At 68.1% G+C, this 56,818-nt stretch carries 54 protein-coding genes and 2 pseudogenes; 30 read left to right on the top strand and 26 right to left on the bottom strand.

Features of this window, described 5'->3' with window-relative positions; translation table 11 throughout:
* The first annotated feature begins 41 nt into the window (after positions 1 to 41).
* From AB0M45_RS27340 to AB0M45_RS27330, 3 genes are all read left to right on the top strand, one after another.
* Positions 42 to 644: a CHAP domain-containing protein gene (locus tag AB0M45_RS27340; RefSeq protein ID WP_364335085.1), complete on the top strand. Its 603-nt coding sequence runs from the start codon at positions 42 to 44 to the stop codon at positions 642 to 644.
* A gap of 232 nt (positions 645 to 876) precedes the next feature.
* Complete coding sequence (locus tag AB0M45_RS27335; RefSeq protein WP_364335083.1) at positions 877 to 2,010, top strand: hypothetical protein; 1,134 nt, start codon at positions 877 to 879, stop codon at positions 2,008 to 2,010.
* 181 nt (positions 2,011 to 2,191) lie between these two features.
* Positions 2,192 to 2,905: a DUF1906 domain-containing protein gene (locus AB0M45_RS27330; protein ID WP_364335081.1), complete on the top strand. Its 714-nt coding sequence runs from the start codon at positions 2,192 to 2,194 to the stop codon at positions 2,903 to 2,905.
* A gap of 13 nt (positions 2,906 to 2,918) precedes the next feature.
* Here the strand turns inward: AB0M45_RS27330 and AB0M45_RS27325 are convergent, their stop codons facing one another.
* A complete protein-coding gene (locus tag AB0M45_RS27325; protein ID WP_364335079.1) occupies positions 2,919 to 3,278 on the bottom strand; it encodes a hypothetical protein in 360 nt (119 codons plus the stop codon).
* 125 nt (positions 3,279 to 3,403) lie between these two features.
* Complete coding sequence (locus tag AB0M45_RS27320; RefSeq protein ID WP_364335077.1) at positions 3,404 to 4,198, bottom strand: hypothetical protein; 795 nt, start codon at positions 4,196 to 4,198, stop codon at positions 3,404 to 3,406.
* Between the two features lie 305 nt (positions 4,199 to 4,503).
* Here AB0M45_RS27320 and AB0M45_RS27315 point away from each other — a divergent pair.
* Positions 4,504 to 5,751: pseudogene (locus AB0M45_RS27315) on the top strand (mannosyltransferase); the annotation flags it as partial.
* Between the two features lie 174 nt (positions 5,752 to 5,925).
* On the opposite strand, the gene AB0M45_RS27310 reads toward AB0M45_RS27315, so the two are convergent.
* Positions 5,926 to 6,213, bottom strand: coding sequence for a 4a-hydroxytetrahydrobiopterin dehydratase (locus tag AB0M45_RS27310; RefSeq protein WP_364335075.1), 288 nt, complete (start codon positions 6,211 to 6,213; stop codon positions 5,926 to 5,928).
* 49 nt (positions 6,214 to 6,262) lie between these two features.
* Positions 6,263 to 6,439 (bottom strand): hypothetical protein, encoded by a 177-nt coding sequence (locus AB0M45_RS27305; RefSeq protein ID WP_195131937.1) that lies wholly within the window; start codon positions 6,437 to 6,439, stop codon positions 6,263 to 6,265.
* A 155-nt stretch (positions 6,440 to 6,594) separates the two neighbouring features.
* On the opposite strand from AB0M45_RS27305, the gene typA reads away from it, so the two are divergent.
* The 5 genes from typA (at position 6,595) to AB0M45_RS27280 (ending at position 12,738) form a co-directional block, all read left to right on the top strand.
* Complete coding sequence (gene typA, locus AB0M45_RS27300; protein WP_364335073.1) at positions 6,595 to 8,493, top strand: translational GTPase TypA; 1,899 nt, start codon at positions 6,595 to 6,597, stop codon at positions 8,491 to 8,493.
* Between the two features lie 937 nt (positions 8,494 to 9,430).
* Positions 9,431 to 11,158, top strand: coding sequence for an ABC transporter family substrate-binding protein (locus tag AB0M45_RS27295; protein ID WP_364335146.1), 1,728 nt, complete (start codon positions 9,431 to 9,433; stop codon positions 11,156 to 11,158).
* Positions 11,155 to 12,042, top strand: coding sequence for an N-acetyl-1-D-myo-inositol-2-amino-2-deoxy-alpha-D-glucopyranoside deacetylase (gene mshB / locus AB0M45_RS27290; RefSeq protein ID WP_364335071.1), 888 nt, complete (start codon positions 11,155 to 11,157; stop codon positions 12,040 to 12,042). Before AB0M45_RS27295 ends, mshB begins: the two co-directional genes overlap by 4 nt.
* A 112-nt stretch (positions 12,043 to 12,154) precedes the next feature.
* Complete coding sequence (locus AB0M45_RS27285) at positions 12,155 to 12,313, top strand: hypothetical protein (protein WP_169333890.1); 159 nt, start codon at positions 12,155 to 12,157, stop codon at positions 12,311 to 12,313.
* Complete coding sequence (locus tag AB0M45_RS27280) at positions 12,310 to 12,738, top strand: hypothetical protein (protein WP_364335069.1); 429 nt, start codon at positions 12,310 to 12,312, stop codon at positions 12,736 to 12,738. The genes AB0M45_RS27285 and AB0M45_RS27280 overlap by 4 nt, the downstream gene beginning before the upstream one ends.
* A 49-nt stretch (positions 12,739 to 12,787) precedes the next feature.
* Here AB0M45_RS27280 and AB0M45_RS27275 read toward each other — a convergent pair whose 3' ends face one another.
* Together AB0M45_RS27275 and AB0M45_RS27270 are read right to left on the bottom strand one after the other, a co-directional pair.
* The gene (locus tag AB0M45_RS27275) at positions 12,788 to 14,410 is read right to left on the bottom strand and encodes a PH domain-containing protein (protein ID WP_364335068.1); all 1,623 of its coding nucleotides are present in this window, start codon (positions 14,408 to 14,410) and stop codon (positions 12,788 to 12,790) included.
* 126 nt (positions 14,411 to 14,536) lie between these two features.
* The gene (locus AB0M45_RS27270) at positions 14,537 to 15,034 is read right to left on the bottom strand and encodes a PH domain-containing protein (protein WP_364335066.1); all 498 of its coding nucleotides are present in this window, start codon (positions 15,032 to 15,034) and stop codon (positions 14,537 to 14,539) included.
* A 229-nt stretch (positions 15,035 to 15,263) separates the two neighbouring features.
* Between AB0M45_RS27270 and AB0M45_RS27265 the strand changes: the two genes are divergently transcribed.
* The 4 genes from AB0M45_RS27265 (at position 15,264) to pruA (ending at position 21,639) form a co-directional block, all read left to right on the top strand.
* Positions 15,264 to 17,864: a bifunctional FO biosynthesis protein CofGH gene (locus AB0M45_RS27265; RefSeq protein ID WP_364335064.1), complete on the top strand. Its 2,601-nt coding sequence runs from the start codon at positions 15,264 to 15,266 to the stop codon at positions 17,862 to 17,864.
* A gap of 419 nt (positions 17,865 to 18,283) precedes the next feature.
* A complete protein-coding gene (fdxA, locus tag AB0M45_RS27260) occupies positions 18,284 to 18,607 on the top strand; it encodes a ferredoxin (RefSeq protein WP_014987978.1) in 324 nt (107 codons plus the stop codon).
* Between the two features lie 8 nt (positions 18,608 to 18,615).
* Positions 18,616 to 19,725: a succinyldiaminopimelate transaminase gene (gene dapC / locus AB0M45_RS27255; protein ID WP_364335144.1), complete on the top strand. Its 1,110-nt coding sequence runs from the start codon at positions 18,616 to 18,618 to the stop codon at positions 19,723 to 19,725.
* 279 nt (positions 19,726 to 20,004) lie between these two features.
* Positions 20,005 to 21,639 (top strand): L-glutamate gamma-semialdehyde dehydrogenase, encoded by a 1,635-nt coding sequence (pruA, locus tag AB0M45_RS27250; protein WP_364335061.1) that lies wholly within the window; start codon positions 20,005 to 20,007, stop codon positions 21,637 to 21,639.
* Between the two features lie 33 nt (positions 21,640 to 21,672).
* Here the strand turns inward: pruA and AB0M45_RS27245 are convergent, their stop codons facing one another.
* On the bottom strand, positions 21,673 to 22,536 hold the full coding sequence (locus AB0M45_RS27245) for an oxygenase MpaB family protein (protein ID WP_364335059.1): 864 nt from the start codon (positions 22,534 to 22,536) through the stop codon (positions 21,673 to 21,675).
* Positions 22,537 to 22,703: 167 nt separating this feature from the next.
* Here AB0M45_RS27245 and AB0M45_RS27240 point away from each other — a divergent pair, with 167 nt between their 5' ends.
* On the top strand, positions 22,704 to 23,336 hold the full coding sequence (locus AB0M45_RS27240; protein WP_364335057.1) for a TetR/AcrR family transcriptional regulator: 633 nt from the start codon (positions 22,704 to 22,706) through the stop codon (positions 23,334 to 23,336).
* 23 nt (positions 23,337 to 23,359) lie between these two features.
* Here the strand turns inward: AB0M45_RS27240 and AB0M45_RS27235 are convergent.
* Both AB0M45_RS27235 and AB0M45_RS27230 read right to left on the bottom strand, forming a co-directional pair.
* A pseudogene (locus AB0M45_RS27235) lies at positions 23,360 to 23,581 on the bottom strand (hypothetical protein); the annotation flags it as partial.
* A gap of 65 nt (positions 23,582 to 23,646) precedes the next feature.
* The gene (locus AB0M45_RS27230; RefSeq protein ID WP_364335055.1) at positions 23,647 to 24,498 is read right to left on the bottom strand and encodes an oxygenase MpaB family protein; all 852 of its coding nucleotides are present in this window, start codon (positions 24,496 to 24,498) and stop codon (positions 23,647 to 23,649) included.
* A gap of 128 nt (positions 24,499 to 24,626) precedes the next feature.
* On the opposite strand from AB0M45_RS27230, the gene AB0M45_RS27225 reads away from it, so the two are divergent.
* Entirely contained in the window at positions 24,627 to 26,045 is a 1,419-nt protein-coding gene (locus AB0M45_RS27225) for an acyl-CoA synthetase (protein WP_364335053.1), read from the top strand.
* A 49-nt stretch (positions 26,046 to 26,094) separates the two neighbouring features.
* Positions 26,095 to 26,487 (top strand): PPOX class F420-dependent oxidoreductase, encoded by a 393-nt coding sequence (locus AB0M45_RS27220; protein ID WP_364335051.1) that lies wholly within the window; start codon positions 26,095 to 26,097, stop codon positions 26,485 to 26,487.
* A 48-nt stretch (positions 26,488 to 26,535) separates the two neighbouring features.
* On the opposite strand, the gene AB0M45_RS27215 is transcribed toward AB0M45_RS27220, so the two are convergent.
* The gene (locus tag AB0M45_RS27215; protein WP_364335049.1) at positions 26,536 to 28,989 is read right to left on the bottom strand and encodes an FHA domain-containing protein; all 2,454 of its coding nucleotides are present in this window, start codon (positions 28,987 to 28,989) and stop codon (positions 26,536 to 26,538) included.
* A gap of 445 nt (positions 28,990 to 29,434) precedes the next feature.
* Between AB0M45_RS27215 and AB0M45_RS27210 the strand changes: the two genes are divergently transcribed.
* The 4 genes from AB0M45_RS27210 (at position 29,435) to AB0M45_RS27195 (ending at position 33,573) form a co-directional block, all read left to right on the top strand.
* Positions 29,435 to 30,358 (top strand): DMT family transporter, encoded by a 924-nt coding sequence (locus AB0M45_RS27210; RefSeq protein WP_364335047.1) that lies wholly within the window; start codon positions 29,435 to 29,437, stop codon positions 30,356 to 30,358.
* A gap of 726 nt (positions 30,359 to 31,084) precedes the next feature.
* On the top strand, positions 31,085 to 32,323 hold the full coding sequence (locus tag AB0M45_RS27205; RefSeq protein WP_364335045.1) for a helix-turn-helix transcriptional regulator: 1,239 nt from the start codon (positions 31,085 to 31,087) through the stop codon (positions 32,321 to 32,323).
* A 375-nt stretch (positions 32,324 to 32,698) separates the two neighbouring features.
* A complete protein-coding gene (locus tag AB0M45_RS27200) occupies positions 32,699 to 33,124 on the top strand; it encodes a hypothetical protein (protein WP_364335043.1) in 426 nt (141 codons plus the stop codon).
* On the top strand, positions 33,094 to 33,573 hold the full coding sequence (locus tag AB0M45_RS27195; protein WP_364335041.1) for a hypothetical protein: 480 nt from the start codon (positions 33,094 to 33,096) through the stop codon (positions 33,571 to 33,573). The genes AB0M45_RS27200 and AB0M45_RS27195 overlap by 31 nt, the downstream gene beginning before the upstream one ends.
* Positions 33,574 to 33,669: 96 nt before the next feature.
* On the opposite strand, the gene dapD is transcribed toward AB0M45_RS27195, so the two are convergent.
* Complete coding sequence (gene dapD, locus AB0M45_RS27190) at positions 33,670 to 34,617, bottom strand: 2,3,4,5-tetrahydropyridine-2,6-dicarboxylate N-succinyltransferase (protein WP_364335039.1); 948 nt, start codon at positions 34,615 to 34,617, stop codon at positions 33,670 to 33,672.
* Between the two features lie 153 nt (positions 34,618 to 34,770).
* Between dapD and dapE the strand changes: the two genes are divergently transcribed.
* The 6 genes from dapE (at position 34,771) to AB0M45_RS27160 (ending at position 41,163) form a co-directional block, all read left to right on the top strand.
* Entirely contained in the window at positions 34,771 to 35,874 is a 1,104-nt protein-coding gene (gene dapE / locus AB0M45_RS27185; protein ID WP_364335037.1) for a succinyl-diaminopimelate desuccinylase, read from the top strand.
* Positions 35,875 to 35,986: 112 nt separating this feature from the next.
* Positions 35,987 to 36,796, top strand: a complete 810-nt coding sequence (locus AB0M45_RS27180; RefSeq protein ID WP_364335035.1) for a TIGR00730 family Rossman fold protein — start codon at positions 35,987 to 35,989, stop codon at positions 36,794 to 36,796.
* Positions 36,793 to 37,350: a TIGR00730 family Rossman fold protein gene (locus tag AB0M45_RS27175; protein ID WP_364335033.1), complete on the top strand. Its 558-nt coding sequence runs from the start codon at positions 36,793 to 36,795 to the stop codon at positions 37,348 to 37,350. The genes AB0M45_RS27180 and AB0M45_RS27175 overlap by 4 nt, the downstream gene beginning before the upstream one ends.
* A 17-nt stretch (positions 37,351 to 37,367) precedes the next feature.
* A complete protein-coding gene (locus AB0M45_RS27170; protein ID WP_364335031.1) occupies positions 37,368 to 39,137 on the top strand; it encodes a long-chain-acyl-CoA synthetase in 1,770 nt (589 codons plus the stop codon).
* 206 nt (positions 39,138 to 39,343) lie between these two features.
* Positions 39,344 to 40,228, top strand: a complete 885-nt coding sequence (gene folP, locus AB0M45_RS27165; protein WP_364335029.1) for a dihydropteroate synthase — start codon at positions 39,344 to 39,346, stop codon at positions 40,226 to 40,228.
* Positions 40,225 to 41,163 (top strand): glucosyl-3-phosphoglycerate synthase, encoded by a 939-nt coding sequence (locus AB0M45_RS27160; protein ID WP_364335027.1) that lies wholly within the window; start codon positions 40,225 to 40,227, stop codon positions 41,161 to 41,163. The genes folP and AB0M45_RS27160 overlap by 4 nt, the downstream gene beginning before the upstream one ends.
* A gap of 81 nt (positions 41,164 to 41,244) precedes the next feature.
* On the opposite strand, the gene AB0M45_RS27155 is transcribed toward AB0M45_RS27160, so the two are convergent.
* The 8 genes from AB0M45_RS27155 to sigE form a co-directional block, all read right to left on the bottom strand.
* Positions 41,245 to 41,577 carry a hypothetical protein gene (locus tag AB0M45_RS27155; protein WP_364335025.1) on the bottom strand — a complete coding sequence of 111 codons (333 nt, stop codon included), beginning with the start codon at positions 41,575 to 41,577 and terminating at the stop codon, positions 41,245 to 41,247.
* Positions 41,578 to 41,799: 222 nt separating this feature from the next.
* Complete coding sequence (locus tag AB0M45_RS27150) at positions 41,800 to 42,876, bottom strand: XdhC family protein (RefSeq protein ID WP_364335023.1); 1,077 nt, start codon at positions 42,874 to 42,876, stop codon at positions 41,800 to 41,802.
* 86 nt (positions 42,877 to 42,962) lie between these two features.
* On the bottom strand, positions 42,963 to 43,430 hold the full coding sequence (locus tag AB0M45_RS27145; protein ID WP_364335021.1) for a hypothetical protein: 468 nt from the start codon (positions 43,428 to 43,430) through the stop codon (positions 42,963 to 42,965).
* Positions 43,431 to 43,983: 553 nt separating this feature from the next.
* Positions 43,984 to 44,841, bottom strand: coding sequence for a hypothetical protein (locus AB0M45_RS27140; RefSeq protein WP_364335019.1), 858 nt, complete (start codon positions 44,839 to 44,841; stop codon positions 43,984 to 43,986).
* A gap of 52 nt (positions 44,842 to 44,893) precedes the next feature.
* Positions 44,894 to 45,310 carry a Sec-independent protein translocase protein TatB gene (gene tatB, locus AB0M45_RS27135; protein ID WP_364335017.1) on the bottom strand — a complete coding sequence of 139 codons (417 nt, stop codon included), beginning with the start codon at positions 45,308 to 45,310 and terminating at the stop codon, positions 44,894 to 44,896.
* A 33-nt stretch (positions 45,311 to 45,343) separates the two neighbouring features.
* The gene (locus tag AB0M45_RS27130) at positions 45,344 to 46,876 is read right to left on the bottom strand and encodes a trypsin-like peptidase domain-containing protein (RefSeq protein ID WP_364335015.1); all 1,533 of its coding nucleotides are present in this window, start codon (positions 46,874 to 46,876) and stop codon (positions 45,344 to 45,346) included.
* A 10-nt stretch (positions 46,877 to 46,886) separates the two neighbouring features.
* Positions 46,887 to 47,285 carry a hypothetical protein gene (locus tag AB0M45_RS27125; RefSeq protein WP_364335013.1) on the bottom strand — a complete coding sequence of 133 codons (399 nt, stop codon included), beginning with the start codon at positions 47,283 to 47,285 and terminating at the stop codon, positions 46,887 to 46,889.
* 57 nt (positions 47,286 to 47,342) lie between these two features.
* On the bottom strand, positions 47,343 to 47,990 hold the full coding sequence (gene sigE / locus AB0M45_RS27120; RefSeq protein WP_364335011.1) for an RNA polymerase sigma factor SigE: 648 nt from the start codon (positions 47,988 to 47,990) through the stop codon (positions 47,343 to 47,345).
* A 278-nt stretch (positions 47,991 to 48,268) separates the two neighbouring features.
* On the opposite strand from sigE, the gene AB0M45_RS27115 reads away from it, so the two are divergent.
* From AB0M45_RS27115 to AB0M45_RS27105, 3 genes are all read left to right on the top strand, one after another.
* Positions 48,269 to 48,910 carry an O-methyltransferase gene (locus AB0M45_RS27115; RefSeq protein ID WP_364335142.1) on the top strand — a complete coding sequence of 214 codons (642 nt, stop codon included), beginning with the start codon at positions 48,269 to 48,271 and terminating at the stop codon, positions 48,908 to 48,910.
* A gap of 142 nt (positions 48,911 to 49,052) precedes the next feature.
* A complete protein-coding gene (locus AB0M45_RS27110; RefSeq protein ID WP_364335009.1) occupies positions 49,053 to 49,286 on the top strand; it encodes a hypothetical protein in 234 nt (77 codons plus the stop codon).
* A gap of 249 nt (positions 49,287 to 49,535) precedes the next feature.
* Entirely contained in the window at positions 49,536 to 49,778 is a 243-nt protein-coding gene (locus AB0M45_RS27105) for a hypothetical protein (protein WP_364335007.1), read from the top strand.
* A 9-nt stretch (positions 49,779 to 49,787) separates the two neighbouring features.
* Here the strand turns inward: AB0M45_RS27105 and glgC are convergent, their stop codons facing one another.
* The gene (glgC, locus tag AB0M45_RS27100; protein WP_364335005.1) at positions 49,788 to 51,002 is read right to left on the bottom strand and encodes a glucose-1-phosphate adenylyltransferase; all 1,215 of its coding nucleotides are present in this window, start codon (positions 51,000 to 51,002) and stop codon (positions 49,788 to 49,790) included.
* 137 nt (positions 51,003 to 51,139) lie between these two features.
* Here glgC and glgA point away from each other — a divergent pair, with 137 nt between their 5' ends.
* Entirely contained in the window at positions 51,140 to 52,297 is a 1,158-nt protein-coding gene (gene glgA / locus AB0M45_RS27095; protein ID WP_364335140.1) for a glycogen synthase, read from the top strand.
* 22 nt (positions 52,298 to 52,319) lie between these two features.
* On the opposite strand, the gene AB0M45_RS27090 is transcribed toward glgA, so the two are convergent.
* The 6 genes from AB0M45_RS27090 to AB0M45_RS27065 all read right to left on the bottom strand — a co-directional run bounded on the left by AB0M45_RS27090 (position 52,320) and on the right by AB0M45_RS27065 (position 56,593).
* Positions 52,320 to 53,126: a putative RNA methyltransferase gene (locus AB0M45_RS27090; RefSeq protein ID WP_364335003.1), complete on the bottom strand. Its 807-nt coding sequence runs from the start codon at positions 53,124 to 53,126 to the stop codon at positions 52,320 to 52,322.
* Positions 53,127 to 53,195: 69 nt separating this feature from the next.
* The gene (locus AB0M45_RS27085; protein WP_011211259.1) at positions 53,196 to 53,363 is read right to left on the bottom strand and encodes a DUF3117 domain-containing protein; all 168 of its coding nucleotides are present in this window, start codon (positions 53,361 to 53,363) and stop codon (positions 53,196 to 53,198) included.
* 156 nt (positions 53,364 to 53,519) lie between these two features.
* On the bottom strand, positions 53,520 to 54,098 hold the full coding sequence (locus AB0M45_RS27080) for a DNA-3-methyladenine glycosylase I (protein ID WP_364335000.1): 579 nt from the start codon (positions 54,096 to 54,098) through the stop codon (positions 53,520 to 53,522).
* Positions 54,095 to 54,415, bottom strand: a complete 321-nt coding sequence (locus AB0M45_RS27075; RefSeq protein WP_040782234.1) for a DivIVA domain-containing protein — start codon at positions 54,413 to 54,415, stop codon at positions 54,095 to 54,097. The genes AB0M45_RS27080 and AB0M45_RS27075 overlap by 4 nt, the downstream gene beginning before the upstream one ends.
* A 158-nt stretch (positions 54,416 to 54,573) precedes the next feature.
* A complete protein-coding gene (locus AB0M45_RS27070; RefSeq protein WP_364334998.1) occupies positions 54,574 to 55,710 on the bottom strand; it encodes an Mrp/NBP35 family ATP-binding protein in 1,137 nt (378 codons plus the stop codon).
* Positions 55,711 to 55,729: 19 nt separating this feature from the next.
* Positions 55,730 to 56,593, bottom strand: a complete 864-nt coding sequence (locus AB0M45_RS27065; protein ID WP_364334996.1) for a lytic murein transglycosylase — start codon at positions 56,591 to 56,593, stop codon at positions 55,730 to 55,732.
* Between the last annotated feature and the right edge of the window lie 225 nt (positions 56,594 to 56,818).

Raw genomic sequence — 56,818 nt, 5'->3', positions numbered from 1 at the left:
ATAGGACGAGAATCGATGTACAAGGACGGACCGGGGGAGCGATGACACCACAGCTGAGGTCGCGGCACAGCTCGTGGATCGCGCTCGCCTTGGTGCTGCTCGCCCTGGCCGGCGCCGGGGTCGCCGCGAGCCTCTGGTGGCAGCAGCGGTCGGCCACCGAGGCTGTCGTGGGTGAGCGCCTCACCGAGTTCCCCAGGCTGGATCGTTCGACGCTCGACCCGGCCCAGGCCGGAATCGTCGCGGTCGCCGAGCGCGAGTTCAGCGATCCGGGTGCGGGCACGAAGTACGCGGAGGGTGTCGACGAGGCGTGGTGCGCCGATTTCGTCAGCTGGGTTCTGCGCGAGGCGGGTGCGCCGCTGGCCAACCCGCACTCGGGCTCATGGCGGATTCCCGGCGTGTACACGCTGCAGGAGTACTACGAAAACGCGGGACGGTTCGCCCCGGTCGGATCGGACTACCAGCCGCGCACCGGTGACGTGCTGCTCTACCGGGAGTCCAGCCCGTTCGGACAGCACACCAACATCGTCCTGCGAGCCGACGCGGGCCAGGTGACGACGATCGGCGGCAACGAGTTCGACGAGGTGCGCATCCATCGATTCACCCTGGCCGACGTGCCCGGCGTGGTCGGCTTCGGGCGATTGTGACCAGTCCCTACCGGCGCGCGAAAATCCACCCGATATGCGGGTGAAACAGCGCGCCGGATAGTCCTACGATGGAGTTGGCGGCGCCCGGCAGCGCCGTCGCCGATCCCCGCCCTGCTTCCCCCTCATCGGCAGGACGGGGATCTCGGTGGGGGCGCGCGTGGCGACGGTGGCGCAAGATCGGTCGCGTACCGTGTCGGTTGTCCATCGAGAGGTGAGGGTTTCGGAACTACTGATGCAGCCGACCGACGAACCGCGTAGTGAGCCGGCCTGGATCGACTACGCCGAATTCGGCGAGCGTTTCGTCAAGCACGCCGTGACCGCGGCCCGGATCGAATCCGCCATCTCCAGCATGGCAGGTCGCGGGCTGACCATCGGCCCGGTGTCGATCGGCCCGGCCGGGCTCGCCGGTTTCGTCGCCGAGGGCAAGGTCGGCACGCCGCACGTCCTGCGCAGCGGCCCAAAGGTGACGTTCGAGGTCACCGTTCCGGTGTCGTTGACGCTGAAGGTGCTGCTCGGTGGCCGGAAACTGCGGCTGGAGGCCAGGGTCGAGATCGATCTGACGCTGCACGCCCGCACCGCGGAACCCGTGCTCATCGTCATCGATATCCCGCCGATCACCCAGCGTGACATCAGCTTCGTGTTGCGCGCCCAGGCGGTGGAGTCGGCCTGGGAGTGGCTGCTCGACCCGATCGCCGGGGTGGTACAGCGCGATGTCGCCTCCCGGGTGAACGCCATGCTGGCCGATCCGCAGACTCGCCGCAATCTGGTCTTCGACATCGACGCGATGGTCAGCGGCACTCGCTCGGCGCACCGGGACTCCGCCGAATTCGACTGGATCTGCTACGACGAGTTCGGTCATCGGTTCTTCTCCCACATCGTGACCCGCCAGCGGGTGTTCGACGTGGTGGAGCGATTGGCGGGCAGGCCGATCGAGGTCGGTCCGCTGCGGACCGGACCGCGGGGCGCGGCGACGGTGACGGTCCGCGGAGCGGTGCGGATCCCGCGGCTGGCGGACCGCTCGGCCGAGCCCGTCGCGTTCGACCTGACGCTGCCGGTGAGTCTGGATATCACTGTGGATGTCTTGAAAGCCAATCGCTATCGTGCTGATGTGGAAGTGCCGTTGGTGCTCACCGCTTGCGCGGCCGACCCGTTGCTGGTGGTGATCGACGTTCCGCCGCCGGATCCAGCCGACGTTCGCATGGAGTTCACCGCGCGCGGCGCCCGCGCGGCCACGCTTGGTGCGCTCGCGGGGATCAAGAAGCAGGTCGTGGGACAGGTCGTCGCGGTGATCCGCAAGGAACTGGCCAACCCGTCGATGCGAACCATCGACGTCGCCGCGCGCATCGACGGCAACGGCATCGCCTGAGAGCCTGTCGCTACCCGAGTGGGTCATGTGACCAATGTGAAATATGTGTCTCCTGGGTCTAGCGGTTCCCTTGTGAATGTGGTGAAATGAGTTCACGTTCGAGGCTCCCGGCGCGCGAAAGATAGGGGAAGGTGCGCCGGGCACGCTGCCATCCAGGTCGGGTTGCGCGAAGGAGTCCACGATGCGTTCTCATTCGGTATCCCGGCGAGATTTATTCGTCTACGCGGCCGCGGCGGCCGTCGTCGGAGCGACCGCCGGGGCGGCTCCGGCCTCCGCCCGGCCCTCGTTCGGCACCCTCGTCGATTACGCGGGCGGCGTTCCCTCGGCCGCGGCGATCAAGGAGGCGGGGCACCTCGGCGTCATTCGCTACGTCTCCGATCGCAGGCCTGGCGCGGAGTGGATGGTGGGCAAGCCACTGCGCGTCGCCGAAGTCGACCGGCTGAAAGAGGCGGATCTGCGGATCGTGTCGTGCTACCAGTTCGGCAAGGGGCCTACCGCGGACTGGCGCGGCGGGCTGGAGGCGGGCAAGCGGCACGCCGAGCGCGGACTCGCGCTGCACCGCGCCGCCGGCGGTCCGGACCACGTGCCGATCTACGCGTCCATCGACGACAACCCCTCGGCGGTCGACTTCGCCACCATGATCGCGCCGTACCTGCTGGGCTGGGAGGCCGTGCTCGGCAAGGAGAGGACCGGGGTCTACGCGAACGCCCCGACCATCGAACTCGCTGCCGCCGCGGGGCTGTGCTCCTGGTACTGGCAGCACGATTGGGGCACGCCGGACGGTTTCGTGCACCCCGCCGCCCACCTGCATCAATTCGAAATCGACAAACGATCCATCGACGGGGTGGGCATCGATCTGAACAATGTGCTCGCCCCGGAATACGGGCAGTGGTGATGGATAAACGCAGCTAGGTCTGGCTGTGGCTCAGGGGTGCCACGCGCAAGTCGGGTTCGTCGTCGGGGACGACTCGCAGCGTCGGGCGGCTTTCCGGCGCCTCGTGGTCGCCCAGCCAGGAGAACAGCGACCACCGGGACAGTCCGGAGAACGCCGAACCGAGGCTGGCGAAGGAGAACGACGAGATCGCGGACCCGAACGATCCCACGGATCCGACGGACAGCACCGAGCCGACACTGCCGATGGACAGGATCGAATAGGCCGAGCCGATCGACAGGATCGAACCTTCGGAGCGGATCGACAGGATCGAGCGGTGCGAGCGCCTGCTCCGGATCGAATGACCCGGGTGTGTCGAAAGATCGATGGTCGCCATAGTTAGCGGTCTACCACAGTCCGGCGGACTCATGTGTCATCGCGCCAGATCCGTCGGGATGTCGGCGGGCGCGGGTATGAGTGAGGGCGGCAACCCCGGTGGAGTCGCCGCCCTCGGACGAAAACTCAGGCGACCGTGAAGAACCCGAGCGTCGGCAGGAACGAGCAGGTCCGCGGCTCGGCGTCGCCGGCCTTGGTGGTCAGCGAACCGCCGACCACGGCGACGATGCGGCCGGAACCGGTGTTGGCGATGGCGGACAGCGTGGCGGGGCCATCCGGGTTGATCTTGGCCTCGTCGGTCAGCGGCAGGACGCCGGACTGACGGGTGTCCAGGTTCAGCCACTGCACCGTCATGGGCGGGTTCTGCACCGGCGTCGGCGACTTGGTGCCGAGCGCGGTGAAGACGAATCCGGTCTGGCCGGCCTGCGGGCCGGGCGGCGGCAAGGTGGCGGGGCCGGGCACGGCGAGCGCGGTGCCGACCGAGTCGGCGGTCGGGCTGATGCAGCCCTTGCCGATGGTCGGGTACAGGAACTGCGCGATCACGGGGCCGTCCTGCGGCACCTCGGGACCACCGCCGCCGCTGCCGTCGAGGAAGGTGATGATCCGCTCCAGCGTCGACTTGATCTGCGGCGGCAGGTTCAATGTGGCGAGCAGCCTGCGCGCCTGGTCCAGTATCGCCGACTGCGGGCCCGCGATACCCGCCGGGCTCGCGATGTCCGCCGGGCCGGCGACGGCCCCGACAATGGCGGGGGCGAGCGCGGCCAGCGCATCCACCGGCACCCCTTCGGGGACCATCGGAACGCTCTGCGTGGTCGCCGCGGGTGCGGGGGCAGCGGTTGCTGTCGTCGGCGCAGCGAGCGTGGCACTCGCCGCGATGGCGAGTGCGGTCAATGCGATCCGCGATCCTCGGGTGCGAAGCACTGGTCTGGCCGTCCTTACCTCGGGTACAACTCGGTTCGATTGCTAAAAGCCATCGTTTCGGGGGTCACTCTAGGGACATTGCGGCTATGTGTACAGCCGCAGTGTCCGAATGGCGCTGTGGACGATCAGTGTTAGCAGACGATACTGCACCATTGGTGTTACTGGTGTGAAATTTGATGCAAATGTTACCGGTGGTTCGAGGGTGGCACCGAGTGGATTCGCGCTGCGGTTAATCTAATCCGTGCCGTCCGGGCTGTCGCCGGAACACTCCGAAGTCCGGGCGTGCCGAACCGACACACCGCACCCGAGCCGAAAGCAGCGATTTGAATCGTCACCTCCGATGGGCTGTGTCGGTGCTCGGTCTGTCCGTGCTGGCCCGGTTGCTCTGGATGTTGCTGTCGCCGAACGGGATGAACCTCGTCGACCTGCACGTCTACGTCGGCGGATCGGCCGCGCTGCTGACCGATCAGCTCTACGACTTCACCTATGCGGAGAAGACGCCGGACTTCCCGCTGCCGTTCACCTACCCGCCGTTCGCGGCGCTGGTGTTCTTTCCGCTGCACTACCTGCCGTTCACCGCCGTCGCGGTGGCCTGGCTGCTGGCCATCGCCGCGGCGCTGTACGCGGTGGTGCACATCAGTTTCGAGCTCATGTTCGGAGCGGAGACGCTGCGCGCGCCGCGGTGGCGGGCGGCGACGGTCGGCTGGACCGCCCTGGGTCTGTGGCTGGAGCCGGTGCGAACCACGATGGACTACGGCCAGGTCAACGTGTTCCTGGTGCTCGGCGCGATGCTCGCGGTGCGCAGTTCGCGATGGTGGGTCTCCGGCGGGCTGGTCGGCATCGTCGCGGGCATCAAACTGACGCCCGCGATCACCGGTCTGTATTTCGTGGCACGGCGGCGGTGGGCGACCGTCGCGTGGTCGGCGCTCGTCTTCGGCGCGACGGTGGGCGTGAGCTTCGTGATCGCGCCGATCGAGGCGCGGCAGTACTTCGGCACATTGCTCGGTGACGCCGATCGGATCGGGCCGGTGGGCTCGGTGTGGAATCAGTCGCTGCGCGGCGCGCTGAGCCGGATCCTCGGTCAGGACGTGGAATCCGGGCTGTGGTGGATCGCTGCTGTGCTGCTGATCGCGGTGCTGGCAGTCCTGGCCTGGCGCGCCTTGTTGCCGGACGACCGGCTCGGCACGTTGATCGTGGTGCAGCTGTTCGGGCTGATGATCTCGCCGATCTCGTGGTCGCATCACTGGGTGTGGCTGCTGCCGACGGTGCTGTGGCTGGTCTACGGGCCACTGCGTGCGGTGGCCGGGGCGCGCGTCATCGCGGGATTCTGGGTGGCGACCATGCTCGTCGGCGTGCCATGGGTGCTGTCGTTCTTCCAGGATTCGATCTGGACCATCTCACGTCCTGGTGTGCTGGCCTGGCTCGGCGCCGTCGACGTGCTCGGCGTCGTGGTGTTCTACCTCTGGGTGATCCGGTCCGGGACCCGCCGTGTGCGGTCAGGCGGGGAAAGGGATGCGCGTCCGACCGCGGAAGGTTCTGTCCGCGGCGCGTAGGAACGCCACATGCTCAGCCGGACGAGGGCCGCGTCGGCCTGACCACGTGGCGCTCCGCTGCATGGCGGCTCCCGGCTCAAACGCAACCGCACCGGCCCGACTCCTGCTTGCGAGCGAAGCGAGATTGAGCATTCGCCGTTCGCGGCGAACACGCAGCGGCGCAGGCGCTGCAAATCAGATACAGCGATCGATCTCGTGCGCCAGCGCGACGTCCAGCGCGGTGAGGCCGCCCGCGGAGTGGGTCGACAGCGTGAAGGTGACGTTGCGCCAACGGATATCGATGTCCGGATGATGGTTGGCGGTCTCGGCGACCTCGGCGACTCGGCGCACGAGTTCGATGCCGGCGGGGAACGTGGGCGCCTTGACGGTGCGGACCAGGCTGTCGCCTGATCTGGCCCACTCGGGCAGCTCGGTGAGGGCCTCGGCGATTTCGATATCGGAGAGCAGTGTCTGTTGCGCCATAGCTCCTTACTCCTCGTATCGGGCCGCCCCGAAAGGGTCGCGGCGCTGGTCAGGCGGCGCGCGCCTGCTTGAGTGCCTTCTTCAGATCCTTGCCGCTGATCCCAGCGGCTTCGCACTTCTTCATCCGCATGATCACAACGGGGCACTTCAAGCAGCGCGTCTTCTTCCGACAGCACTTCTTCTTCGGTTTCAGGCTGGAAACCTTCTTCGCTTTGACCTTGCCCACGGCGGTTAGCATACCCTTAGTACAAAGCCTGAAACGTTGCGGGAACCGGACAGCCGGTAGGGTGTACCTGGCCGCGATGCCCGGTGAGTTTCGATTCTCCACCTGTTTGCAGGGGTCGGCCGAGCACCAACACCTAACAGCAGGAGGATTCAGGCGTGTCGTCTGCACGCGATTTTCGCAACGTCGCCATCGTGGCCCACGTCGACCACGGCAAGACGACGCTGGTCGACGCCATGCTGCGCCAGTCCGGCGCCTTCGCCGAGCGGGCCGAACCCGTCGATCGCGTGATGGACTCCGGCGACCTGGAGCGCGAGAAGGGCATCACCATTCTCGCCAAGAACACGGCGGTGCACCGCCACCATCCGGATGGTTCGGTCACCGTGATCAACGTGATCGACACCCCGGGGCACGCCGACTTCGGCGGTGAGGTGGAGCGCGGCCTGTCCATGGTGGACGGCGTGGTGCTGCTGGTGGACGCGTCCGAGGGACCGCTGCCGCAGACTCGCTTCGTGCTCCGCAAGGCACTTGCCGCGTCGTTGCCGGTGATCCTGGTCGTGAACAAGACCGACCGTCCCGACGCCCGCATCGAGGAGGTCGTCGAGGAGAGCCACGACCTGCTGCTCGATCTGGCCTCCGATCTGGACGACGCCGCCGCCGAGGCCGCCGAACTCGCGCTCGACCTGCCGGTGCTGTACGCCTCGGGCCGGGAAGGCAAGGCGTCCAAGGAGCGTCCGGACAACGGGCACGCGCCGGACGCGGAGAACCTGGACGCGCTGTTCGACGTGCTGATGGAGTGCATTCCCGCCTCCAAGGGCGATCCCGCCGCACCGTTGCAGGCGCATGTCACCAACCTGGACGCTTCGGCGTTCCTCGGCCGCCTCGCGCTGGTCCGGGTCCACAACGGCGAGCTGCGCAAGGGGCAGAACGTCGCGTGGATGCACGCCGACGGCGTCAAGCAGGTGAAGATCACCGAGCTGTTGCAGACGGTCGGCGTGGAGCGCCAGCCCGGCGAGGTCGCGGTGGCCGGCGACATCGTCGCCATCGCGGGCATCCCGGACATCATGATCGGTGACACTCTCGCCGACCTCGACGAGCCGGTCGCGCTGCCGCGCATCACCGTCGACGAGCCCGCCATCTCGGTCACCATCGGCACCAACACCTCGCCGCTGGTCGGCCGGGTGCAGGGACACAAGCTGACCGCCCGCATGGTGAAGTCGCGGCTGGACCAGGAGCTGGTCGGCAACGTGTCGCTGCGCGTGCTGGACATCGGCCGCCCCGACGCCTGGGAGGTGCAGGGCCGCGGCGAGCTGGCGCTGGCCATCCTGGTGGAGACCATGCGCCGCGAGGGCTTCGAGCTGACCGTCGGCAAGCCGCAGGTGGTCACCAAGCAGGTCGATGGCAAGGTGCACGAGCCGTACGAAGAGCTGACCATCGACTGCCCCGAGGAGTACCTCGGCGCGATCACCCAGTTGCTGGCCGCACGCAAGGGCAAGATGGTGCAGATGAACAACCACGCCGCGGGCTGGGTGCGGATGGAGTTCATCGTCCCCTCGCGCGGCCTGATCGGATTCCGCACCGACTTCCTCACCGAGACCCGCGGCACCGGCATCGCCAACGCGGTGTCGCACGGCTACGCGCCGTGGGCGGGGGAGATCCGGGCCCGGCACACCGGCTCGCTGGTGTCCGACCGGTCGGGCACCGTGACTCCGTTCGCCATGATCCAGCTGGCCGACCGCGGCCAGTTCTTCGTCGAGCCCGGCGCGGACACCTACGAGGGCCATGTCGTCGGAATCAACCCGCGGGCGGAGGATCTCGACATCAATGTCACCCGCGAGAAGAAGCTGACCAATATGCGAAGCTCCACCGCCGACGTGATCGAGACCCTGGCCAAGCCATTGCAGCTGGATTTGGAGGGCGCGATGGAGTTCTGCGCCGCCGACGAGTGCGTCGAGGTCACGCCGGAGGTGGTCCGGGTGCGCAAGGTGATTCTCGGGCAGAACGAGCGTGCGCGGGAGCTGTCCCGGCGCAAGGCGCGGGACCGGGCGGCACTGTAATCCTTTGGGGCGGAGGGAATCCGGCGTCGGGATGGCGCCGGGTTCGCACGGCCGGGTCGCGTGGCGGAGTCGCTGCGGTATCGCCTCTCGAGGGCCGGTCGCCGCTGATCGAGGTCCCAAGCGAATCGTCGCGAGATAGCTCTGGTCGGCAATTCATCGTGACTTTCCTGGGAATCCACCGTCGAGAATTATTCCGCGATGGCCGGAATGCTTCGTTTCAAGTTCGTACTGATTTGGGTAGTACCTGTGGTTGGGGATTGACGATACCGGTGGGTAGGTAATTCTCGGCCACAATTCGTTTGCTTCCGAACAGCGCACCGATGCATGGAACTCGCAACCGTCCGAAGAATTGGTTTCGACCGCGGCCGCTGTCCCGGTTTCGCGGCAGGGCTGGAATTTGTCGCGAAATCGGTTTCGTCGAATAACACTGAGCTCGGAGTTGTGCGCCGTATATCGGCGATGCATGCCACGCTCCGCGCATGCGGTTGCGTGTCACTAGTTGGTGCTCGGGCAGGCTGCTGCTCAGAAAACCTTGGTGTGCAGGGCGTGTGGCGTCCCCGAGGATCGGCAGTGTCTGTGCTGGGGCCGCGCAGGAGGGCCGGAGTTTCGTCCCGTTCGCCGTGTCGACGCGATTGTTGACTTTCGCGTGCTGCCCATCGGTAGACGGGTCGTCGGCGCTATCGCCGGGCATCTGGATTGCGCTCGTCGCTTGCGGGCCTGTGAATGGTCGGGTATTGCGGCTGTCGCGGATGCGCCGATTATTTGCCGACTGTCAACCGAGTTGGTGTGGCATGGCGTCGCGGACCAAGCGGATCGGTATCCCCGATCGCTCTCGTGACACCAGGAATCTGCGATCGGACCGGACTCTACGGTAGAGTTCCGGAGCGTGAAAGTGGGCGCAGGAAAACGCGCAGCGTGGCGCACGTTGTTGCCGACCATGGCGGTGCTGGCGCTGATCAGCAGCTGCGCGGCCAACCCGCCGCCGCCCATCGAAAGCACCGACAGCCCGAAGACCACACCGGTCAAGCCCGCGGAGACCACCGTCGTCGTCGCCTTGGACACCATCGGCACGGCCTTCAATCCACATCTGCGCTCCGACCAGTCCCCCGCCACCTCGGCCATCGCCTCGCTGGTGCTGCCGAGCCCGTTCCGGCCGGTGCCGAGCCCGACCACGCCGGGGGCGACGGCGTGGGTGCCGGACTCGTCGTTGCTGGTCTCCGCCGACGTGACCGCGCAGGAGCCGTTCACGATCACCTATAAGTTGCGCAACGAAGCGTCTTGGTCGGACGGCGCGCCCATCGCGGCCGAGGACTTCCGCTACCTGTGGCAGGAGATGATCTCCGAACCCGGCGTCGTCGATCCGGCTGGATACCGGTTGATCTCGGATGTGAACTCCTCGGCGGGTGGCAAGACGGTCACCGTCGTGATGTCGCAGCCCTATCCCGGCTGGCGTGAGCTGTTCACGGACCTGCTGCCGTCACATCTGCTGAAAGACGCTCCCGGCGGATTCGCCCGGGGAATGAACGGCCAGGTCAACGGCGTCCGGGTGTCCGGAGGCCCGTTCGTGATCCGCTCGGCGGATCCGGGGCGCGACGAGATGTTGCTGGAACGCAACGACCGCTTCTGGGGGACACCGGCCATGCCCGGCCAGATCCTGCTTCGCCGCGGCGGCACGACCGCGCAGCTGGCGGGCTCGCTGCGCACCGGCGACGTGCAGATGGCCCTGGTCCACGGCGGTGTGGCGACCCAGGCGCAACTGGGCGCGATCCCGTCGGTGCGGACCGCGATCATGCCGCAGTCACGTGTGCTGCAGCTGGTGCTCAATGGGCGCACGGGGGAGCTGAGCGATCCGCGGGTGCGCTCGGGCGTGCTCGCGCTGCTCGACCCCCACCTGCTCGCGACGGTCGGTGCGCAGACTGGAAATTGGGTGGAACCAGCTCGTGCGCAGGTGCTCGCGCCGTCCGATCCCGGGTATGCCCCGGCCGCGCCGCCGCGGCCGCCCGCGGACGAGGCGTTCGCGCTGCTCGCCGCGGCGGGGTACGGCCGTGCGCCGGAGCCGCCACCAGCTACTTCGCCGACCTCGCCGGCGCCGCAGCCGCGCACTGTCGGCAAGGACGGCAAGCCGCTGACCGTTCGCATCGGCGCGGTCGACAAGGACGCCACCGCGCTCGCGGTGGCCAATACCGCCGCCGACCAATTGCGCAGCGCGGGGATCGACGCCACCGTGCGCAGTGTCGCCGCCGACGAGCTGTACGGCAAGGAATTGATCGAGGGCACGGTCGACGCCATCGTCGGCTGGGAGGTGGCCGGTTCGGACCCGGCGACGGTGCTGGCGTCCCGTTACGGATGCCCGCCGCCCGCGCTGCCGGGGGTCACCGGCCCGGCGCAGGCCATCGCCGAGGCCGCGCAGCGCGCGCCGAGCAACCTGTCCGGCGTGTGTGATCCGGGCTTGCAGCCCGCGATCGACGAAGCGCTGCGCGGGGTCGACGTGGGCCGGGTGCTCGCCGAGGCCGAGCCCAAACTGTGGGCCATGGCGACGGTGCTGCCGATCGTGCAGGACAACGCCGTCGCTGCAGCCGGGCCCCGGGTGGACGGCGCCTCGCTCAGCGGAGCCATCCAGGTCGGCATTTTCGGCGACGCGTCCCTGTGGCGCAGGATCCCGTGACCTCGGCGGCAACGGGCGGACTGCTGCTGGTGCACGCGCATCCGGACGACGAATCCATCACCACCGGAGGGACGATCGCGCACTACCGCCGTCGCGGCGTGCCGGTCACCGTGGTCACCTGCACCCTCGGCGAGGAGGGCGAGGTGATCGGCGACGAATGGGCGCTGCTGTCCGCGGAGCACGCCGACCAGCTCGGCGGCTATCGCATCCTCGAACTGACCCGGGCGCTGGCCGCGCTGGACGCCGGCCCGCCGCATTTCCTCGGTGGCGCGGGTCGCTGGCGTGACTCCGGCATGGCGGGCACCCCCGCCGCGAACAAACCGCGGGTGTTCGTGCGCTCCGGGGACGAGGCGGTACACGCCCTCACCGAGGTGGTGCTGCGGCTGCGGCCGCAGGTGGTGGTCGGCTACGACCCCAAAGGCGGATACGGCCACCCCGACCACATCCGGGCGCATGAGGTCACCACCGCCGCCGTGCACGCCGCGGCCGACCAAGGCTGGAACACGCCGAAGTTCTATTGGACGGTCACCGACGACGACATGCTGCGCCTGCACACCGCCGCGCTGGCCCGGCGCACCGTCGAGGGCTTGCCCGGCGCGCTGCCCCCGGGCTGGCGGCTGCCCGCCGAAGGGGAGCTCGCGAGCGTACCCAGCCACGCGGTGACCACCACGGTCGACGTCTCCGACGTGTTGACGGCCAAGCGCGCCGCGCTGCGGGCGCACGCCACTCAGGTCACCGTCGCGCCGTCCGGGCGGGAATTCACCCTGTCGAACAATGTCGCCCAGCCGGTGCTGCCGGAAGAGCACTTCATCCTCGTGCGAGGCCCGCGCGGTCCGCTCGGGCCGGACGGGCGGGAGCACGACTTGTTCGCGGGTTTGGACTGACGAAATCCGAAAGACGATAGGGCACACCGGCGTGTTCCGGGTGCTCGCGAACCTCCCGGTGGACGGAGCGAACTGATCGTGTGCGCGGGAACGCCGGAATAGACTCGGCAGTATGTACAACTGGGAGCTCCAGAACGCGATCGCGGCGTTCGTCGACAGCATGAAGCCGCACTGGCAGGAGCAACACGACCTGTATATGACGGTGCTGTACGCGTTTGTCGACATGCAGAGCCACCTGTTGACCCTCCTCGGTTACCCACCGGTGCCGTGACGACGAAAGTCGACGACCACGCTCCCGCGGCATCCGGTGCCGCTCGTTTCGCGGTCGGCCGCGTGCTGGCCCAGGTGATCTTTGTTCTCCTGGTCCTGGACGCACTGCTCACCTTGTCGGTCGAGGTGTTGTATCTGCCGACCTATCTCGGCTCCACCGCGCTTCCGATCGCCGCCGTCCTGGCCGGTGTGGTGAACGTGCTGCTCGTCGCGGGCGTGCGGTCGGTCACCCAGCGCGCCTCGGCCATGGCGCTTCCGCTGGCCGCGTGGGCGCTGGGGTTCTTGGTCTGCGCGAGCCTGGGCCCGGGCGGCGATATCCTGCTCGTCACCGATTGGCGCACCGCGCTGCTGCTGTTCTGCGGATTGCTCCCGCCCCTGGCGTACATCTACTTCCAGATGAACGCCCATGTATTCCGCCCGCGCTGAGCTCTGCCGAGCCGGGCCGCCAGGGCGGCTATCACGGCGTCGGGGCGGGTCAGCGCGTGCCGAGCCGCCCCGGTGTGACGGCCTCGATGAGCTTCCCTGCGTCGTCGATCGGGATGTCGACCACCGCGTAGCGCTTCTTGCCCGCCGCGGTCGCCGCGACGACCGTGGCGACTCCGGCGCGGCGCTGGAAGAAGGTCTGTCGCACGGTCCAGCCGATCACGCCGGGCGCCTCCAGGCAGTCGCGGTCCCGGTCGAGGGATCCGGAGCGGGTGATCAGCCAGGTCGGGCTGGTGGCCGTGCGGGGAAGTACGGCGTGGCCGAGGCCGCGGTAGCGGTCTTCGGCCAGGGCGAGCGCCACCGGAACGGCGAGGCCGGGCAGCAACCACCACCACGGCGAATAGCCCGCTCCGGCAAGGGCGAGGTAGGCCATCACGACGGCGAGAACAGCGACCGGGGCGAGTGCGCGCGTGTGCCTACGACGCCGTGCGGCCGGGCCATGTGCGATCAACGGCGCGCTGCCCGGTGCCAGACCGGCGTCCGATGCCCCTGCGCCACTGGGAATCGCGTCCGCCGGGGCGGGAATAGTGTTGTCGCGCATCTCATCCCGGGCGAGCAGATGGCTCAGGGTGTGTTCGACCGCGCCGCGCGGTGCCTGCGGCAGGATCTTCTGCCGCGGGTTCTCGCCGGTCATGATCGCCTCGAGTTCAGCGGCGCCCGCCAGGCGCAGCAGCAGCGGTTCCTTCACCGTGGCCCCGCGCAGGCGGGCCAGGTCGAGGGTGATCTGGCGCGTGGTGAACAGGCCGTGGCGCAACTGCAAGGTCTTGCCGTCATCGCTGACGCGCAGCCCGAAATAGGTGGTCAGGTAGTGCGCGCAGGCGGCGGCGCTGACCGCCAGGACGATGGCGCACAGCAATGCGGCCCCGGCGAGTGCCAGTGCCGGCGCGCCGCCGTCTTCCACGTCGTGTACCGCGTCCGACCGGAACACGATCTCGCCGAGTCCGTACTGGAAGGCGACGCCCACGATCGGCGCGACGATCGCGAACCCGGTCAGCGACAGTGGGGCGTAGCGCACCCACGCCGGACGCCAATGCCCGATCTCGCGCGCCGAAGTCCGGGTCGTGGCGAAACCACCGGATACGTTCTGCGGCGGTAGTTTTCGTTCCTCGACCTCGTCCACCTGGCCCGCTGTGTGCGCGAGCAGCGCGGCGCGCAACGGCGGTACGACCCGCGTGTCCAAGGCATCTAGCTTGAACTGCTCGCCGGAATCGGCCTGCTGGCCCGTCCCGATCGCCAGTACGGCGAGCCCGAGTACCCGATGCAGCAGGTCCGCTTCGATATCCACCGAACGGATGCGCGACCGCGGCACCGACAGCCTCTTGCGCTGCAACAACCCGGTGCGCAGCTCGACGTGCGTCGGTCCGACCCGGTATGTCGTGGTGAACCAGCGGGTGAGCGCGAACCCGACGATCAGCACCACCGGGATGATGCTCCACACATGGTTGCCGCTGCTCGTGCCCAGGATCACCGAACCGATCAGCACCGGGATGAACTTCACCACCTCGGTGATCGGATGGACCAGCAACATCCGCTTGTCGAGCCGCTGCCACGGTTGCCCCGCTTGGGCGGTGCCCGCCTCGGTCGTGTTCGCGGTTCGTTCGCTGGACTCGCTCATTTTCGCCCCTCGCCGGGACTGCGTGTCGCCGCTGGCTCGGCTGCGTTCGTCGGTCGCTCGCTCATGCCGACCCCTCGATGCCGCTCGGCGTGGTCACGAGCGCGTGTTTTCGCTCACCGCGCTCGCTCATGTCGCGTCCCCGCGGTGCTGGGCGGCGATCCGGGTCAACCGCGTCACGGTCTCCTCGGCGACCGGGAGATCGAGGGCGCTGATCTGCACCGCGCCGGCCGAGGAAGCGGTGGTCACGGTGACCGTCGCCAGGCCGAGCAGGCGCTCCAGGGGTCCCCGTTCGGTGTCGACGGTCTGCACCCGCGAGATCGGCGCGACCCGGCTCTCCTGGCTGAGCCAGCCGACCCTGGTGTACACCGCCTCGTCGGTCACCTGCCAGCGGTGCACGGCGTACCGCCACCACGGCACGACGCCGATGTTCAGCCCGGCCAGCGCCAACGTGACCAGGAAGAGGCCGAGCTGCCAGCCGCGGTGCGCGGAGTCGAGCATCGCCCACACGATCTGCGCCGCGATGGGAATTACCCAGGCCAGCGCCGCCTGCACGGTCCACAGCAGCTTCGCCTTCGGGCTGGGGCGCCAGGCCGGGTCGGCCAAGATCGTGCGCGACTGCGACATGCTGCCATGGTTGCACGATCGCGCACCCGCTGTCGCAGGTAAACGTCCGCGGGAGCCGAGGCGACGCGGTGCTACCGACGTCACCCCGGAATAGCTTCGGGCACCGCACAGTTGTCAACGCTCAACGGCGCCCGCGTCCAGCGTGGCCGCTGTAGTGAGCGAGCGCGTGGCTGGTCCGCTTCGCCTCACTGTCGAGCACTGGAGGGAGACAGTTCCGGATGTGTAGCGCATGATCGACGGCGTGACCGATCTACCGAACCCGAGCGTCCCGCCGGCACCGCCCAGCCCTTCGGCCATGCGCCGGGCGTTGCGCAGGGCCCGCGACGGTGTCACGTTGAACGTGGACGAGGCCGCGGTGCTGTTGCACGCGACCGGTGACGACCTCGCCGACCTCTGTCGCAGTGCCGCGCGGGTGCGCGACGCCGGGCTGGCCTCCGCGGGTCGTCCGAAGACGATCAGCTATTCCCGCAACGTTTTCATCCCGCTGACGCGACTGTGCCGGGACAAGTGCCACTACTGCACGTTCGTCACCGTGCCGGGCAAGCTGCGCGCCGAGGGCAAGGGGATGTTCCTCGAACCCGACGAAGTGCTCGACATCGCACGCCGCGGTGCGGCGCTCGGGTGCAAGGAGGCGCTGTTCACGCTGGGTGATCGGCCCGAGGACCGCTGGCCGGAGGCCGCGCAGTGGCTGGACGAGCGCGGCTACGACTCGACGCTGGACTACCTGCGTGCCGTGTCGATCATGGTGCTGGAGGAGACCGGGCTGCTGCCGCACCTGAATCCGGGTGTGATGTCGTGGGAGGAGATCGCGCGGCTCAAGCCGGTGGCGCAGTCCATGGGCATGATGCTGGAGACCACGGCGACCCGGCTGTTCACCGAGAAGGGCAACTGCCACTACGGCAGCCCGGACAAGGACCCCGCGGTGCGGCTGCGCGCCATCACCGACGCGGGCCGCCTCTCGGTGCCCTACACCACCGGCATCCTGGTCGGCATCGGCGAGACGATGGCGGAGCGAGCCGCGTCGATCATGGCGATTCGCAAGCAGCACAAGGCTTTCGGGCACATCCAGGAAGTCATCATCCAGAACTTCCGCGCCAAGGACGACACCGCGATGCGGGATGTGCCGGACGCGGGCCTGGAGGAATTCCTCGCCACCATCGCCGTCACCCGCATCCTGCTCGGGCCCGACGTGCCGGTGCAGGCGCCGCCGAACCTGGTGTCGCATGCCGAGTGCCGCGCGCTGATCGATGCGGGCATCGACGACTGGGGCGGTGTGTCGCCGGTGACGCCGGACCACGTGAACCCGGAGCGGCCGTGGCCGAATCTGGACACCCTGCGGGAGATCACCGAGGCGGCGGGCTATCAGCTGGTCGAGCGCACTTCCGCGCACCCGAAGTACGTGCGGGCGGGCAATCCGTGGGTCGATCCGCGGATCGGCGCGCACGTCGCGGCGCTCACCGACCCGGCGACCGGGTTGGCGAATCCGGACGCGATACCGGTGGGCCTGCCCTGGCAGGAGCCGGACGAGTCCTGGGAATCGACCGGACGCGTCGATCTCAACACCGCCATCGATATCGAGGGCCGCAACACCGAGCACCGCAGCGACGCCGGGCTCGGCCAAGAGGTGGTCGGCGCCTTCGGTGACTGGGACACCATCCGCGAGCAGGCGCGCGATCTCGCCGTCGCGACGCCGCGGCGGCTGGACTCGGACGTGCTCGCCGCGCTTCGCGCCGCCGAACGCGACCCGGCCGGGCTCAGCGACGCCGAGTATCTCGCGCTGGCCACCGCCGACGGTGCCGAGCTCGACGCGGTCGCCGCGCTGGCCGATCAGTTGCGCCGCGACACGGTCGGCGACGACGTCACCTACGTGGTGAACCGGAACATCAACTTCACCAATATCTGCTACACCGGGTGCCGGTTCTGCGCCTTCGCCCAGCGCAAGGGTGACGCCGACGCGTTCACGCTGAGTATGGACGAGGTCGCCGACCGGGCGTGGGAGGCGCACGTCGACGGCGCCACCGAAGTGTGCATGCAGGGCGGCATCGACCCCGACCTGCCGGTCACCGGGTACGCGGACCTGGTGCGCGCGGTGAAGCAGCGGGTGCCGTCGATGCATGTGCACGCGTTCAGTCCGATGGAGATCGTGAACGGCGCTTCGCGCGGCGGCCAGAGCATCCGGGACTGGCTGGTCGCGCTGAAGGAAGCCGGTCTGGACACCATTCCCGGCACGGCCGCGGAGATCCTGGACGACGAGGTGCGCTGGGTGCTCACCAAGGGCAAGTTGCCCACCTCGGCGTGGATCGAGGTGATCACCACGGCGCATCAGGTGGGCATCCGGTCCAGCTCGACCATGATGTACGGCCACGTGGACAATCCGAAGCACTGGGTCGGGCACCTGCGGGTGCTGCGCGGAATCCAGGACGAGACCGGCGGTTTCACCGAATTCGTGCTGCTGCCGTTCGTCCATCAGAGCGCGCCGCTGTACTTGGCCGGTGCCGCGCGCCCCGGCCCGACGAACCGGGACAACCGCGCCGCCCACGCGCTGGCCAGGATCATGCTGCACGGCCGGATCCCGAACATCCAGACCAGCTGGGTCAAGCTCGGAACCACCGGAACCCGCGTGATGCTCAACAGCGGCGCCAACGATCTGGGCGGCACGCTGATGGAGGAGACCATCTCCCGGATGGCCGGATCACAGCACGGCTCGGCCAAGACCGTCGCCGAGCTGGTCGAGATCGCCACGGGCATCGGGCGACCGGCCCGGGAACGGACCACGACCTACGGCGTGCCGAAGCGGACGATGTCGGCACTCCCCTTGACAGTGGGGTAGTGAAACTCGGCCGCGTTCCGCGGTGACCGCGAATCGCTCCGGCAACGGGCGCTGGCCAGTCGGCCCAGAGCCCATCGCTGACACCTCGTCCTACCGGCGTGGCCCGCCGTCCGCGACGGCGGGCCACACCAGGATTCGCAGCGGAACGAGGAATATCCGCCAGAGGCGCGACATCCCGGATGCGCGGGAGGCGGGCAGCGACCGGCGCGATGACCGCGTCGCGGTCGGCCCGTACCGGAGCGACGTCGCACAACGGGGTCACCACGGAGCGCGCCAGGTGGCGGAGAGATTTTCGCATCCCGTTCGGTGTGCACAACACCCTGAGTTAGGGCAGGCTGACCAGTAGTAACGTGGGGTGCCGGGATAGGGTTTCGCCGGGCGGACTATCCCGCAGGCGAGGACAGACTAGGAGAGCGGCAGTGCCGTACATCATCGCTGAACCGTGCGTTGACGTGAAGGACAAGGCATGCATCGAGGAATGCCCCGTGGACTGCATCTACGAGGGTGGTCGCATGCTGTACATCCATCCCGACGAGTGCGTGGACTGTGGTGCATGTGAGCCGGTGTGCCCGGTGGAGGCGATCTTCTACGAAGACGACACCCCGGACCAGTGGAGCGGCTACGTGAACGCCAACGTCGATTTCTTCGACGAGCTGGGCTCGCCCGGCGGCGCCACGAAGGTGGGCAAGGTCGACTACGACCCGCCGTTCATCAAGGAACTGCCGCCGATGGCGAGCGAGTGAGATCTGACGTGTCACCGCGTGGCCGGGTCAGCGGTCGGCTGCCCGATTTTCCTTGGGACACCATCGCTTCGGTGAAGGTGAAGGCGGCCGCTCATCCCGGTGGGATCGTCGATCTGTCCGTCGGCACTCCCGTGGACCCGGTTGCTCCACTGATCCGGGCGGCATTGAACTCGGTCGCCGAGGTGCCCGGATACCCGACCACGCACGGCACCCCCGAGCTCCGCGCGGCCGCGGTCGACGCGCTGAAGCGGCGCTACGGGATCACCGGTCTCGATCCGGCGGCCGTCCTGCCCGCGATCGGCACCAAGGAGCTGATCGCCGGGCTTCCCCGGCTGCTCGGTCTCGGCCCCGGCGACTTGGTGGTCGTCCCCGAGGTCGCCTACCCCACCTACGAGGTCGGCGCGCTGCTGGCGGGCGCGCAGGTGCTGCGCGCCGACGGGCTGACCCGGCTCGGTCCGCAGACGCCCGCGCTGATCTACGTGAACTCGCCGTCCAACCCGACCGGTCGAGTACTCGGCGTCGACCATCTGCGCAAGGTGGTGGCTTTCGCGCGTGAACGTGGCGCGATCGTCGCCTCCGACGAGTGCTACCTGGGACTGGCCTGGGAGGGTCGCGCGGTCTCGCTGCTCGACCCCGAGGTGTGCGACGGCGACCACACCAACCTGCTCGCGCTGCATTCGCTGTCCAAGACCTCCAACCTGGCCAGTTACCGCGCGGGATTTGTGGCGGGCGACCCGGCCCTGGTGGCCGAGCTGCTCGAGGTGCGCAAGCACGCGGGCATGATGGTGCCCTTCCCCATCCAGGCCGCGATGACGGCCGCGTTGAGCGACGACGCGCACGAGGCGCAACAGCGCGAGCGCTACCGGGCACGTCGCGAAGTGCTGCGAAAGGCTTTGCTGACGGCCGGTTTCCACATCGATCACTCGGAGGCGGGCCTGTATCTGTGGTCGACGCGCGACGAGCCGTGCCGTACCACGCTGGACTGGCTGGCCGACCGAGGCATCCTCGCCGCGCCCGGCGACTTCTACGGCCCCGCCGCCGGCGAGCACGTGCGGATCGCACTGACCGCGACCGACGAGCGCATCGCCGCGGCGGCCGATCGCCTCACTGCGGGCTGAGCGTCGGGGGCGGATCGCGCTGACGGCCACGGCGAGCGTGTTGCCGCGGTGGCTGAACGATTCACTGCGGGCTGAGCGTCGGGGACACGGATTGCGCTGGTCGCGACCGGCTGGCGCATGGCCGCGGTGACGGAACAACACACCGCGGCTGACGGACGGACGAAACCGTCTGGGAACGATCCGCCCTGCGCAGTAACCCGCTGTCGCGGGAATGGCAGGCCGGTGGAAACCGGTGTGTCGGCGGCCGCGCGCGTCGGGCCGGGAGAGCTAGCCTGGGGTATGGACGCTGTCACGGTTGTCCCCACGCCGAGCAATGAGCCGGTGCATACCTACGCGCCGGGCAGCCCGGAACGGGAGCTACTGATCGGCAAACTGGCCGAGCTGTCTGCCGAGCAGGTCGACGTGCCGCTGGTGATCGGCGGCAAGCACCGGCCGGGCATCGGCGAACGACACGACATCGTCGCGCCGCACCGGCACCGGCAGGTGCTGGGGACCTACACCGACACCACGCACTCGGAAGCACACGGGGCCATCGACGCCGCGATGGCGGCCGCGCCCGGCTGGCGGGCCCTGCCTTTCGAGGAACGCGCCGCGGTGTTGTTGCGGGCGGCCGACCTGCTGGCCGGCCCTTGGCGGGAAACCGTCGCCGCGGCGACCATGCTCGGGCAGTCGAAATCGGCCCAGCAGGCGGAGATCGATGCGCCGTGCGAACTGGTCGACTTCTGGCGGTTCAACGTGTCCTTCGCGCGCGGCATCTTGGCGCAGCAGCCGCAATCCAGCGCTGGAATGTGGAACCGGATGGACTACCGGCCGCTCGAGGGATTCGTCTACGCCATCAGCCCGTTCAATTTCACCGCGATCGCCGGTAACCTGCCGACCGCTCCCGCGCTGATGGGCAACACCGTGGTGTGGAAGCCGTCGCCCACCCAGACCCTGTCCGCCTTCTACACCATGCGGCTGCTGGAGGCGGCGGGCCTGCCACCGGGCGTGATCAACATGGTCACCGGAGACGGGGTGCAGTTGTCGGAGGTAGCGCTGAGCGATCCACGATTGGCCGGTGTCCACTTCACCGGCTCGGCCGAAACGTTCCAGTATCTCTGGCGGCAAGTCGGCGCGAATATCGGCCGCTACCATGGCTATCCGCGTCTGGTCGGGGAGACCGGCGGCAAGGACTTCATCGTCGCGCATTCCTCCGCCGATCCGGACGCGCTGCGCACCGCCCTGATTCGCGGCGCCTACGAGTATCAAGGCCAGAAATGCTCGGCGGCCTCACGCGCCTATATCGCGCGATCGGTGTGGCGCGCGATGGGCGATGATTTCCTGCACGTCACCGAACAGCTGAGTTATGGCGACGTCGCGGATCTGTCGAATTTCGGTGGGGCGCTGATCGATCGGCGGGCGTTCGACAAGAATGTGGCGGCCATCCAGCGCGCCGGGGATGCCGGTCTCACCATTCCGGTCGGTGGCAGCTACGACGACAGCGAAGGCTGGTTCGTCCGGCCGACCGTGTTCCTGACCGACAACCCGCACGACGAATCGTTCGCCACCGAGTACTTCGGACCGATTCTGTCGGTGTACGTCTACGACGACGCCGAACCCGGTGCGTACAGCGCGATTCTCGCCGAAGTCGAGTCCGCCGCGCCCTACGCGCTGACCGGCGCGGTGTTCGCGCAGGACCGGAACGCGATCGAACAGGCCGATGCCGCATTGCGATTCGCGGCGGGCAACTTCTACGTCAACGACAAGCCGACCGGTGCGGTGGTGGGCCAGCAGCCGTTCGGCGGCGCCCGCGCCTCCGGCACCGACGACAAGGCGGGCTCGCCGCTGAACTTGCTGCGCTGGGTCGCGCCACGCACGCTCAAGGAGACCTTCGTTCCGCCGGTCGAATATCGCTACCCGCACATGGACACGTGATACACGCCGCCGCGGCGGGCCATACCCGACCCGCTAGACCAGCGGCTTCCGCAGACGCATCCGGATGCGCAGGTCGAGCAGATACGCATTGAGCGGGAACATCCGTACCGGCCTCGGCAGCCGGATGTGCACCGCCGCGATCGCCCGCAGCAGCCGATCGAAGCGACGCTGATCGCGCTCGGTCCAGGTCATGCCCATCTCGTCGCGCAGATGCTGGGGCAGCAGGCCGGTGACGACGAACCGTTGCAGCCTGGCGAAGACCGCCTGTACCGGACGCGGCATCATCTTCAGATCGATCAGATCGTGGAAGTAGTCCCGCAGGGCCGGTTCGATGGCGCGCTGTTTCAGGTTCTCATCCCAATACCGCTGGAACTCCGGACGATTCGCCGGCCACATCTCCGGCCGCATCTGCAGCGTGGTGCCCAGGCGCGCGGCGTAGTGATAGAAGGCGTCAGCGGTGGCGGGATTCATCGGACCGTGCATCCGGGTGTAGAGATCGTCGATGCCCCAGTACAGGCACGCGGCCACCCACAGTTGCAGGTTCGGGTCGAAGGCGTTGTATTTCACCGGGCTGGCCGCGGTGGAGCGCACCGGGCGGTGGGAAACGTTGACGGCCGCGCGGTAGGCGGCGCGTTCGTCGTCCGAACCAAGGAGTGCAACCGCGAGGTAGGTCAATGTGGTGCGCAGCCGCTTGAGCGGGTGCAGGGTGACCTTACCGCTGTCGACGGTGCTCTCCAGAACGCCGCGGCCCACCGGACGTAGGCTCAGCTGCAGGATGACGTTGGCGGTGCCGCCGAGGAACGCGGCGATTCCGTCCACGTATTCCGCGACGGTCTCCGGGGTCAGAATCAGGTCCGGATCCGGCTCGTGCTCGGTGGTGCCCAGCGGCGCGGTCATCGTTGACCTCGTCTTTCGGTGTCCGCCCGACCTTGGGCCGAGCAATGAGAAGATTATGCCCTGACTTTCTCATTCTCTTGATGCGCCTGTCAATCGACGCGGGCCTGCCGTGATGGTATGCGATGCTGGAAGTGTCATTGTTTCGCCGACGCGGAGAGGGTGGAGGCATGGCCACGTTGACCAGATTGCTGCCGCTGGTGCGAGGTGCGGCCCCGGAGGACCGCAATCAGGCCCGTGTGCTGGACGCGGCGCTGGTGGCGTTCCTGGACTTCGGCATCAAACGCACCAGCATGGTGGAGGTCGCGCGCCGCTGCGGGCTGTCGCTGGCCACCCTCTACCGTCGCTTCGCCAGCAAATCCGATCTGATCAAAGCCGTCGGGCTGCGCCAGACCCGGGAGTTCATCGAGGAAGTCGACGCCGCGCTGCAACGGCAGGTGGACCGGGACGCGAGCGCCGAGGAGCAGATCGTCGAGCTGTTCGCCGCGTTCATCACCGGCCTGCGTGGCAACCAGCTGATCCACCGGCTGCTGGCGACCGAGCCCGAACTCGTGCTGCCCTACCTCACCACCGAGGGCGCCCCGGTCATCGAACTCGGCCGGGACTACCTCGCCGAGTTCATCACGCGGCTGCAGCGGGAGGGCAAGCTGCCGGAATACGATCCGGAACCGTTGGCCGAGATGATCGCCCGCACAGCGCTTTCGCTGGCGCTGACCCCGCAGACGGTGATCCCGCTCGGCGACGACGCCGCGATCCGGCAGTTCGCGCGCGACCACGTGGTGGTGTCGTTCCGGGTGCCGTAGTGCGGCCGGGGAGGATCGGCCGCTCAGCGGACGAGCGGGAGTCCGGCGAACATCGCCTGGAGCGTGGCGAGGACGTCGTCGGTCTGTTCGGCCGCGGTGCCACGGGTATGCGCCGTCACCGCGAAGCCGTTGCCAAAGGACGCCGAGGCTACCTCGGACTCACCGAAATCCGACCAGCCCCACTTGGTGCCGAGCACGAACGGCCAGCGCGCCGTGCCCCAATCCTGTTCGGTGCCGTCCTGGGCCGGACGGGACCGGACCGCCCGAGGTGCGATTGCCCAGAGGTTGCCCGGGTGAAACGAGTCTGGCGTCAGACCAGCCGCAGGCCGAGCCGCCGCCGGATGCGCATATCCAGCAGATAGGCGTTGAACGGGAAGGCGCGGATCGGCCGCGGCAGCCTGGCCTCCGCGGCGCCGAGTGCGCGCAGGAAGTAGCCGAGCGCGCGTTCGTCGCGTTCGGTCCAGGTCAGGCCCATTTCCTCGCGCAAGTGCCGGGGTAGCAGACCCGTGACGAAGAAGCGGTGCAGCCGGGCGAATGCCAGTTGTGCCGGGCGCGGCAGCATACGCAGGTCGATCAGCTCATAGAAGTAGGCGCGAACGGTCGGGTCGATGCTGGTCTCGGCGAGGTTCGCGGCCCAGTACTCGTCGAACGCGCGCCGGTCGGCGGGCCACATCGTTTCGGGCATTTGCAGCGTGGTGCCCAGCCTGGCGCCGAGCCGGTAGAAGGCATCGGCGGTGGCCTCGTCCATCGGGCCGTGCATCCGCTCGTACAGATCCTTCGCGCCCCAGTGCAGGCAGGCCGCGACCCACAGTTGTAAATCCGGGTCGAAGGCGTTGTAGCGCACCGGACTCGACGCGGTCGAATGGACCGGGCGATGCGAGGCGTTGACCGCCTCTCGGTAGGCGGCGCGTTCCTCGTCGGTGCCGAGCATCGCCACGGACAGGTAGGTCAGGGTGGTGCGCAAACGTTTGACCGGGTGCAGCATGACCTTCCCGCTGTCGACTGTGCTCTCCACCACGCCGTAGCCGACCGGCGGCGCGCTCAGCTGCATGATGACGTTCGCGGTGCCGCCGAGAAATCCGGCGATCCCGTCGATGTACTGCCCGATGTCGAAGGGGTCCGGCGGTTCGGGCCGATGCGTCGCGCGAAGTGGCCTGGTCATCGTTGACCTCGCAGTGCTGAGAATGTTATGCAATAACTTTCTCACCGCGTCAGCGGGGTGTCAACGAGCCATGCTGCCGGGATGGATGTCGCCGCGTCGCCGGGGAATCGACGAAGTAGCGTGGTCGAATGCCGTTCGCCCCGCCGCTGCTGCTCAGTTCGCTGAACCCGCTCGCCGTCGCAGGCGGAGCGGACATCCCCGACGCCGTCACGATCGACGGGATCACCCTCTCGCGCAGCGACCTGCTCGGCGCCGCCACCTCGGTGGCCGAACGCGTCGCGCGCGCGGAGCGGGTGGCGGTGCTGGCCGAACCGACCGTGGAGACCGTCCTCGCGGTGGTCGGTTGCCTGATCGCGGGCGTCACGGTGGTGCCGGTGCCGCCGGACTCCGGAACCGCGGAGCGGGCGCACATCCTTGCCGACTCGGGCGCGCAGGCGTGGCTGGGGAAGGCTCCGGAGGGCAGCGAGCTGCCGCGGGTGCCGGTGCGGCGACACGCCAGGTCCTGGCACACCTATCCCGAACCTGAGCCCGCCACAACGGCTTTCGTGTTGTACACCTCGGGTACGACGGGCCTGCCGAAGGGTGTCGTGCTCAGTCGCGGCGCCATCGCGGCCGGTCTGGACGCGCTCGCGGAGGCATGGGCATGGACCGCGAACGACGTTCTGGTACATGGGCTTCCGCTGTTCCACGTACATGGGCTGATCCTCGGCGTGCTGGGCCCGCTGCGTGTGGGCAGTCCGCTGATCCACACCGGTAAACCGACTCCGCAGGCATACGCGGCGGCCAAGGGTTCGCTGTACTTCGGCGTGCCCACCGTGTGGTCGCGGGTGGTCGACGACCCCGATGCGGCAAAACAATTGGCCGACGCCCGGCTCCTGGTCTCCGGGAGCGCACCGCTGCCGGTACCGGTGTTCGAGCGGCTGCGTGAGCTGACCGGGCACGCGCCGATCGAGCGCTACGGCATGAGCGAAACCATGATCACCCTGTCCACCCGGGCCGACGGCGAACGCAGGCCGGGCTGGGTCGGCACGCCCGTGCGCGGTGTGCAGACCCGGCTCAGGGACGAGTCCGGCGCCCGGGTTCCACACGACGGGGAAAGCATCGGTGGCCTCGAAGTGCTCGGCCCGATGCTCTTCGACGGCTACCTGAACCGTCCGGAAGCGACCGCGGAGTGCTGGACCGAGGACGGCTGGTTCCGGACCGGTGACGTGGCCGCGATCGACCCGGCGGGCTTCCACCGCATCGTCGGCCGGGAATCGGTGGACCTGATCAAGTCCGGCGGCTACCGCGTGGGCGCGGGCGAGGTGGAGACGGTGCTGCTCGGCCACCCCGCGGTCGCGGAGGCCGCGGTGGTCGGCCTCCCCGACGACGACCTCGGCCAGCGCATCACCGCCTTCGTCGTCCTGCGCGGCGCGGCCACCGAGCGTGCCCTGATCGACCATGTGGCCCAACAGCTTTCGGTGCACAAACGTCCTCGCGAGATCCGTGTGGTGGACGCCTTGCCGCGCAACGCCATGGGGAAGGTCCAGAAGAAATTGCTGAGCTGAGGGATCGATCGGTTGACCTCGAGTTGGGTCGAGGTTCTACGGTCGCCACATGACCTCCACCCTGACCTCCGAACAGATCGACTACCTGCACACCCAGCGCCTCGGCCGCCTGGCCACTGTCCGCCCCGACGGCACTCCGCAGAACAACCCGGTCGGCTTCCACTTCAACGCCGACCTCGGCACCATCGACATCGCGGGCTGGAACATGGGCGCCTCGCGGAAATTCCGCAACCTCCTCGAGAACCCCCACGTCGCATTCGTCGTCGACGACATTGCCTCCGTCCAACCCTGGCGCGTCCGCTGCCTGGAAATCCGCGGCACCGCCGAAGCACTCACCGACGTCGACCCCTACATCTCCGGCGTCTCCCGCGAGATGATCCGCATCCACCCGGACCGCGTCATCGCCTTCGGCTTGACGGATGAGGCACCCGGCAACGCCTGACCGCTCCGAGCGGCGTCGAGTGGGCCTATGGACATCAGCCTCGTGGCGTCAAAGCCTCGCGCGGCGAGCACCGCGGCGCCGTGGGCGCAGCTGGTACAGGCGGTACCAGGCCAGCGCGAGGAAGATGACCCCTAGACCGGCCACCACTCCCATGTCGACCAGCCACGTGCCGAGAGTGTGTCTCCACAGTGGGTCGGCTGCGCCCGTGTGCGGTGAGAGGGTGTCGAGGTCGAGGGTGGCGGCTCCCGCGCCGTAGCCCCAACGGGACGGCGATAGGTAGGCCAGTTGCTCCAGGACGGGTGTGCCGGGGAGCCGCACCAGACCTCCTGTGAGCACCAGTTGCGCCATCGACAGCACTATCAGCAGCGGTAGCGTCTTCTCCGAGGTGTCCACCAATACCGACACCAGCAAGCCGAGCGCCAGCGATGTGATGCCGAGCATCGCCATCGCCAGGATCAGCTCCAGCTCGACCGACGTGAATATCCCTTTCGCCGGCATGCTCTCACCAATGGTGCCGATGAAGAACAACATCGCCGCCTGCACAGTGGTGATCACGCCGAGGACCAGCAGTTTCGACATCAGATAGACCCCGGCCGACAGGCCGGCCGCGCGTTCTCTGCGGTAGATCGTCTGCTCCTTGACGATCTCGCGAATCGAGTTGCCGGTGCCGACGAAGCATGCGGCGAAGATCAGGATCATGAGTTTGGTCGGGGCATCGGTGTTGGTTCCCGGCGTCCCGGTGAAACCCTCGCCCGACGGTATAGCGGCGATCAAGCCACCGAGGAGCAGCGGCATCACGCCGAGGAGCGCCAGATAACTTCGGTCCGAGGCGATCACCGCCAGATATCGCCTGCACAGCGTGCTGAGCTGGCTGAGTTTGGACTGCGGCGCGGGTGGCGGCGCCGGTGGACGCACTTCCGCCGGGCCGACGTCGTCGGTCAGCCCGACCGCCACGTACTGCTCGAAGCGTGCCGAAGCCCGGAACTCACCGGCCCAGTCGCGGTCGGGGTCGCGATCGAATGCCTGGAAAACCTCAGCCCAGCTGCGCTGAGCGAAATGCTGCAATCCCTCCGCGGGTGGCCCGTAATAGGCCAGCCGCCCGCCGGGCACCAGAACCAGCAAGCGGTCACACGAATCGAGATTCGCGACGCTGTGCGTGACGACGATGACGGTCCGACCGTCATGCGCCAGTTCGGACAGCATTTCCATGACCGTTTTGTCCAGGCCGGGATCGAGTCCGGAGGTCGGTTCGTCGAGGAACAACATGGACGGCTTGGTCAGCAACTCCAGCGCGACGCTCACGCGTTTGCGCTGCCCACCCGAGAGCCTATCGATGCGGGTGTCGGCGTGCCGCGCCAAACCGAGTTCCTCGAGGACCTCGTCGACCCGCTGCTCCCGCTCCTCGCTGCGTGTGTCACCGGGGAAGCGCAGTTCGGCCGCGTAGAGCAGGGCGCGTCGCGTCGGAAGCTGGCTGTGCAGGATGTCCTCCTGCGGGACCAGCCCGATCCGGTGCCGGAGCTCGTCGTAATCGGTGTACAGGTCGCGTCCGTCGTAGCGGACCGTCCCCTCCGTCGCGGGCCGCAACCCGGTGACGGCGCCGAGCAGTGTCGACTTGCCCGCCCCACTGGGACCGATGACGCCGACGAGCGAGCGCTCCGGGATGGGGAAGCTCACCTCGTCGAGGAGCACCTTGCCTTCCGGTGTCCGCACGATGAGATTCTGCACCGAGACCGACACGTCGCCGGTGTCGACGAACTCGCGCAGTTCGTCGCCGACCAGCCGGAAAGTGGTGTGCCCCATGCCGATCAAATCGGATTCGGAGAGGTCGACGGAGTCGACCCGGGAGCCGTTGACGTAGGTGCCGTTGTGGCTGCCGAGGTCGACGATCCGGTACCGGCCTGCGTCGATCACCTGCAGTTCGGCGTGATGGCGGGAAACCATGAGGTCGGACACGACGATGTCGTTGTCGGCGCCGCGCCCGATCCGAAGCGTGCCCGAGGTGATCCGGACGACCGCTCCGGGGTGTGTCGCCGTGGAGGACGATCGCGAAACACGCCGGGGCAGGCCCGGATGGAACTTGGTGACCGTTGCCTCATCGTCGAGGTCGTAGCCGGGATCGGGGACGACCATGGTGTCTCCGCCGATATCGCCGGCGGACTCGTGGCCGGGTGGTTCCTCCACCGAGCAGGCCAACTGCTCACCGTCCACGGCGTGACCGAGCTGGAACGTCTCGTCGTGGTCGATCACCATTCGCTCGACCCGGTGACCCTCGAAAAAGGTCCCATTGAGGCTGCCCGCGTCCTCGATTTCCCAACCGCCCGAACCCTGCTCCAGAACGGCGTGCAACGAAGATACCCGCGGATCGGTCACGACAATGTCGGCTTCCGGATCGCGACCGACATTATATGCGCCCCCAGCGCGTAGCCGATAGACCCGTTCTCTCGTCTGCACCACAAGGACCGGCGCATCGAGAAATTCGGTGTCGGACGGTTTATCCGCCATAGCGCGAGTATACGACCGTACCGCACTGTCGCCGCAATAGTCGGCCACCCGCCATCCCGTCGCGCTGTCCGCCTGCGGTCAGCTTCACGCCCTCGTATTCACGGCGCTGACCAGTGCAAATCCACCCGGTGAGCGGAAAGGCAACCCCATCCGGCCCCGTGGAATCCGGCAGCGAAGCCGCTGAACGGGCCGCCACGCCGGACGAGGAAAATTGCGGCGAAATTCGCAATTCGGACCCGATCGGGCGGACGCGGCGGCCGGACGCAAGACCGCGGCCGAATATTTCCCGATCTGTGTTTCCATGGCGGACCTGATTCTGTTATTTTCCCGGATTTCATGCCGACAACGGGAATGCTGATGCAGGCTGCCTTCCCATTCCCCCAGTAGAACCCCGGTTATGTGCCGTACACGCGGCCGGATAACCGCACCGGAGTATTCTGCGGGAGTGTCGTCCTCACAGGTCGCCATCGTTTTCGCCCTCAGTGCGGCCGTGTGTATAGCGCTCGGGGCGGCGATCCGCCAGCGTGCCGCCGCACGAACGGCCGACGCGCCCGACTCGCTCTCGGCCATGGGTGGTCTGCTCCGCACCTCCGAATGGTGGCTGGGGACGCTCGTAGGCGTCGGTGGATTCGCCTTCCAGGCGGCCGCCTTGGGCAGGGGGGCGCTGATGCTCGTGCAGCCCCTGCTGGTGTTGTCGCTGCTGTTCGTGCTGCCGCTGGGCGCGTGGCTCAATGGGCACTCGGTATCGGCCGGCGATTGGGCATGGGCGCTGGCGCTGACCGCTGGGATCGCGATTCTGGTGGTGGTCGGCGACCCCCGGCCCGGCCAGCCGCACGCCGAGACGTTGCACTGGGTGATCGTGGGGCTCATCTCCGTTCCCTTGTTCACCGCCGCCCTGCTGGGTGCCCGTGCCTGGCCGGGGCCGCGGCGGGCGGTACTGCTGGGCCTGATCTCCGGTGCGCTGTTCGGGCTCGCCGCCGTGCTCGTCAAGGGCGTGATGGCAACCGCAGGCCGGGGCGCGAACGCGGTGCTCGTCTCGGCCGAGACCTACGCGCTGGTTGTCGTCGGCCTGACCGCCACGGTGCTGCAGCAGTACTCGTATCGGGCCGGAAGTCTGCATGCCTCGTTCCCGGCGGCGACGGTCATCGAACCGGTGGTGGTCGGCGCCCTCGGATTCCTGGCGCTCGGCGAGTACCTCGATGTGAACGTCGAGCTGGTCGCGCTGCTGGTGGGCGCGCTCGCGACGGTGGTCGTCGCGACGGTCGCGCTCGCGCGCAGCAAAAGCGCCGATGCCGTCCTGGCACCCGGCCCGCCGGGCCATACGCCACGGTGGGACGTACCGCCTCAGTTCCGTAGCGACAGCTCGTAGATTCCGACAGCACCGCCGCCTTTGGTCCAGCGAGCACCTCCGAACAGTTTTCTCAGTGTGAGAACCCTTCCCGCCCAGCGATAGACGGCGGATATCAATCAGTACTCCCGTGACGTGTCCGGCCTCATACGTCCCGCCTCGATCAGCGTTTGCCGTGCTGCTGCCTTACGCGGGCAGTCCTGTACACGGCATCCCCGATGGCGCTGCATGGTGGCGTGCGCTTCGGGCACGCTGAGTGGGTGGCCGGGTGCCTCGTGCGGCCCAGCGTGTGGCCACATCCCGGTGTCGTCGGGCCGCGCATCGTCAGCGTGGAAACGTTGGCGCTGGGCTGCCACTCGGCCTGCACCCGGTCGATGATCGCCTGCGGGGACGTTTCGTCCGGCTCGTCTTCCCGACCAATTGAACCCCATCACTTCACGCCTTCCGAAGTTCGACGGAGGTCATCCACGGCTTCCGGTGGCCGCGTCGGTAGAACGAGTTGCGCGAGTTGCGCTCGCCGTGAGTGCGTCTTCTGCCCATCCCGAACCCCTACTTCCTGATCGCTCCAAAGTGGTGAGCACCCACCGCCGGGGAATCCGATGAAGGTTCGGATCAACCCGGCGGCGGGGCTGCCAGAAGCGTCCTGCGAGCATGGAATTCGCGCTAGCGTTGCACTGTGGCCAAGGCGTTGCCGAATGATTCGTCGATGCTGCAACGCTGCTCAGGGCGGTCGGGAGAGGGGGCCGGGTGGAGAACTGGGAAGCTTTCGGAGCCGAGCTGCGACGGCTTCGATTGCAGGCGGGTCTGTCGGTTAGGGAATTGGCGCGCCGCCTCAACTATGACCCTGGCGCGCTCTCGGGTTTCGAGAACGGCCGTCGCAAACCCCCGGCGGACATCGTTCGGAAACTTGATCGCGTCCTCGAATCCGACGGGGCACTCGCGGCCATCTATGAGAGTCTGGTTGCCGCGGCAACCGACGTCGATCAGTCGAATTTGTTGCGCTTGCGTGAGTCAGCTGCATCGGCGGAGCGGCGCTACATCGATCGCGCGTTGGTCAAGGATCTTTCGGAACTGCTTTCGGAGACTCGACGGCTGGAAGACCAGGTCGGGTCCAAACTGGTTCTGCCGCTGGGAGTGCGGCAAACCCCTGTAGCATCAGCGCTAGCCATCGAGGCTCGGAAGTCGGCTCGCGCCGATATGGTCGACGTCGCCGCCGGATGGCAGCAGTTCACCGGGTGGCTCCATGCCAACCTCGGAAACCATGCCGCCGCAGTCCAGCACTATCGCGCGGCGCTGGAACTGGCTGCCGAGAGCGGCAACCGGGACATGCACTCCACAGCGCTGTCGATGCGAGGTCATGTCGCGTGGATGGCGGGCGAGATCGGCCCGATGCTCGGCTTGTCCCGAGCCGCACAGCGTGATCGCGACGCACTGACCCCTGCAGTCCTCGCGCTGGCCGTTCAGCAGGAAGGCCGTGGACATGCGATCGAGGGTGATCTCGACGCGATGGAAGCCAAACTCGATAAGGCCGCCGAACTCGTAGCGCGAGGCGATCCCGAGCAGCCCGACGCCCAATACTTCTACTCCGACTCGTTCATCGAAATGCAGCGCGGCTTGGCATATCGCCTGGCTCGGCAGTGGGACAAGGCCGTCGCATCGCTCAACCGAGGCTTGGCGGGGTTCGATCCCGACATACTCACCTCCGAGTGGGCTACCTGGTACGTCGCGGAATTGGCATGCGCGCTGGCAGGTTCCGGTGAACCCGAAGCCGCTTGCCGGCGAGCGTCAGACGCACTGCGAGTCGCCGGAGCGACGCCAGGCTCCAGGCTGACCAGATTCATTCGAGTCCTCCACCGCGAGATGTCCGCCAAGTGGACGACCAACGATGCCGTCGACGCGGTGGGCGAGGAACTGCGTCAGAGCCACTCGGACTGCTGGTCGAAGCGGTCGGACGCGGACTACCCGTCGTGGCAGTGCCTTTCGTGAGCCGAGCACTGCTCAGCTTCCCTGCCGTGCAAGAGGCAGTACGCAAGCTCTCAGAGTGGGGCGTGACCATGCTGACCGAAGATTCACCACACGAGCCGAAAACAGGCAGCGAATACATCAACCGCTTCCCATGGGCCGCCGCATGGCTAGCGCTGCTTGATCACCCTCGGCTCTCGATGGACCGGTAGCGCTGTTTCGTGGTGTTCGACCGGCGCATGGTCCAGGTCGGGATGGTGGCAGCTGAGCTGACCATCCAGCTGGTTCTTCTCGCCCGCCGACGAACGCGAAATCCGATACAGCGCAATGGAACTCCTCGCCACCGCTGGATCACCCCGCCCATGATTTCCTGTCGGTGGGCATGGGTACCGTGCCCGCATGCCCACCGTCCTGCACGAGGTGATCATCGACCTGTTCCGGCAACGCCCGCGACTGGCCGCCGACCTATTGGCACTCGCGCTGGACACCCCGCTACCTGAATTCGACCATGCCCGACTGGAATCCGGCGATTTCCCCGACATCGACCCGACCGAGTACCGGGCAGACGCCGTCGTAGTCCTGGCCAATGGGGCCGATCCCGCCCTCGCGGTGATCATCGAAGTTCAGTTGCGGCCAGACGGCGACAAGTTCTGGAGCTGGCCGGTCTACCTGACCACACTGCGTGCCCGGCTGCGCTGCGCAACCATGCTGTTGGTGATGTGCCCGAGCGACAACACGGCAGTGCGGTGCCGTCGCCCCATCCTCATCGCGCCGGGATGCATCCTGACCCTGTCGTGCTGGGCCCGGCCGACGTGCCGGTGGTGACTGATGCCTCGACTGCCGCCACCAATCCCGAGTTGGCAGTACTGTCTGCGATCGCGCATCGGCATCATCCTGAACGCGATGCCATCCTGACCACTCTCGCCGAAACCATGGTCGACGCGGCCAACGGCGATCTGTACATTGACCTGGTAATGGCTGTTCTCCCAAAGGCGGCCCGGCACTTCTTGGAGAGCCTCATGACGACCGGCACCTACGAATACAAGAGCGAGTTCGCCCGGCGTTACTACTCCCGGGGCAAGGCCGAAGGGCGCGCCGAAGGTGAGGCCGCCGCGTTGTTGCGGATCCTGCGGACGCGCGGCTTCACCATGTCCGAGGCGACCGCCAGCCGCATTGCCGAGTGCGTTGATCTTGACCAGATCAACACCTGGATAGACCGGGCCGTCACCGCCGACAGCCTCGACGAGGTCTTCGCGGACAACCCGAAGCAGTAGTAAACGCGTCGGCAAGCGAGTAGCAATTACGCACTGCGCGGTTTCCGGGGACGCTGCTGATCTGGCGAACAGGTCTCCCGGCGTCCCCAAGACCGCTCAGTCGTTCGCATGCAAGTCGGCGTTGAGTTCGATGCCGGTGCCCTTGCGGGGGACCACCTCGACCGCGCCGGTGGTGGAATTGCGGCGGAACAGGAGGTTGTCGCGGCCGGACAGTTCGGCGGCCTTGATCACGGTGCCGTCGGGGGTGGCGACCTTGGTGCCCGCGGTCAGGTAAAGGCCCGCCTCTACGACGCAGTCGTTGCCGAGCGGGATGCCGAGGCCGGAGTTCGCGCCGAGCAGCGAGCGCTCGCCGATGGAGATCACGGTGGTGCCGCCACCGGAGAGCGTGCCCATGGTGGACGCGCCGCCGCCGATGTCGGAGCCGTCGCCGACCACGACGCCCGCGGAGATGCGGCCCTCGACCATGGACGCGCCGAGGGTGCCCGCGTTGAAGTTCACGAAGCCCTCGTGCATGACGGTGGTCCCGGAAGCGAGGTGCGCGCCGAGGCGGACGCGGTCGGCGTCGCCGATGCGCACACCCGAGGGCAGCACGTAGTCGACCATGCGGGGGAACTTGTCGACGCTGTACACCGTGACCGGGCCGCGGGCGCGCAGCTTGGCGCGGGTGGTCTCGAATCCCTCCACCGCGGCGGGGCCGTGGTTGGTCCACACCACGTTGGTCAGCAGGCCGAACTGGCCGTCCAGGTTCAGCTCGTGCGGCTTGACCAGGCGATGCGAGAGCAGGTGCAGGCGCAGGTAGACATCGTGCGCGTCGACCGGTGCGGCGGACAGGTCGGCGATCGTGGTGCGCACCGCGATCACGTCGACCCCGCGCGCGTCGTCGAAGCCGAGCAGCGCCGCGTACTCGGCGGGCGCGTCGTCCAGTCGCTTGGTGCCGCTCTCGGAGAACTCGCCCAGCTGCGGGTTCGGGTACCACGTGTCCAGCACGGTTCCGTCCGCGGTCACGTTGGCGATACCGACTGCTGCTGCTCCCTGGATGCTCACGTCACTAGAGGTTACCCACCCGCGTCGAACGGGCGTGCGGCTGCTCCGGTCCGCACGCTCTGTACGGCTGTCAGTCGGTCTGGGGTGTGGGTGTCTGCTCGATGCAACATGTGGTGACGGGCGCGGCCGGGCGACCGCCGTAGGGTGAAGGGCGTGACCATCGACCTGCATGCCGACCCGATCACGCTGACCGCCGCGCTTGTCGACATACCGAGCGTTTCGCTGGGGGAGGCGGACATCGCGGACGTCGTGGAGCGGGCGTTGCGGGAGCAGACGGTGGGGTTCGAGGTGCTGCGGCACGGGAACGTGGTGCTGGCGCGCACGAATCGCGGGCTGCCGACCCGGGTGATCCTGGCCGGGCACCTGGACACCGTGCCGATCGCCGACAACGTGCCCGGACGCTTCGGCGTGAACCCGCTGGGCGAGCGGGTGCTCTACGGCTGCGGCACGGTGGACATGAAATCCGGCGACGCGGTGTTCCTGCACCTGGCCGCGACGGTCGCCGATGCGGTGCACGATCTGACCCTGATCTTCTACGACGGCGAGGAGATCGCCGCGGAGTTCAACGGGCTCGGCCACATCGAGCGTGATCTGCCCGACTGGCTCACCGGCGATCTCGCGGTGCTCGGCGAACCGTCCGCCGGTTGGATCGAAGCGGGTTGCCAAGGCACGCTGCGGGTCCGGCTTGGCACCTCGGGCGTGCGGGCGCATTCGGCGCGAGCCTGGCTGGGCGACAACGCGATTCACCGATTGGCTCCGATCCTGCAACGGCTGGCCGGGTACCGTGCGCGTGAGGTGGACATCGACGGCTGCGTCTATCGCGAGGGGCTGTCCGCGGTCCGCGTCGCGGGCGGTGTGGCGGGCAATGTGGTGCCGGATGTCGCCGAGGTGGACGTCAACTTCCGTTTCGCCCCCGACCGCAGCGTGGACCAAGCGATCGAGCACGTGCGCGGGGTCTTCGACGGACTCGAGCTCTCCTTCGACGTGACCGACGCCGCACCCGGCGCGCTGCCGGGGCTGACCGCACCGGCCGCCAAGGACCTCATCGCCTCGGTGCAGCGGCACGGTGGCGGCGGCGTGCGCGCCAAGTACGGCTGGACCGACGTCTCCCGGTTCGCCGCCCGCGGCATCCCCGCCGTCAACTTCGGTCCCGGCGACCCCAACCTCGCGCACAAGCGTGACGAGCACGTCCCGGTGGACCAGATCACGGCCGTCACCGCCATGCTGCGCAACTACCTGACCGGCACCGCGGGATAGCCGAACGCGCAGATTGCGGATGCGTCTCGCCATCGCTGCGCCCGGCTGAACGCCGGGCGACTTCTCACGTCCAGCCAGTGTGTGATCGTTTCCGGACGGTAGCGTGGAACGCATGTCCACCGACGCCGCCGACCCCGAGGTCACCACCAAGCCGAAGTCGACAGCGAAGTTCCGGGGGCCGATCATGTTCCGCCGCGACCGCAAAGACGGCCTCGGCACCGCCGACCGGAATCTGCTGGATCAGCGCGGCGACACGGACTGGGTACACACCGACCCCTGGCGCGTGCTGCGCATCCAAGCCGAGTTCGTCGAGGGATTCGGTGCGCTCGCGGAGGTGCCCCGCGCGGTGACCGTCTTCGGTTCCGCACGCACGTCGGCCGACCATCCCGAATACCAGGCGGGCCGGGCGATCGGCGCCGCGCTGGCGCGGGCCGGTTTCGCGGTGATCACCGGCGGCGGGCCCGGCGCGATGGAGGCGGCCAACCGCGGCGCCTGCGAGGCGGGCGGCTACTCCATCGGCCTCGGCATCGAGTTGCCGTTCGAGCAGAGCCTCAACGAGTGGGTGGATCTGGGCATCAACTTCCGCTACTTCTTCGTCCGCAAGACGATGTTCGTGAAGTACTCCCAGGCGTTCATCTGCCTGCCCGGCGGTTTCGGCACGCTCGACGAGTTGTTCGAGGCACTGACTTTGGTGCAGACCCGCAAGATCACCCGTTTCCCGATCATCCTGTTCGGCAGCAGGTACTGGGCCGGGCTGGTCGACTGGCTGCGGGATTCACTCGGTGGCTCCGGCAAGATCTCGCCTGGTGACCTCGGCCTGCTGCATGTGACCGACAGTGTCGAGGAGGTCGTGAGCATCATCCAGGCCAACGTGGAGGCAGGCGGCGCCGAGGACGCGATCGGTACGGAGGACGAGTGGTGAACGACCAGCCCTTCGCCGTCTGCGTCTACTGCTCGGCGAGCACCACCGACCCGGACCACCTCTCGCTGGCCGCCCGGGTAGGCACCGAAATCGCCCGGCGCGGCTGGCAATTGGTGTCCGGCGGCGGTCACGTCTCGATGATGGGCGCGGTGGCCACCGCGGCACGTGCCGGTGGCGCGAAGACCATCGGCGTCATCCCGAAACACCTGGTGCACCGCGAGGTCGCCGACGTCGACGCCGACGAGCTCGTGGTCACCGACACGATGCGCCAGCGCAAGCAGGTGATGGAGGACCGCGCCGACGCCTTCCTCACCCTGCCCGGCGGCATCGGCACGCTGGAGGAGTTCTTCGAGACGTGGACCGGCGGCTATCTGGGACAGCATGAGAAGCCGGTTATTGTGCTGGATCCCAATGGATTCTTTCGCGGGTTGTTCTCCTGGCTGGATGAGTTGTACGACCGAAAGTTCGTGCCCCAGACAGCGATGTCCCGGATTACCGTGGTGACCGATCTCCCGTCCGCGTTCGCGGCACTGGAGGCGCCGCGTACCGCTTGACGAGGAGAACTGAAGACGTGAGTAGCGACGCACGCTCGACGGTGAGTCTGGCCGATATCGTCCGCAATCTGCCCGCTATCGCACTGGACGTGCCGGGCATGCTGCGCAGCGCGCGGGGGATCCTGGTGAAGCCGGAGTCCAAGTCCTCGATCGGGCTGTACTTCCAGCGCAGTGCCCATCGCCATCCGGATCGTCCGTTCCTGCGGTTCGAGGGCGCGACATACACCTACGGCGAGGCCAACGCCCAGGTGAACCGCTATGCGAGCGTGCTGGCGGCGCGCGGTGTGCGGCGCGGCGACGTGGTCGGCGTGCTGATGACCAACCGGCCGGAGACGCTTTTCGTCGTGCTGGCCACAGTGAAACTCGGCGCCACCGTCGGTTTGCTCAACCACCACCAGCGCGAGCAGGTACTCGCCCACAGTTTCGGCTTGCTCGGCAGCGTGCTGAACGTGGTCGGCGCGGAATGCGCGGAAGCGATCGGCTCGCTGTCCGAACCACCCGGCAACCTCCTGGCGGCCGACGAGCTGCAGCGGGCGGCCGAGAGCGCCGACGATACCGACCCGCCGAGTTGCGCCGAGGTCACCGCGCGCGAGCGCGCGTTCCTCATCTTCACCTCCGGCACCACGGGCCTGCCGAAGGCCAGCGTGATGACCCATCTGCGCTGGGCCAAGTGCATGGCCGGGTTCGGCGGTCTCGGTATTCGCTTGCGCGGCGACGACACCCTGTACTGCTGCCTGCCGCTCTATCACAACAACGCCGTCACCGTCGCGTTGTCTGCGGTGTTCGCCTCCGGCGGCGCATTAGCCCTCGGGCAGGGATTTTCCGCGTCGCGGTTCTGGGACGAGGTCATTCGGGAACAGGCGACGGCCTTCGTCTACATCGGCGAGTTGTGCCGCTACCTGCTCAACCAGCCTGCCAAACCAACCGATCGGCAGCACTTGGTCCGGCTCGTCGTCGGCAACGGACTGCGCCCGGAGCTGTGGGACGAGTTCGAATCCCGGTTCGGCATCGAGCGGATCGTGGAGTTCTACGGTGCCAGCGAGGCGAATACCGGATTCGCCAACGTCTTCGGCGTCGACCGCACCGCGGGGTTCAGCCCACTGCCGTATGCCGTGGTCGAGTACGACGACGAGACCGGAAAGGCCAAGCGGGACAACAACGGGCGGCTGCGCCGGGTGGGCACCGGCGGCGTCGGGCTGCTGCTGGCCAAAGTGACCGATCGCGCCCCCTTCGACGGTTACACCGACAAGGCCGCCTCCGAGGCCAAGCTCGTGCGCGACGGCTTCGAGGCGGGCGACGTCTGGTTCGACACCGGCGATCTGGTGCGCGATCAGGGCTGGCATCACATCGCGTTCGTGGACCGGCTCGGCGATACGTTCCGCTGGAAGGGCGAGAACGTGGCGACCACCGAAGTGGAGGGCGTGCTGAGCAAGGCGGAGCCGATCGCCCAGGCCGTGGTCTACGGCGTGGACATCCCCGGAACCGACGGCAAGGCGGGCATGGCCGCCGTGACGCTGGACCCCGGCGCCGAGTTCGACCCGGCCGCGCTGGCGAAGCATGCCTACGAACAGCTCCCCGGATATGCCGTCCCCCTGTTCGTCCGCGTCGTCCCGGAACTGGAACACACCTCCACGTTCAAAAGCCGCAAGGTCGAACTTCGCCAGCAGGGCTACACCCCGGACCCGGACAGCACCCTGTACGTCCTCGCCGGACGCACCGAGGGCTACGTCCCCGCCTACGACGATTACCCCGCCGCCGTCGCCGCAGGCCGCGCACCTAAGATTTGACAGCATTTACCGAAAACGAACTGTGGCGGTCTCCCATCACACTCGTGCCGCCACCGTTCCGCTCGGAAGGGGCAGCTGATTTCGTGAGGACATGGGTAACTCGCCGGGTACGCCCAAAACCCAAGCGACACTCAACGTAGGACCTGAACGCAACTGGTGCGCCACCCGACTTGTACGGCCTGAATACTCGGAGAGGCGGACTAGCCATGTTCAGCTCGATTCCGGCGCGGTTTCCCATGCTGTGCGGCCGGCCGGTGGCGACGGACCGGGCGCTGGTGATGGCGATCGTGAATCGCACCCCGGACTCGTTCTACGACCGCGGCGCCACTTTCACCGACGCGGCGGCCATGGACGCCGTCGCGCGGGCGGTGGACGAGGGCGCCGACCTGGTCGACATCGGCGGTGTGAAGGCCGGGCCAGGGGATCTGGTCGACGCGGCCGAGGAAACGCGCCGGGTCGTGCCTTTCGTCGCGGCAATCCGCACGCAATACCCCGAGCTACTGATCAGCGTCGACACCTGGCGCGCCGAGGTGGCGCTGGCCGCGGTGCGAGAAGGCGCGGATCTGATCAATGACACCTGGGCGGGGGCCGACCCGGAGCTGGTCCCGGTGGCCGCGGCGCACGGCGCGGGCGTGGTGTGCAGCCACACCGGTGGCGCGGTGCCGCGCACCAGGCCGCATCGGGTCCGTTACGCCGACGTGGTGAACGAGGTCACCGAGACGGTGGTCCGCGCCGCCGAGAACGCGCTCGCGGCGGGCGTGCGGGAGGATTCGATTCTGATCGACCCGACCCACGATTTCGGCAAGAACACCTATCACGGGCTCGAACTGTTGCGCGGAGTCGACGTTCTTGTAAATACCGGATGGCCAGTCTTGATGGCGCTGAGCAACAAGGATTTCATCGGGGAGACTCTAGGTGTCGGTCTGTCCGAGCGGCTGGAGGGCACGTTGGCGGCAACAGCATGGTCGGCGGCGGCCGGCGCCCGAGTCTTTCGTGTTCACGAAGTCGCCGCGACCCGGCGGGTCGTGGACATGATCGCCGCGATCCAGGGCATCCGGCCCCCCGCACGAACCTTGCGAGGTCTGGCATGACATTTCAACCCTTCGAGCCCGCTTGGGCGACGACCAATACCTGGGACACCCCGAACTGGACGGTGGACGAACTCGTCGCCGCCAAAGCCGGACGCACCGTGTCGGTGGTGCTGCCCGCGCTGAACGAAGAGCGGACCGTGGCCGACGTGGTGGCCAGCATCCGGCCGCTGCTCGGCACGCTCGTCGACGAGCTGATCGTGCTCGATTCCGGTTCCACCGACGCCACCGCGGAGCGGGCTCGCGCGGCGGGCGCCGAGGTGATCAGCCGCGAGCAGGCGGTGCCCGAGCTGGACCCGGTTCCCGGCAAGGGCGAGGTGCTGTGGCGCTCGCTGGCGGTGACCAGCGGCGACCTCATCGCCTTCGTCGACTCCGATCTGATCGACCCCGACCCGGCCTTTGTGCCGAAATTGCTCGGCCCGCTGCTCACGGTGGACGATATGCACCTGGCCAAGGCGTACTACCGCAGGCCGCTGCGGCAGGGCGGCGCGGTGGACGCGCACGGTGGCGGACGGGTCACCGAACTGGTCGCGCGCCCGCTGCTGGCGGCGCTGCGGCCTGAGTTGTCGCAGGTTTTGCAGCCGCTGGGCGGCGAGTACGCGGGCACCAGGGAATTGCTCACCTCGGTGCCGTTCGCCCCCGGCTACGGCGTGGAGATCGGGTTGCTGCTGGACACCTACGACCGGCTCGGGATGTCCGCGATCGGCCAGGTCAACCTGGGCGTTCGTACGCATCGGAACCGGCCGCTGGCTGATCTCGGGGTGATGAGCCGCCAGATCCTCGGCACTGTGCTCGGCCGCAGCGGCGTTCAGGACTCCGGCGCGGCGCTGACCCAATTCCCGCTGATCGGCGATGCATTCACCGCGCACAGCACCGAAGTGTCGCTGATCGATCGTCCCCCGATGAACACTTTGCGGCCCGCGTGGGCGGCGGCCTGAGCCGCCGCGATAGACGGCCGGATTCGGCGTCGTGCCGGTACCCGCGGCGTGGGCGATGACGCCGGAAAGCCGGTGTTCCGGTCAGGCCCCGTTGGCCCGCGGGTCGCGCATGTACCCGGCTTCGATCAGAGTCCGGAAAGCCGCGTTCTTGTAGACGCATTCCGAGGGCTCGCAGATCCGGTGGCGCTGCATGAGTTCGTGTGCCTCCGCCACGGTCAACGGTTCGGTGGGCAGTTGCTGGGGCCGACCGATCGGACAGGTCGGCAGCAGGGGAGCGACCTGCTCCGCGATTCCGTGCTCGGCGACGCCGACTCGGCGCCGCCGGGTCGCCGGACCGTGCAGCAGACCGATGGTGGCGACCAGACTTGCGGCGCCCGCGAGCGAGCAGAGTACGGCGATCTGGGTGGCGGTCACGGCGCTTTCTCCTCTCGGTAGGGCGGGCCGGGCAGAGCGTGGCGGGGCCGAAGCGCAACGCACCGTCACCTGATCTAGTTAACTTTCAGCAAATCTAGTGTGGGCCGAACGGGCACGGCGTGCAAGTGGGAGCGAAGCGCGCCACGCGACCGGCTGGCTTGGCCGGGGTATTCCCGGCAAATCGGGATCCAATCCCCCTTGCGGAAAGAGGCTTCGAGCGCCTCAGCGGTGGATGGGACCGTCGGTTCGGTCCAGCGGACGGGCGGACGCGCCGCCGCGTTCGGCCAGAATCTGTGCGGCGATCGAGATGGCCGTCTCGTCCGGCGTCCGTGCGTTCAGGTCCAGTCCCATCGGGCTCTTCAGCCGGGCTAGCTGTTCTTCGGTGACTCCGGAGTCCCGTAGCCTGACGATGCGCTCGGCATGGGTCCGGCGCGAACCGAGGGCGCCGACGAAGCCGATTCGCGGGAAGGCCAGTGCCGTGGCCAGGGCCGGCACGTCGAACTTGGCGTCATGAGTGAGCACGCAGACCACGGTGCGATGGTCGATCCGCCCGGCCAGCAGCTCCGAGCGCAGGTACCGATGCGGCCAGTCCACTACCACCTCGTGGGCGGAAGGGAAGCGGGCGGCGGTGGCGAAGGTTTCCCGGGCGTCCACCACGGTGACCCGATAGCCGAGCTGGCGGCCGGTGCGGCTGAGCGCTCGCACGAAATCGTTGGCACCCGCCAGGATCATGCGCGCCGGCGCCGCGAAGACCTGCACGAACGTCCGTGGCCGCGGCGAGCCGTGCGGCGCGCACTCATCGGCGCCCACCACGCCGCTGCGGCCCGCGTCGAGCAGTGCCCGCGCGTCGCGATCCACGCCGTGCCACGGATCGGTATCCCCGGGCGGCAGAAGTTTCCATTCCGGCGTGGCGTCCAAAGTGGTGGCCGAGGCCACCGGGGCGCCGTCATCGATCCGGCGCTGGAGCGCCGAGAGCAGGGGCAGCCGCTCCCGGGAGATCCGCTCGACGAATACTTCGATCTCGCCGCCGCAGGTCAACCCCACCGTGAGCCCGTCGGCGTCGGCGTAGCCGAACCTGTCGGCTACCGCCCGCCCGACCGCCAGCACCTCGTGCGCCGACGCGGCGACCGCGGCCTCGACGCACCCGCCGGACAGCGAGCCGTGGACGTCACCGGACCCGGTGACGATCATCGCCGCGCCCGGCTCGCGGGGGCGTGCCCCCGTGGTCTCTACTACGCGTGCCAGCGCGACGGGCTCGTGCGGCAGCAGGGTGATCAATTGCCCGAGTATCGCGCGCACCAGGAACCGGTCCTCTCCGAGCGGGTCCGGCCGGAGCGCGTCGGGCCCGAGACGGACGGCGAGTTTCCGCCGTACCGCCAGCGTAGTTACGACGCGGACGCTATGCGGCGCAGCATCTCCGCGGCGGCGGCCCTTCGTTGCGCCTGCGCGGGGTCCACATCGTCGGCCGTGGCGGACTCCGGGTCGCTCGTCGTGCTGTCGTCGCTCGTCGCGGACGCGGGTTCGCTCGTCGTGCCGTCGTCGCTCGTCGTCGACGTGGGTTCGCTCTTCGTGCCGTCGTTATCCGCGATCGGGTAGGGGAGCTGACGACGTACCGCTGGCATGGTCAGACGCGTCGTGCCATCCGTCCGCGAGTCGTCGTCGGACACCGTTTCGTCGTTCTCGGAACTCTCCGGCGCGGGTGACGCGTCCTCATGCTCTTTCGCGAGCCGGGCTTGGAGTTCGGCCACGGAGACGTGGGTGCGCGACGACGTCGGCCGCAGCAGCATGGTGGCGACCAGGACGAGCAGCCCCATCACCAGGATGGCGGCACCGATGAGCAGAAGCGGATTCACTATTTCCTCCTTGCCGGACGCCTCGCACGTCCGTTTGGCGGAGCGGGGAGATAGGGCGCGTCGGTCTCGGCAGGCACCACGGGGTCGAGCGGCTCGCGCGTTATCTTTCAGCTATTTTAGCCAGCTCCGCGGGAACGTGGCATCGGCAGGTCGAGTGACCAGCGCCACACCTGGGCGCGGCGTCGGCACCGGCTCGACAGATGCGGTTGAGCAGGCCGCTTGTCACTGCATGGAGTATCGAAGACTGTGCGTCTGTGCTTTGCCGTTGGCGATCGCCGATGGTGTGCGCCCGGCATTTTGTGTGGCGGGCAGTTTGCTGAATTCCTTTGTGTGCCCACATCCGACCGCTCCTGTGCGCATGTGAACGGAGGCGACCGGGTCGAATCACGGTGTCCGAGAAGCACGCCGAAAACCGCCGTGCTAGCCGTGCGAGCGCCACCAAGCCCTTCGGTATTCGGTCTGCTCGCCGAATCGCGCCAACGCCCCTGGGAATTCGGTGCCGACCCGGCCGATGGCCCTGGAGTCAGGGCAGTTGGTCCGGACGTGCCGCGGCTCAGCGGCGCAGACCCGATATGGACGAGCGGTTTTCGGGGTCGTGGCGATAAACCGGCGTGAGTAGTTCGGCCTCGAGTGGTTCGCCGGTGGCACGGTCGAAGCGGCAGGCGATCAACACCGAGAACAGGTGATTGCTCGCTCGCTCGTGCAGCGTGGCCAGCCGGGTGGCGAGCAGGCGGATGGCGCCGAGCGAGCCGGGCGGGTGCATGCCGTCGATCATCAGGACGGTGCCGCGGCCGTCGGGCCGCGGAAGCCTGGCCAGATAGGCGATGTCGTGCGGTTCCGGGCCGCCCGGCCGGTACACCCGCCGGGCCGCCCGGTCCTCGATTCCCCGGCGCGTATCGCCCACTCTGGCCACCGCGCGGCGCAGTCGCGGGTCGGCGGTGACCAATTGGCGCAGGCTGGGGGATAGTTCGGGGCCGCCGAGCACGATCAATCCGTCGCGTCGCAAGTCGACCGGGCGGCCCGGGAGGAAATGCTCGACCGCGGCCGTGAAGCCGAGTTCGCGGAGTAGTTCGGCTAGTCGCTGCGGCGCGGCCGGATCCGGTGCGCCGATCACCCGCCCAGCGCGCACCTCCGGGACGAGCACGGTGAGTGAACCATGCCCGAAGAACAGTCCTTCCGGCGCGGGCCCCTGCGTACTCACCTGGTGGATGCGGGCGCGGGAAAGGCCCGCCGCGGCACCGATTCTGGCGAACGTCCAGCCTTCGGCATGGAGTTCGCGGATCACGGCACGCCGAATCCTGGTTAGTTCGTTGATGGTCTGCTGGGCCGCCGCCACCCCGTCGGTGGCCGCCTTCAGTCGCTCGACCTTGTCCTCGATCGCGAACACGCGCGCCACGTCATCGGCCGACATGTGCGAAGTCTAGACAGCTGAACACCGCATGGTGTCTAGACTTCTTGACGGATCAGGTGGCGTCGGAGTCGATCGGAGGACGTTCGTTGCGCTCCAACGGCTTATCCAACTTCGGCATCGGGTAGTCCGGCATACCGCTGTTCGTGCTGTACAAGTCCTTCGGATCGGGCAGTGCGCTGTTGAAATCCTTGAACAGCGAATCGTCGCCATTGAGAAGATGTTTGGTCACCATCGCGCGCGGAGTCATGCCGCGCAGTTCGTTCAGGTCGGCCAGCGGCTTGCGCAGATCGTCGAATTCCGGCCCGAGTTCCTGGCGCAGTTGCGAGGTGGCGCCGCTCGCGTAGTCGCGCACCTGCCGTAGGCTGCGCGTGGTCCAGCGCACGGCACCGGGCAGACGCTCCGGGCCGAGAATCACGAGGGCGGCGACGAGCAGGATGACCATCTCGCTCCAGCCGATGTTGCTGAACACGTAATCAGGCTACCCGGCGATCCGGTCGGCGGGTCAGTCGGATTCCAGCGTCACAGGCACGTCCACCTGCCTGCCATCGCGGATCAACTGCACGTTCACCGTCTCCCCGATCTCGTGCGACTGCACCGCGACCACCAGCTCGTCCGGACCGGTGACCTCGCGGTCGCCGACCTTGACGATCACGTCACCCTCCACGATCCCCGCCTTGGCGGCGGGACCGCTGGGCGTGACGTCGGCCACCGCCGCGCCGCTCATGACCTCGTTGGCCACCTGCTTGGTTCGCGCGCTCAGTCCGATGATCGAGTGATGTACGACGCCGTCGCGGATCAATGTCTGTACGACCTCGGTCATCATGTCCACCGGGATGGCGAAGCCGAGGCCGACCGAACCGCCGGTCTCGCTGCGGATGGCGGTGTTGATACCGATGACCCGGCCATCCATGTCCACCAGCGCGCCACCGGAGTTACCCGGGTTGATCGACGCGTCGGTCTGCACCGCGTCGATAACGGCCTTCGTGTCGCTGCCCTCGCCCTCCAGCTTCACCGGGCGATGCAGGGCGCTGACGATGCCGGAGGTGACCGTCTTGCTCAGGCCGAGCGGCGAGCCGATGGCCAGTACATCGTCGCCGACTTGGACGTCGCCCGACTTTCCGAGCTGGGCGACGGTGAGATTCTTCACATCGACCTTCAGCACGGCCAGGTCGGTCTTCGGGTCGCGGCCGACGACCTGGGCGGGCACCCGGGTGCCGTCGGAGAACTGCACCTGAATCGCCGCACGGTTGCTCTTGTCCTGGGCGGCCATCGATATGACGTGGTTGTTCGTGACGATGTAGCCGCCGCCATCGATGACCACGCCGGAACCGGTGGCGCCGTTGTCGCCGACGGTGACCCGGATCGAGACGACGGAGGGCAGCACCGCGTTCGCGACCTGCGCGATGAGGCCGTGCGGCCGATCGCCGTCGCCGGTCTGCTCCAGGGTGACCTTGCGCGAGGTGAGCGTCGAGGCGGTTTCCGCGGTCAGCCTGCCGACCAGCCCGCCGAGCAGGCCGACGACCAGCGCGACCAGTGCGAGCAATGCCAGCGCCTTGGGGGCGACACGGTCGCCGAACAGCACCTCGCGCGCGCTGAGCTTCTCGGCTCGGGCGAGAGGCTGCGGCTTGGGCGTTGGCACCGCGGGGGCGCCCAGGCGCGCGACGGCGTCGGGATCACGCCACGGGTCGGCGGGACCCGCGATGGGGCCGATGCCGCCGGCGGCATCGGGATCGCGCTGCAGCAGCTCGGTGGAACCCTCGGGGCGGCCGAACGCCTCGGCCAGCACCGCGTCGGGTGGACGGTTCTGCGGTTCGGGGCCACTCCGTGCCGCGCCCGCGGTGCGGACCGGCGGTTCGGCGAACGAACCGGACAGCCCGGACGGCCTGCGGAAGGCGCGTGCGGTGTGCGTGTCGACATGGGGCCGGTAGACCGGTCGCGGGCCGAGCACGGGCGCGTCCGGTGGACGGAGATTCCCGCGGTTGGCCGCCGAATCCGAGGTGTCGGCCGATCCAGAATTCGTCGATTCGGTGGTCACTCGGAAAACTCTACTTGCGCCACCAGGTTGTCCACCGAGTCGCGGTGAACGAATCGGTCAGAAAACCGAAAACCGCGTCGTTACGGGAGGTCTGGCCGGCGCCTGACGTGGGGGTCCGCGCGCTGGACGCGCCACCCGGCAATTCCCCGAGCGGAATCCTGGTCAAGCTGTCGTGCAGTCCGGTGGGAATCGCGACGTTGCCCGCATGCCGCAATGCGATGCGGGCCTGTTGCTGGGCGTCGACTTCCGCCGCGCATTCCGGGCACAGCGAAAGGTGCTGAGCGGCGCGCAGGTACGCGTTCATCCGCAGTTCGCCGTCCACATACGCCGCGATCGCCTCACTCGCCAGGTGTTCGGTGGGGCGAAAGCGAGGCGGACGACGACCGGACGTACTGAAGTCGCCACTCATTCGGTGCTCACCCTTCCAACCGACATCGACTGTGGGGCGATGCCGGCTTCCGACGAATCACCCTATGTTCATTTCAGCGGCGAACCGCTGCTCACTTCCATTATGCGCAAGGTAGTCGCGCAGTGCCTGCCGCCCACGGTGGATCCGACTGCGCACAGTGCCCAGTTTCACGCCGAGCGTAGCGCCGATCTCCTCGTAGGACAGGCCCTCGATGTCACACAGGACCACGGCCGCGCGGAACTCCGGCGCGAGCGAATCCAAGGCGGATTGCAGGTCGGGATCCAGGCGGGCGTCGTGATATGCCTGCTCGGGGCCGGGCCCCTCGGCGGGCACCCGGTCGTAGTCCTCGGGCAGCGCTTCCATCCTGATCCGGTTGCGGCGGCGGACCATGTCCAGGAACAGGTTGGTGGTGATGCGGTGCAGCCAGCCCTCGAACGTGCCCGGTTGGTAACTCGACAGCGAACGGAACACCCGGATGAACGTCTCCTGAGTGAGGTCCTCCGCGTCCTGGGCGTCGCCGGAGAGGCGATAGGCCAAGCGGTAGACCCGGTCGGCATGCTCGCGGACGAGTTCGTCCCACGACGGCATGGCGGACCGGTCACCGGTGGCATCGAAGGCGGCAGTCCCGGTGAGCTCGGCGGGGTCGGCTTCGACAGGCAGAATCTGCTCGGGCAAGGTGGCGTACTCACGCGCCGCATCGACCATGTGGATGGGGCTACCTCCTACTAGGGACCGCACAGGCAGGTACTCGCTCGGGTCCGGGTCTAGGACCGTCACGTACGGATACAACCGACAACCTGTATGTCGTTGTTCCCGCGTCCTGTGTTAATACACGGTCGTGGTCTTGCGTTGCCCATACTCTTTCTGGTCCTGATATGGCCGGGTTATGGAGATCCTGAGGGACACCTGAGAAAAATGGCCGTGGAATTGGTGGCGGCGCGTGTTGTACAGAACGCCGAGACCACCCGCCCGGCGTTAGCCTCATACCCGTGGCATCGAATCTGGAGCGAAATCTCGCTTACGTGGAGGAATCCGTCGTGGAAGACGAGATCCTCGTCAGCGCGCGCGAGCGGGCCACCGAACTCGGCGTGGCGCCCGTGCCGCCATCGGTGGGCGCGCTGCTGAGCATGTACGCGCAGTTGCTCGGCGCGCGGGCGGTGGTCGAGGTCGGCACCGGCGCGGGCATCAGCGGGCTGTGGTTGCTCGACGGCATGCGTGAGGACGGCACGCTGACCACCATCGATTCGGAGCCGGAACACCAGCGCGCGGCCAAGGAGGCGTTCCGCGCCGCGGACATCCCGCCCGCGCGAACCCGCCTGATCAACGGGCGTGCGCTCGACGTGCTGCCGCGGCTGGCCGACGGCGCCTACGATCTCGTCTTCATCGATGCCGCGCCGCTGGAGCATCCGGAGTACGTCGCCCAAGCGGTGCGATTACTGCGCACCGGCGGGGCCATTCTGCTGCACAACGCGCTGCTGGGCGGCCGGGTGCCCGACCCGGCACAGCGCGACCCGGCCACTCAGGCGGTGCGCGCCGCCACCCGCGCCATCGCGGAGAATCCCGAACTCACCTGTGTGCTGATTCCGGTCGGTGACGGATTGCTTTGTGCCTCGCGCGGCTGGTGATGCTCCCCGCCTCTCCGCGGTAATTGCTCGGCGAGCAGTGCCACACCGTCACCCGTCTGGACGATAGTCCCCACGCGCAGAGTCGTTTTCGCGGAAGAATCGCGGGTATGCGCTGAGAAACAAGTCAGCGAGGTTATCGGTTATGCGTGAATTGGATGCCATCGAGATGGGTGCCATGGGGCATGTCGTCACGGAGCGTCGGTCGAGTTGGCTGCGGCCGACCATGCTGGCTCTCGCGTTGGTGCTGCTGGGAGCCGTCTTGGTGCTGATCGTGGTCAGCAATACCGATTTCGACACCGGGCCCGCCAAAGTCACTCCGACGCAGGGGCCTTGCGAGCCGTTCTGCACGCAAACGGTGGCCCCGCCCGGACCGTAGCCGTCAAGGCGCCGAGCCGTCTTCTTCCGCGGCCGGATCCACTCGTATGTGCTTGCCGTGGAGTACTTTCCGGACCTGCTCGGGTCTGATGCCCGTGGCGCATGGCAAATGAAATTGCTCGCCCACGAGAGCGAGTTTGCGAATCTGGCTCCGTACGGCCACGGCTCGGCGCATGCTTCTGCAGAGAGCGCGTGAACAGGATACTGGTGGGGTCATAGTCGGAGCGGGTCCGGAAGAGGGTGCGGTGCCGTGATGATGATGTTCCTGTGGGACGAGGACGAGCGTCGCCCACGTCCGATCCACTGGGGCCGGACGATGGTGGCCTTCGCCGCGGTGCTGTTGTTCGCAGTGCTGGCGGTCTATCTGGTCAGCACCGCCGATTTCGGCGACGCCTCCAAGACAACCGTCCCGCGTACCCCGGGCCCGTGCGCGCCCTTCTGCATCGGCCCCCCGGCCCCTGAGCCGGGCTCTCCCGCCTCTCCGCGTCTTTAGCCGTACCAGTCAGACCCAGACGCCTTTGCCGACCGTCACCACGCCGCCGTTGCTGACGGCGAACCGGCCGCGGTCGCGCGACAGGTCCACGCCGATGATCTCGCCCTCGCCGACGACTACGTTCTTGTCCAGGATGGCGCGCCGCACCACCGCGCCGCGACCGATCCGGACGCCGGGCATGAGCACGCAACCTTCGACGGTGGCGCCGTCGTCGACCATGACATTCGCGCTGAGCACCGAATTGCGCACCGTGGCGGCGGACAGGATGCTGCCCGCGCCGACGATGCACTCCTGGGCCAGCCCGCCCTGGGCGAACTTGGCCGGTGGGAGGTTCTCGGCCGCGCCTCGGATGGGCCAGTGCTTGTTGTAGAGGTTGAACACCGGGTGCACCGACACCAGATCCATGTGCGCGTCGTAGAACGCGTCGATGGTGCCGACGTCACGCCAGTAGCCGCGGTCGCGGTCGGTGGCGCCCGGCACGTCGTTGTCGGCGAAGTCGTAGACGCCCGCCTGCCCCGCGGCCACCAGCGACGGGATGATGTCGCCGCCCATGTCGTGGTCGGAGTCGGCGTTGTCCGCGTCCGCCTTGATCGAATCCACCAGCACCTTGGTGGTGAAGACGTAGTTGCCCATGGACGCGAACGTGACGTTCGGGTCGTCCGGGGTGCCCGGCGGATGCGGGGGCTTCTCCAGGAACTGGGTGATCCGGCCGGACTCGTCGCTGTCGATGCAGCCGAAGGCGCTCGCCTGGCTGCGCGGCACCCGGATGCCGGCCACGGTCACACCGGCGCCGGAATCGATGTGGTGGCGCACCATCTGCTCCGGGTCCATGCGGTACACGTGGTCGGCGCCGAACACCACGATGTAGTCCGGGTCCTCGTCGTAGATCAGGTTCAGCGACTGCATGATCGCGTCCGCGCTGCCGGTGTACCAGCGCGGCCCGAGCCGCTGCTGCGCGGGCACCGGGGTGATGTACTCGCCCGCGAAACCGGACAGCCTCCACGTCTGCGAGATGTGCCGGTCCAGCGAGTGCGACTTGTACTGGGTGAGTACGCACAACCGCAGGAACCCCGCGTTGACCAGATTGCTGAGCACGAAATCGATGAGGCGGTAGGCGCCACCGAAAGGGACGGCGGGCTTGGCGCGGTCGGCCGTGAGTGGAAAGAGTCGCTTGCCCTCGCCACCGGCGAGCACGATTCCTAGTACGTGCGGCTGGCTCCTCACATCTGCCAAACTACCGGGTAAAGCGGTAGTGAGTGGCCCATGAGCAGTGGAACGTCTAGTTTGAATCGGTGAGTTTCGGCACGGATGGCGGACGCGCGTCGGTGGATTCCGGCGAGCGGGACCGGCTTCGGGTCGCGATGCTGACCCGTGAGTACCCACCCGAGGTGTACGGCGGGGCCGGGGTGCATGTCACGCAGCTGACGGCGCATCTGCGTCACCTGTGCCAGGTGACCGTGCACTGCATGGGCGCCACGCGTACGGATGCCGTGGTGCACCAACCGGATCCGTCGCTCTACGCCGCCAACGCCGCGGTGCAGATGATGTCCACGCAGCTGCGGATGGCCGACGCCGTGGGCGAGGTGGACGTGGTGCACTCGCACACCTGGTACACCGGCCTGGCCGGGCACCTGGCCGGCACTCTCTACGGCGTCCCGCATGTACTGACCGCGCATTCGCTGGAACCGCGCAGGCCGTGGAAGGCCGAGCAACTCGGCGGCGGATACCGGATCTCGTCGTGGTCGGAGCGCAACGCGGTCGAGCACGCCGACGCGATCATCGCGGTCAGCGAGGGCATGCGCCGCGACGTACTGGACGCCTACCCGTCCGTCGACCCGGCCCGGGTGCATGTGGTGCACAACGGCATCGACGGGGGCATCTGGCATCCCGGCGCGCCGTCCGAGGACTCCCCGTCGGTGCTCGCCGAGCTGGGTGTGCGTACGGACCGGCCGATCGTGGCGTTCGTCGGTCGTATCACCCGGCAGAAGGGCGTGGGCCATCTGCTGGCCGCCGCCCGCGACTTCGATCCCGACATCCAGCTCGTGCTGTGCGCGGGCGCGCCGGACACGCCGGAGCTCGCCGAGGAGACCACCGCGGCGGTGCAGGAATTGCAGCGGCGGCGCGGCACGGTGTTCTGGGTTCGCGAGATGCTGCCGACCGAGCAGATCCGGCAGATCCTGGCCGCCGCGTCGGTGTTCGTGTGCCCGTCGGTGTACGAACCGCTGGGCATCGTCAACTTGGAGGCGATGGCGTGCGCGACGGCGGTGGTCGCCTCCGACGTCGGAGGTATCCCCGAAGTCGTGGCGGACGGTCGCAATGGACGACTGGTGCACTACGACGCGGGCGCCGCCGAGGACTATGAGCGCGCGCTGGCCGACGCTGTCAACGAAGTCGCCGGTGACCCCGTGCTGGCCGCCGAGTTCGGTGCAGCGGGCCGCGCACGCGCGGTCTCCGAGTTCGACTGGTCGCGGATCGCGGCGCGGACGGTCGAGATCTACGACAAGGTAAGCAAGGGCTGAGTCACCGCCGAGATAGCGGCGGTCAGGCCGCCGGGCGGTAGGTGCCGACCACCACCGACGCGGTTACCTCGATGCTCTCTGGCAACCGCGCCAGACGCGCGGCCTCGGTGGCCGCGTGATGCGCGGACGGCCCCATGCCCACGACGTTCGCGACATCGGCTCTGGGGAGCTCCATCGGATACTCGACCAGGGTCTGTTCGACTGGCTCGAAGTATCCCGTCATCGCGGCGTCGAGCCTGCGGTCCTTGTCCGGGTCGACGCGCACCAAGTCCAGCGGCCCGACCAACTCGCCGAGGTGACGTTCGGTGGGTGTGGCAACGACGAAGCGGCCGTCGTCGGCGAGCACCCTGGCGACCTCGCCGGGATTGCGCGGCGCGAATACCGACAGCACGCTGTCGAGCGCGCCGTCGCGAATCGGCAATCCGAGCCAGGCGTCGGCCAGCACCGCAGCGGCGCGCGAATGGGCGCGAGCGCAGCGCCGGACGGCCGGTTTGGCCACGTCCAGCGCGATGCCGACGGCCAGGGGAGCAGCGTCGAGCACCTGAGCGAGGTAGTAGCCCGTGCCCGCGCCGACTTCCAGCACCGCGCCGTCGGTCCGACGCGCCGTGACGGCATGCGTCACCGCATCGGCGATCGGCGCGAAGTGTCCCCCCGTCTGGAAGGCGGCGCGTGCGTCGAGCATGGCCGCGGTGTCGCCGGTCATCTTGGTGGACGCGCCGGTCAGCAGACTGACATAGCCCTGCCTGGCGACGTCGAAGCTGTGCCCGCGCGCACAGCGCAGCGCCCGGTCCCGCGGTTCGAGAGCGAGCGCCGGTGCGTTCCGGTGCACCCGCACACATTCGGGGCAGGCCAGGAGACCGGCGGCAACGGCGAGAGCCGAGTGCTCAGCCTGGGCCACTCAGCTGGTGACGCTCTTCAGCTCGTCTCCGAGTGCCGCCGCCTCGTCCGGCGTGAGTTCGACGACCAGACGCCCGCCACCCTCGAGTGGAACCCGCATAACGATTCCACGCCCTTCTTTGGTTGCCTCGAGGGGACCGTCCCCGGTGCGGGGCTTCATGGCCGCCATCCTCTGCTCCCTCCAGATCTGCGCGGTATGCTGCGCACTTTCTTGGAACTCCAGTTGTCACCAACCAGGTAGCCCGCCGGCGTTTGGCGAGCTACACCCGTCCCATTCTTCCCTATCGCCGATGTGGACGGATAGCTGAGTTCGAAAACTGACCGGTCAGCCGGTGCCGGACACCTCGCTGCCGACCCAGCAATCGGCCAGGTGATCATCAACCATTCCGGTCGCCTGCATCAGCGCGTAGGCCGTCGTCGGGCCGACGAAGCGGAATCCGCGACGTTTCAATTCTTTTGCCATAGCGACGGATTCGGGTGTGGTCGCGGGCACATCGGCGCCGGTGCGTGGCCGCGGGCGCTGCGGCGGGGCGAACGACCAGAGCAACTGGTCCAAGCCGATGTCCAGGCGCCGCGCGACCCTGGCGTTGGCGATGGCCGCCTCGATCTTGAGCCGGTTGCGGACGATGCCGGCGTCGGTCATCAGCCGGGCGACGTCGGCGTCGCCGAACTCCGCGACGCGCTCGATCGAGAATCCGGCGAACGCCGACCGGAAGGCGGGGCGTTTGCGCAGGATGGTCAGCCAGGACAGGCCGGACTGAAACGCCTCTAGACACAACCGCTCGAACAGCGCGTCGTTGCCGTGCAGCGGCTTGCCCCACTCGTAATCGTGATAGTCCCGGTACAGCTGGGTTTCCAGCGGCCACGCACAGCGGACCAGGCCATCGTCGGCGGGCACCGTCATTTCGACTCCGGCGCGATCGGCGTCTGCCACCGCGCGGCCTGCGCCTCGGCCAGCTGATGCTGCAACTCGTCGATCCGGGCGGCCAGCCTGGCCAGCGCCCAGTCCACCTCACCGGCCTTGTATCCCCGCAGCACCTGCTGGAAGCGCAGAGCGCGCACGTCGGCCCCGGTGATCCCCTCGACGGGCAGCACGGTGGCGGTCGTCCCCTCCGGCAGCGGACCCAGCTCCTCCGACCGCCCGAACACCGCACTGGCGAGCAGGAACAGCACCGCGGCGACCAAGCCGACGATCAGCACGTACAGCAGCATCGTGAGCATGCTGGGTAATTTTTGCAGCGCCTGCGGCGCCGCGTGTTCGCGGCCCCCTCTGTGGCTCGCGTCCGAGCCGGGGACTCCGACCGCGCTCACCGGTGTGGTCGTGCGGAGTGGACCCGCTGTGGCTCTTCGCACGCGGCGGTTATGACCGGGCGGTGGCGTTACAGGTGGCGGGTGGTGTCGATGCCGAGTGACATACCGGCCAGGCCGCGGCGGCGGACCGCGAGTTTGTCGGCGACCTCGAGCAGTGCCTTGGCGGCCGGGTTATCCGGGTCGCGCAGCACGATGGGGGTGCCCTCGTCGCCTGCTTCGCGCAGGGCCTGTTCGATCGGGATCTGGCCGAGCAGCGGCACGGAGGCGCCGACCGCGCGGGTCAGGCGGTCGGCGACCGCTTGTCCGCCGCCGGAGCCGTACAGGTCCATCCTGGTGCCGTCCGGTAGGTCCAGCCAGGACATGTTCTCCACTACGCCCGCGATGCGCTGGCGGGTCTGCAGCGCGATGGCGCCCGCCCGCTCCGCCACCTCGGCGGCTGCGGGCTGCGGGGTGGTGACGACCAGGATCTCCGCGCCGGGGATCAGCTGCGCGATGGAGATGGCGACGTCGCCGGTGCCCGGCGGCAGGTCGAGCAGCAGGATGTCCAGGTCGCCCCAGAACACGTCGGCGAGGAACTGCTGCAACGCCCGGTGCAGCATGGGGCCGCGCCACACCACGGGGGTGTTGCCCTGGGTGAACTGCGCGATCGAGATCATCTTCACGTCGTGCGCGACGGGCGGCATGATCATCCGCTCGACCTGCGTCGGCCTGGCGTCGGTGCCAAGCATGCGCGGAATGGAGTGGCCGTAGATGTCCGCGTCCAGCACACCGACCGACAAGCCGCGTGCGGCCATGGCGGCGGCCAGGTTCACCGTGACGCTGGATTTCCCGACCCCGCCCTTGCCGGAGGCGACCGCGTAGACGCGGGTCAGCGAGCCCGGCTGGGCGAACGGGATGACCGGGTCGGCCGAGTCGCCGCGCAGCTGCTTGCGTAGCGCGGTGCGCTGCTCGTCGTTCATCACGTCGAGGTCGACGGTCACCGCGCCCACACCGGGCACGTCGGCGATGGCCTTGGTGACCCGCTGCGTGATCTCGGTGCGCAGGGGGCAGCCCGCCGTCGTCAGGTAGATCTCCACGTGGACATCGCTGTCGGCGCCGATCGCGACGCTTTTCACCATGCCCAGCTCGGTGATCGGTTTGCGGATCTCCGGGTCGTCGACCTTCGCGAGGGCTCCCCGCACATCCGATTCCGTCAGCACTGGCATGGCAGAAATTTTAGGCGTGTCAAACTTTGGGCACTTCTCCGGCCCGTGGTGCGGCCTCCGTGCTGTAGGAGGTCGCCCAGGACATGACTTTCGTGACGTAGGCCATGGAGTGGTTGTAGCGCAGGATCGCCTTGGACCGCTGAGCCGGATCGCGCATGTTCAAACCGCCGTCACAGAGGTACCTCCCCGCGGTCAGCGCGGCGTCGAAGAGGTTCTGCGGATCGGCGATGCCGTCGCCGTTGCCATCGGCCGCGTAGCGCTTCCAGGTTTGCGGCAGGAACTGCATCGGGCCCGTCGCGCGGTCGTAACCGGCCAGGCCGTCCAGCGCGCCGTCGTCGGAGTCCCTGATCACCTGGTTACCGGACAGCGAACCGTCGAGCACCGGGCCGTAGACCGGGCTCAGCGGGTTGCCGTCGGCATCGGCTTTGCCGCCGAACGCGTGGGTGGACTCGACTCGCCCGATGCCGGCCAGCAGTGACCACGGCATGCCGCACACGGGATTCTCCGCGGCCAGAATGCGTTCCGCGTTCTGGTATGCCGCGACGGCTACGCCGGGAATGCCCATCGGCCCCGCGGGCAACGCGGCGCGTTGCCGATCGCTCGCCAGCGCAACGCTTTTCACTATCGGCGCGGCGGTGGGCGCCGCCTTCGCCATTGCGTGAGCGACGAATTCCGCAGCGGCCAGGGGTTCCGCGGTCTGAGGTCTGGCGCCGTGTGCGTCCAGATCGTCTTCCGGTGTCTGGACCGCGACCGCAAGGGGAGCGGCGCCGCTGACATCGGAGGCGGAGGTGACGGTTACGAGTCCAGCGGGAACCAGTCCGGTCAATGCGATAACGGAGCTCCGCCTGACAGTGGCGGGCGGTTGTTTGCGGTGACGCCCCACGGTGTGGTGACCCTCCCAATTGGCTCGCTGTGAGCCCTTCGTTATGGATGAAGGGAAGGTTACCGCACCCGAGACCTTTTTGTTACTGCTTCGTGATCTGATAGCAGGTTTGAATCACTGTTGAGGCACGGGCGGTCCGGGGAGGGGGATGACGATGCCGAAGGGCAGGGTGATGCCGGGCGGAGGGGCGGGGGCCGGTGCGGGTTCGGTGGCCGGTTCGGGCTG

This window comes from Nocardia sp. NPDC051787 (assembly GCF_040681325.1).
GTDB lineage: Bacteria > Actinomycetota > Actinomycetes > Mycobacteriales > Mycobacteriaceae > Nocardia.
Note: the sequence above shows the minus strand (reverse complement) of the source record. Positions and strands in the feature narration are given on the sequence as shown.

What these genes read in the sequence shown, in the direction of transcription:
- sigE (WP_364335011.1), bottom strand. Translation starts at nt 47,990, where the DNA reads ATGGTCGATGCGGCGCGTGAGTACGCCACCTTGCCCGAGCAGATTCTG.
- AB0M45_RS27085 (WP_011211259.1), bottom strand. Translation starts at nt 53,363, where the DNA reads ATGGCGGCCATGAAGCCCCGCACCGGGGACGGTCCCCTCGAGGCAACC.
- AB0M45_RS27270 (WP_364335066.1), bottom strand. Translation starts at nt 15,034, where the DNA reads ATGTCGCAGTCGCGCACGATCTTGGCCGACCCGGCCTGGCGCCCCAGC.
- AB0M45_RS27160 (WP_364335027.1), top strand. Translation starts at nt 40,225, where the DNA reads ATGACATTTCAACCCTTCGAGCCCGCTTGGGCGACGACCAATACCTGG.
- AB0M45_RS27075 (WP_040782234.1), bottom strand. Translation starts at nt 54,415, where the DNA reads ATGCTCACGATGCTGCTGTACGTGCTGATCGTCGGCTTGGTCGCCGCG.
- pruA (WP_364335061.1), top strand. Translation starts at nt 20,005, where the DNA reads ATGGACGCTGTCACGGTTGTCCCCACGCCGAGCAATGAGCCGGTGCAT.
- AB0M45_RS27340 (WP_364335085.1), top strand. Translation starts at nt 42, where the DNA reads ATGACACCACAGCTGAGGTCGCGGCACAGCTCGTGGATCGCGCTCGCC.
- AB0M45_RS27200 (WP_364335043.1), top strand. Translation starts at nt 32,699, where the DNA reads ATGCCCACCGTCCTGCACGAGGTGATCATCGACCTGTTCCGGCAACGC.
- AB0M45_RS27245 (WP_364335059.1), bottom strand. Translation starts at nt 22,536, where the DNA reads ATGACCGCGCCGCTGGGCACCACCGAGCACGAGCCGGATCCGGACCTG.
- AB0M45_RS27330 (WP_364335081.1), top strand. Translation starts at nt 2,192, where the DNA reads ATGCGTTCTCATTCGGTATCCCGGCGAGATTTATTCGTCTACGCGGCC.
- AB0M45_RS27215 (WP_364335049.1), bottom strand. Translation starts at nt 28,989, where the DNA reads ATGGCGGATAAACCGTCCGACACCGAATTTCTCGATGCGCCGGTCCTT.
- AB0M45_RS27070 (WP_364334998.1), bottom strand. Translation starts at nt 55,710, where the DNA reads ATGCCAGTGCTGACGGAATCGGATGTGCGGGGAGCCCTCGCGAAGGTC.
- AB0M45_RS27265 (WP_364335064.1), top strand. Translation starts at nt 15,264, where the DNA reads ATGATCGACGGCGTGACCGATCTACCGAACCCGAGCGTCCCGCCGGCA.
- AB0M45_RS27220 (WP_364335051.1), top strand. Translation starts at nt 26,095, where the DNA reads ATGACCTCCACCCTGACCTCCGAACAGATCGACTACCTGCACACCCAG.
- AB0M45_RS27140 (WP_364335019.1), bottom strand. Translation starts at nt 44,841, where the DNA reads ATGTCGGCCGATGACGTGGCGCGCGTGTTCGCGATCGAGGACAAGGTC.
- AB0M45_RS27240 (WP_364335057.1), top strand. Translation starts at nt 22,704, where the DNA reads ATGGCCACGTTGACCAGATTGCTGCCGCTGGTGCGAGGTGCGGCCCCG.
- AB0M45_RS27180 (WP_364335035.1), top strand. Translation starts at nt 35,987, where the DNA reads ATGTCCACCGACGCCGCCGACCCCGAGGTCACCACCAAGCCGAAGTCG.
- AB0M45_RS27325 (WP_364335079.1), bottom strand. Translation starts at nt 3,278, where the DNA reads ATGGCGACCATCGATCTTTCGACACACCCGGGTCATTCGATCCGGAGC.
- folP (WP_364335029.1), top strand. Translation starts at nt 39,344, where the DNA reads ATGTTCAGCTCGATTCCGGCGCGGTTTCCCATGCTGTGCGGCCGGCCG.
- AB0M45_RS27275 (WP_364335068.1), bottom strand. Translation starts at nt 14,410, where the DNA reads ATGAGCGAGTCCAGCGAACGAACCGCGAACACGACCGAGGCGGGCACC.
- AB0M45_RS27230 (WP_364335055.1), bottom strand. Translation starts at nt 24,498, where the DNA reads ATGACCAGGCCACTTCGCGCGACGCATCGGCCCGAACCGCCGGACCCC.
- AB0M45_RS27225 (WP_364335053.1), top strand. Translation starts at nt 24,627, where the DNA reads ATGCCGTTCGCCCCGCCGCTGCTGCTCAGTTCGCTGAACCCGCTCGCC.
- AB0M45_RS27080 (WP_364335000.1), bottom strand. Translation starts at nt 54,098, where the DNA reads ATGACGGTGCCCGCCGACGATGGCCTGGTCCGCTGTGCGTGGCCGCTG.
- AB0M45_RS27285 (WP_169333890.1), top strand. Translation starts at nt 12,155, where the DNA reads ATGTACAACTGGGAGCTCCAGAACGCGATCGCGGCGTTCGTCGACAGC.
- AB0M45_RS27125 (WP_364335013.1), bottom strand. Translation starts at nt 47,285, where the DNA reads ATGAGTGGCGACTTCAGTACGTCCGGTCGTCGTCCGCCTCGCTTTCGC.
- AB0M45_RS27295 (WP_364335146.1), top strand. Translation starts at nt 9,431, where the DNA reads ATGGCGGTGCTGGCGCTGATCAGCAGCTGCGCGGCCAACCCGCCGCCG.
- AB0M45_RS27335 (WP_364335083.1), top strand. Translation starts at nt 877, where the DNA reads ATGCAGCCGACCGACGAACCGCGTAGTGAGCCGGCCTGGATCGACTAC.
- AB0M45_RS27110 (WP_364335009.1), top strand. Translation starts at nt 49,053, where the DNA reads ATGCGTGAATTGGATGCCATCGAGATGGGTGCCATGGGGCATGTCGTC.
- AB0M45_RS27310 (WP_364335075.1), bottom strand. Translation starts at nt 6,213, where the DNA reads ATGGCGCAACAGACACTGCTCTCCGATATCGAAATCGCCGAGGCCCTC.
- glgA (WP_364335140.1), top strand. Translation starts at nt 51,140, where the DNA reads ATGCTGACCCGTGAGTACCCACCCGAGGTGTACGGCGGGGCCGGGGTG.